This window comes from Mesobacillus jeotgali (genome assembly GCF_031759225.1).
Taxonomy (GTDB): domain Bacteria; phylum Bacillota; class Bacilli; order Bacillales; family Cytobacillaceae; genus Mesobacillus; species Mesobacillus jeotgali_B.
In genome coordinates this window covers 1,627,924-1,685,594 of the sequence record NZ_CP134494.1, presented here as the reverse complement: position 1 = coordinate 1,685,594, position 57,671 = coordinate 1,627,924, and the positions used below count along the sequence as shown (strand labels likewise).

Below are 57,671 nucleotides of genomic sequence, written 5' to 3'. Positions count from 1 at the left end.
ATAGGTGCTTAATAATTCCCTCAATCTTTCTGCTGCTTTCACATGTTCATCCGAAACGATATTGTTCATGATTCTGCTAATGCTTTTTAAAACGTTCACTGCTGGGTATTGGCCCTTATTCGCTAAATCCCTGTCCAATACAAAGTGTCCATCCAGGATTCCCCGCACCGTGTCGGCAATTGGTTCATTCATGTCATCACCATCCACCAGCACGGTGTAAAACCCTGTTATCGAACCAAATTCATTTGTCCCTGTCCTCTCGAGAAGCCTTGAAAGAATGGCGAATACGGAAGGAGTGTAGCCTTTTGTGGTAGGAGGCTCACCAACTGCCAGCCCTACTTCACGCTGCGCCATGGCTACCCGTGTAACAGAATCCATCATCAACATGACGTTCAACCCTTTGTCGCGAAAATACTCTGCGATGGCTGTTGCTGTGTAGGCACCTTTTATTCGCATCAGTGCAGGCTGGTCAGAAGTTGCGACAACCACAATTGAGCGCTTCAACCCTTCCGGCCCTAGGTCACGTTCAATGAATTCCCTGACTTCCCTGCCGCGTTCACCAATCAGCCCAATAACATTCAGGTCTGCTTTTGTATTTCGGGCAATCATTCCCAATAACGTACTTTTCCCTACACCACTTCCAGCAAAGATCCCAACACGCTGGCCGCTGCCAACTGTGAGCAGGCTGTCAATCATCCTTACTCCAACTTCGATTGGTTCCGAGATTGGCGGTCTGCTCAAAGGGTTGGGAGGATCTTGTTCAGTGGGAACGGCTGCCAGTCCTTTCGGCAAACTGGTTTGGTCGAGCGGAACTCCCAGAGAATCAACGACTTTCCCGATCAGACCAGGTCCCGCCTTGATTTCGAGCGGTTTCATTGTCGTTTCTACGAGACTGCCTGGTGATATATCATGGATAGATGTATACGGCATCAAGATGACACTTTCATCTTTAAACCCGACAACCTCCGCCTGGATTTTGCGTTTTTTCTTGGTTCCTACATGAATGAAGCAAACATCACCTATTGAACTTTCAGGACCCTGGGATTCAATCATCAAGCCAACAACTCTTTTAACACGTCCGTAACGTTTAAAACTATCCAAAAAATCGACATGCTCCATTAGATCCTTGGCCTTCACTATTGTTCACTCTCCAGCAATTCAAACAGCTTAATTTTGATTTCTTCCAATTGGCTGTCTACACTTGCGTCAATCCTGCCATTTTCCGATTCGATGATACAAGCTGTCTCCACCAGATCATCATCCGGGTAGATATAAAAATCAATATCCTTTGGGAAGATGGCAATCAGTTCTTCTTTATGAGCAATCAATTCCTGGTAATGTTTTGGATGTACATGCAGCTGGATATCCTTATCATCTCTCGAGTTTTTCAAGGCTCGTTTCACAAGCGGAAGAAAACCTTCATCTGCAGCCAGTTTCTCACCAAGTATTTTTCCAGCAATTTTCACTCCAAGATCAAGAACGACCTTTTCGGATGAGTCTATATGATTTTGGTAATCCCGTTTTGCTGCATCCACCGTTTCCTGAGCAAACATGATTGATTGACGGTATTCTGCGTAACCTTGGTTTTGGCCTTCTTGATAGCCTTGCTCAAATCCAATTTGCCTTGATTCCTCGGCTAATAGAGATCTTTGCTGCTCCCATTCCAGCTTTTCCTGATGAATCTGCTGCCGGATCTGCTCTGCTTCTTCCTTAGCCCTGGAGACAATGCGATTTGCTTCTGCTGAAGCGTTATCAAGGATTCTCCTTCTCTCATCTTCTGTATGAGTGAAGACCTGTGGAACATCTTGTTGGTTCGTTGCTTCCAGTATTCGTATGGAAATAACCTTTTTTTCTGCAGACACTGTACTCGTGTATTGAGATTTGATAAGCCTAGACAATGATATCATCTCCTCCGCCACGGGCGATGACGATTTCACCAGCTTCTTCCAGACGTCTGATGATCGCGACAATCCTGGACTGTGCTTCTTCAACATCCCGCAGCCTTACAGGACCCATGAATTCCATTTCATCCTGGAAGGTTTCTACCATGCGCTTAGACATATTCTTGAAGACAATCTCTTTCACTTCATCACTTGATACTTTAAGAGCAAGCATGAGATCTTCGTTTTCACAATCTCTGATCACGCGCTGAATTGCTCGATTATCCAGTGTAACGATATCTTCGAACACGAACATCCGCTTTTTGATTTCCTCGGCGAGTTCTGGGTCCTGGATTTCCAGTGCATCGAGAATTGTGCGCTCTGTTGCCCGGTCTACCCCGTTCAAAACATCAACAACAGCCTCAATGCCTCCGGTTTGTGTATAGTCTTGTGTAACAGTGGCCGAAAGCTTCCTTTCAAGAATCTGTTCCACCTCATTGATTATTTCGGGTGACGTACTGTCCATCACCGCAATACGACGGGCAATATCCGCCTGGACTTCCTGCGGCAGTTCAGATAAAATCTGGCCGGCTTGAGCCGAGTCTAAATAAGAAAGTATAAGGGCAATCGTTTGCGGATGCTCGTTTTGAATGAAATTGAGTATTTGTCCTGCATCCGCTTTTCGTGCAAAATCAAACGGCCTTACTTGCAGCGATGAGGTCAATCTATTAATGATTACGGCTGCCTGGTCGGTTCCCAGAGCTTTTTCCAAAACGGTTTTCGCGTAACCGATTCCACCTTGCGTGATATAATCCTGCGCTAAAGCAATACTGTGGAACTCTTCGAGAATTTCTTCCTTAGCCATCGAGTCAACCTTCTTCACACCAGAGATTTCAAGTGTAAGTTTCTCGATTTCTTCTTCACTTAAATGCTTATAAACCGAAGCAGAAACATCTGGTCCAAGTGAGATCAGGAGGATTGCAGCTTTCTGTTTGCCTGTTAATTCTTTTTGGTCTTTCCTCACCATTGAGCCTCCTCCCTAATCTTCAGATATCCATGTTCGCAATAATTTCGCGAAATCCTCTGGCTTTTCTTTCGCCATTTTTTCCAGCTGTTTTTTCTTCATCGTGCCTTCTGTCTCGAATTCCTTATTCACATCAGGAACACGAACTTGCTCATATTTTTCTTCCATTACATATTCTTCTTCCACAACATTCTTCCTGGATCTCATGAACAGAAGCAGCAGGACGATAATAGCAGCGAGCAATAATCCGCCAACAAGGTACACCCACCATGGCAACTTTTCCTCAACCTGGTTTTCAAATGTGACCTTTCCATTGAATGGCTGTACTGATACAACGACCTTATCCTCTATTAACTCATCGGTCAGCTCAGTCCCAAGAGCATCCTTATCAATTGTTGTCCTGACGATCGTACTCAGGATTCTTGTAATGTCTTCTACCCTTTCTTGAGGGAGCGAATTTTCGTCATCCGGTGTCGGAGGTTCTACCATCACCTGGATTCCGAGGTCGCGCACCTTGTACGGGCTTTCGGTAATTTCCTTGCGGATTCTGCTTACCTCATTGTTAATCGTTTCTTCGACTCTTTCATAATCGCCATTCCCATTTGCACCTTCCAGGTATTGCGATCCGGTCGTCTCTCCCGGATTTCCTCCTTCAGGAATCCCTCCGGCCTGATCGGCGTTTCCTGTGAATGTTTCAGTAATTCGCTGCGCGCTGATTGCGATTCCTTCCATATTTTCCTGATCAACAGGCTCAACGATGTTTTCTTCCCTGTTTTCCTGGGTAAAGTCAACATCGGCGGTTACTGAAACAACTACCTTATCATGGCCCATAAGGGTGCCAAGCATATTTTGTACTTGCCTTTGAACATCTCTTTCAATCTCTTGTTTAATCTGATGCTGCGAAGCGAAAGAGGCACCGCTGGAATTTTTTTCATTTTTTAAATCAAAGTACTCAAAAAATTGATTCATGATGACGATATTATCTGTAGGAAGGTTCGGGACGCTTTTTGATACCAGGTGGTAAAGCGCGGTAATCTGTTCTTCTTTAAATTGATATCCCGGACTTGTATTAAGTACGATGGAAGCCGATGCTGGCTGCTGATTGTCACTAACAAAAATGCCCTTTTCAGGCAGGTTGATCATGACATTGGCATCATTAACCCCGTCGATGCCTTTCATTAGATTTGCTAATTCCGACTGCATCGCTTCTAGTTTCAGAACAAGGAACTCATTATCTGTCATGCCCATGCCCGCATTTTGACTAAAAAAAGAATAATCAATACTCCCTGACTTTGGGATCCCCTCGGCTGCCAGTTCTACTTTCAAGCTATCAACCAGTTCTTCTGGAACAAGGATTGTTTTGCCCCCATCGGAGATCTCAGATTTTATGCCCCTGGCATCCAGACTCTCTTTGATACTCCCTGTTTCGGCAGGTGATAGATTGCTGTAAAGCGGCACAAGGGATGTCCTCGATGTTAAAAAGGCTGTAAGGATGGCAACTGTCAAAACAAAGAAAATAGACGCACCAAAACTGATTTTCTGTTTTCTGGTACGCCCTTGCCAGAAATCCTTCATTGTATGTATATACTTTTGAACGGTTTCTTTCATTTCAATCCCCCGGTTATTAAGTCTCTTCTTTTTATACAGCTAATAACCGATCTAATCTTAGTTTTTAGCCAATTTATTAAACTTGCATTCTCATCATTTCCTGGTAAGCTTCTACCACTTTATTTCTGACTTCCATTGTAGCTTGCAGTGTGATGCTCGCCTTCTGGCTTGCAATCATGACCTGATGAAGGTCAACGTTTTCCCCACGAGCCAGTTTTTCTGTCATTGCATCTGATTGAAGCTGTGTTTTATTTAAATTTTCAATAGATTGCTTAAGTACGGACGAAAAACTTTTTTGTGCTTCGTATGGTGTAGATGTGGGAGTAGACACTTTTGTTTCAAATGGTCTGACCATTTGGCTGACAGAATTAATCCCAGCTGAGTTCATTTAGTTATCTCCTTATTTTCCGATCTCAAGAGCTTTCATCATCATGCCCTTGGAAGCGTTAAAAACTGTGACATTAGCTTCATAAGAACGAGTCGCGCTTATCAGATCCACCATTTCCCTTAAAGGATCCACATTCGGGTAAGCAACATATCCTTCTTGGTTCGCATCAGGATGTTCAGGGTCATATACCATCTTAAGGGGATTTTCTCTATCCTCTATTATCCTTGATACTTTAACACCATTTCCTGCACCCGCTGCTTCCGTTTTCCCCATTGCTTTATTCAGGAATGATGCAAAATTCCCTTCCTTAGGTTCAAGGACGACCATTTTCCTGCGGTATGGCTCCCCATTCACTCCCCTTGTCGAATCTACATTCGCCATATTGGAGGAGATGACATCCATCCTTAGGCGCTGAGCAGTCAAGGCTGAGGCTGTTGTGTTCATGCTATGAAACATGGTCATTCTTACTTACCTCCCCTAATGACTGTTTGGAGAGAGTTGAATTTTCCATTAATCCTCTCAGTCAGTGCGTTATAGTAAATTTGGTTTGTGGCCAGATCGGCCATCTCTTTATCCAAATCAACACTGTTCCCATTTTCGTTATAATTCACGTTCGGTTTGCCAGCCACTCCAGGCAAGGAGCTCGCCCTGCTGGTGAATTCATAATGCCGGGCATCTGATCTCTTCGCTTGAAAGGATTGTCCCGTCACTTCCTGTAACACTGCCTTAAAGGAAACATCCTTTGCTTTATAGTTCGGTGTATCAACATTCGCGATATTCTGCGAAATGACTTTTTGCTTCGCAGATGAATAGTTCAACGCATGTTCGAGGGTTGATACTGTGTTTGAAAACAACTTCAATTTTTGCACCTCGCAATTGCCACTTTCATTTATTTTGCTGAATTTTGTAATTCCTTGCTGAATTTCGTCATTATATCCCTAATTGTAAAGAATCTGAAATAATCTGTCTATGTACTTTCGGTTAATTTTTATCATGCATAGTGCTCATTTTTTAAAATAGTATAAAAGACCTATAAGTTTACTTTTATTTATATTTTTTATAAATCACCCCATATTTTTGTAAAGTATTTAAAAATAAATAGGAATAACGATAGATAAAATATTCTGCCATTAAATACTCATAAGGTTAAATTACCTATGCCCGAGCATTCTATTTCCATTATTTACTTTCTAAAAAATCACTTTTAAAAGAAGTTTTAAAAGAGAGGTGTAAAAATCCCGCAATGTATTTGTAACATTACAGGATTAAAAAGTTATTATTCGGCAATTATATTACATCGTTCTCTAATAATCCTAAAAAAAAAAATCATAAAAAAAATCCGCTGGATACCAGCGGATTTTTTATTCATTAATTACTTTTAAGCTTTTCAAGTTCAAATAGGAACTTGTCGTTTAATACTTTGATATACGTTCCTTTCATTCCAAGAGAACGGGACTCGATTACGCCAGCGCTCTCGAGCTTGCGCAGTGCGTTAACGATTACGGAACGAGTGATGCCGACTCTGTCAGCAATTTTGGATGCAACTAGCAGGCCTTCTTTACCGTTAAGTTCTTCGAAGATGTGCTCAATCGCTTCAAGTTCACTATAAGAAAGGGAACTGATCGCCATTTGCACTACTGCTTTGCTGCGTGCTTCATCTTCAATCTCTTCTGCCTTCTCACGAAGAATTTCCATACCTACAACCGTTGCACCATATTCTGCAAGTATTAGGTCATCGTCGTGGAACTGCTCTTGTAGACGGGCAAGGATCAATGTTCCCAAGCGCTCACCGCCACCGATGATTGGCACAATTGTTGTCAATCCGTTTTTGAAAAGTTCTCTGTTCTCAACCGGGAAGGCTGTATACTCACTGTCAACATCCAAATTCGAAGATGTTTCCTGGATATTGAAAAGATTTTTTGTATACTCTTCCGGGAACTGGCGGTCTTCAAGCATTTTGACCATGCGCTCATTCTCGATTTGCTGATTGATCGCGAAGCCTAATAGTTTTCCTCTGCGGCTGACAACAAAGATGTTTGCTTCGATTACTTCACTTAGTGTCTCTGACATTTCTTTGAAGTTTACCGGTTTGCCGGCAGCTTTTTGGAGCAGGGCATTAATTTTTCTAGTTTTTGATAGTAAGTCCATTGTTTCTTCCTCCTATTTGCTTCAAACACAATTACATTTATTTTAATTTCTGGCTAGTTTCAATACTTCAGCACAATAGGCAGCCTTTATTTGTCTACCCTATTGAGTTTGCATTAAAACGATAAACCATTATAATATGAACTGGCTTAAATCTTTGTTTCTTGAGATAGCGCCAAGTTTTTCTTCTACATACTGCGGAGTGATCGCTACTTTCTCCAGGTTGATGTCTGGAGCTTCAAAGCTAAGGTCTTCCAAAAGCTTCTCAAGGATTGTCTGCAGCCTTCTGGCTCCGATATTATCTGTATTCTGATTCACATCATAAGCGACTTCAGCTATCTTACGAATAGCATCGTCAGAAAATTCAATTTGTATACCTTCTGTTTCCAATAATGCTTCATATTGCTTTGTAAGCGCGTTATCAGGTTCAACCAAAATCCTGTAAAAGTCTTCAACGGTCAGCTTAGTAAGCTCCACCCTGATGGGGAATCGCCCTTGCAGTTCAGGTATCAAGTCTGAAGGCTTCGCCATATGGAATGCTCCGGCAGCTACGAATAAAATATGGTCTGTTTTTACAGGGCCATATTTCGTGTTTACTGTCGATCCTTCTACAACCGGGAGTATGTCTCTCTGAACACCTTCACGCGAAACATCCGCACTTGATCCTCCGGAATTCTTGCTGGCAATCTTGTCGATTTCATCAATGAAAATGATGCCTGCCTGCTCAGCACGATATGTAGCTTCCTGGGTTACCTCATCCATATCAATCAGCTTTTGGGCCTCTTCATTGATTAATACCTTCCTTGCCTCACGAACAGGAAGCTTTCTTTTCTTCCGCTTCTTAGGCACCAAGCCACTCAAAGCATCCTGCATGTTCATTCCCATCTGTTCCATTCCAGAGCCCTGGAGCATATCAAACATGGAAGGAGCCTGCTCCTCGACTTCTACAGTTACCAGCTCATCCTCAAGCTCTCCTTGATCGAGCTTTTGCTTGATGACTTTACGCTTTTCGAATAATCCTAAGTCTTCTGATTGATTATTTTCTTGTTCAGGCTGCTGTTGGCTTCCGCCGAACAACATTTCCAGCGGATTTTTGTAATTGACGGATTTTTTAGCAGAAGGAACCAGAAGTTCGACAAGTCGGCGGTTTGCATTTTCCTCTGCCGGTTCTTTAACACGCTCCATTTTTTCCTCTTTTACAAGCCTGATTGAGGTTTCAACAAGATCACGCACCATTGACTCGACATCACGGCCAACATAACCCACTTCGGTGAACTTGGTCGCTTCGACCTTGACGAAAGGAGCCCCTACTAATTTAGCCATTCTTCTGGCAATCTCAGTTTTACCTACGCCAGTAGGACCAATCATCAGGATATTCTTCGGGATGATTTCATCTCGGATATTTTCAGCCAGCAAGCCACGGCGGTATCTATTCCTAAGAGCAACTGCCACAGCCTTCTTAGCATCCTTTTGGCCGATTATATACTGGTCCAGCTTTTCAACGATCTGCCTTGGAGTTAAATTTGTCGTTTGTTTCACACTCAACACTCCTTTTCTGTTACAGTTCTTCCACGATAATATTGTGGTTTGTGTAAACACAAATGTCAGCAGCTATTTCCAATGAAGACTTCGCAATTTCCCTTGCTGTCAAGTGTTCTCCAGCATATTGCTTCAATGCGCGGCCAGCAGACAAAGCATAATTCCCTCCAGAACCAATTGCAAGTATGCCATCATCTGGCTCAATCACTTCACCCGTTCCGGAAACAAGAAGCATATCAGTCTCATTCAGCACGATCAGCATCGCTTCAAGCTTTCTAAGAACCTTATCACTTCTCCATTGCTTTGCAAGTTCAACTGCCGCTCTTTGAAGATTTCCATTGTATTCTTCCAGCTTGCCTTCAAACATTTCAAACAGCGTGAAAGCATCTGCGACAGAACCGGCGAATCCTGCGATTACTTTACCATTAAACAACTTTCGTACCTTCTTAGCTGTGTGTTTCATCACTACAGCATTCCCGAAAGTTACCTGGCCATCGCCTGACATAGCGCACTTCCCTTTATGTTGCACAGCAAATATCGTTGTGGCATGGAATTCTGACATTCCTTCGTCCTCCTTTTGGCTTAAGCCCTCGGATGATGTGACATATAAATATTGCGCAAGTGCTCTTTGGTAACGTGAGTATATACTTGAGTTGAAGACAGGAAAGCATGCCCCATGAGCTCCTGGACAGTCCTCATATCCGCACCATTGCTCATCATATGTGTTGCAAAGGTATGGCGGAGTTTATGGGGATGGATCTTTCCAGTCAAGGCAGAGTTTTCGATCAATTTATTCAGGATTTCCCTGATCCCTCTGTCAGTAAGTGGGCCGCCACGGAAATTTAAGAATAAATGGCCATGATCTTCTTTCGTCTTTAGAAGCTCTGGTCTTCCATTTTTTATGTAGTCTTCAATTGCATCCTGTGCAAAACTTCCGAAGGGCACATATCTATCCTTTTTCCTTTTTCCATGAATTAAAACTGTCGATAGAGATAAATCTATATCCTTCAGAGTTATTTTACAGCACTCACCAACACGGATTCCTGTAGCGTAAAGTAACTCCAAAAGGGCTTTGTTCCTCTTACCGATTGCAGTTTCGGTTTCACATGCTTTGAATAGCTGGGAAAGCTCCTCTTCATAAAAAAAATCTGGCAGCCGCTTTTCCAGTTTCGGGATGGATACGAGGGAAAAAGGATTATCACCTGTCATTTTTTCACGGAGCAGGAACTTATAAAAGCTGCGCATACATGAAATCCTGCGGGCGACTGACTTTCTGGACAGCTGTTGGCCGAATAATTTCGTGAGGTATATTCTTGTGTCAGCATACTCAACTTCATCCAGACTTTTCAGGCCTTGTTCAGACATGAACAAAAAAAATTCCCTAATATCATGTTGATAATGTTCAATTGTATATTGTGAGTAATTTTTCTCAATTTGTAAATATTCTATAAATAAGTTTAAAGAATTGTTCACATTTGCTTCCATCCTGTCACCTCACAAGGGCTACTAAATAGTATCATATTTATATAGCCCTAGCAATAGAAATTACAAATTTTTCACAAATTTCTGAATTGTTTCCAATGCTCTGGTAGCATGCTTCTCATTGCGTTCTTGCTTACCCTTGATTTTCTCTGGAAGATCAGGGAAAAGCCCGAAGTTTGCATTCATCGGCTGGAAGTTCTTCGCATTAGTTGTGGTAATATATCTGGCCATGCTGCCCATTGCTGTTTCATGTGGGAACTCGACCGGATCTTCACCTTTGACAAGACGTGCAGCATTAATGCCTGCAATAAGACCGCTTGCTGCTGACTCTACATATCCTTCTACCCCAGTCATCTGTCCAGCAAAGAATAAGTCTTCTCTGTTCTTGAATTGATATGTTGCCTTTAACACCTTAGGCGAGTTGATGAAAGTGTTACGGTGCATAACACCATAACGGACGATTTCAGCGTTTTCAAGACCAGGGATCAGTTGAATTACTTCCTTCTGCGGCCCCCATTTAAGGTGTGTCTGAAAGCCTACAATATTATAAAGTGTCCCAGCAGCATCATCCTGGCGCAGCTGTACGACAGCATAAGGGCGCTTTCCTGTTCTCGGATCCTCGAGTCCAACCGGCTTCATCGGTCCAAAAAGCATCGTCTTCCTTCCTCTTTGGCCCATGACTTCAATTGGCATGCAGCCTTCAAAAAAGATTTCTTTTTCAAATTCCTTAAGAGGGACAGTTTCTGCAGAAATCAACGCTTCATAAAAGCGGTCGAATTCTTCCTCAGTCATTGGGCAATTCAGGTATGCTGCTTCCCCTTTGTCGTATCGTGATTTCAAGTAAACCTTTTCCATGTCGATGCTATCCTTCTCGATGATCGGTGCAGCAGCATCATAAAAATAAAGGTACTCTTCACCAGTCAGCTCTTTTAATTGCTGAGAAAGAGCCTGGCTTGTCAATGGACCAGTAGCAATGATGGTTGGCCCCTGTGGAATTTCAGTCATTTCCTCGTTAAATACAGTCACATTTGGATGTTCCTTCACCCGGCTTGTAACTTGTGCCGCAAACTCGTGACGGTCTACTGCCAAAGCCCCGCCCGCCGGTACAGCACATGCGTCTGCTGCCCCAATGATGACAGAATTCAAGTTTCTCATTTCTTCCTTTAAGACTCCAACTGCATTTGTTAATGTATTAGCTCTCAGAGAATTGCTGCAAACCAGCTCAGCAAATTTATCAGTATGATGTGCAGGGGTCTGTTTAACCGGCCTCATCTCGTACAAGTTCACTTTGATGCCTCTTTCAGCAAGCTGCCAAGCAGCCTCGCTTCCGGCCAAACCGGCACCAATGACATTTACAGTAGCTTCAGACATATCTATTTCCTCCAGTAGCTATTAAAAATTAAGTGTTTGCTTCTTCTAGTCCTAGTTTCCACCAGTTATAAGAATTAACAGGCAAAATGAATGCACCTGCCATTTCAAAAGTATAATTATAACATCTGCCTTGACATAAAGCTTCTATTATATACTCAATCTTACTTACTTTACCCTGATTACTGTACCATTTTGCACTTTCCTTTACGAAAAAGAAAGAAAAAAGTTTCAAAAAAGAAAAGCGGAAGCGCCTTGATCAGCCCCGACAAGCGCTGGAGGGCCTTACAGTGATGTCCTTCTTTGACTCCATTGTCACGACCGAAGCGAATTGGCCAGCTCCGTCAACACCTTTAAAAACATAAAGAGTGAGCCAAGGGCTCACTCTAGCTTTGTGGTTCCTCTTTATAGTCACATTCCGTACATTGAACCTGAACACCCTTTTTGAGCTTCTTTTCTACTAGCATATTTTCGCATTTAGGGCATTTTCGTGCAAGTGGTTTATCCCATGATAGGAAGTCACACTCAGGGAAACGGTCGCAGCCATAGAATATCCGGCGTTTCTTGCTCTTGCGCTCAATGATATTTCCTTCTTCACATTTAGGGCATTTGACTCCAATTTCCTTAACGATCGCCTTCGTGTTCCGGCATTCAGGAAAATTGCTGCAGGCCATGAACTTGCCGTACCGGCCCATTTTAAATACCATAGGAGAACCGCATTGATCACAATCTTCTCCGGCAGGTTCGTCCTTGATTTCGATTTCTTGCATTTCCTTTTCAGCCACTTCAAGATTCTTCTCAAAGTCTCGGTAAAATTCGTCAATGACTTTAACCCAATTGATTTTTCCGTCCTCAATATTATCGAGGTTCTGCTCCATCTTGGCAGTGAACTCGAGGTCAAGGATTTCCGGGAAGAATTCGAGCATCAGCTCATGGATTACTTCTCCAAGCTCTGTCGGCACAAAACGCTTATTATCAAGAGATACATAGCCTCTCTTCTGGATTGTATCCAGGGTCGGCGCATATGTTGAAGGGCGGCCAATCCCCATCTCCTCCAGTGTCCTGACAAGCCTTGCCTCTGTATATCTTGGAGGCGGCTGTGTAAAGTGCTGCTTCGGTTCGAGATCTTTCTTCGTGACCTCGTCACCTTCCTTCAAGTCAGGAAGGAACTTATCCTTTTCTTCCACCTGGTCATCCGAGCCTTCTACGTAAACCTTCATGAAACCCGGGAATTTGACTTTTGAACCTGTCGCACGAAAAGTAACTTCTCCGTTCTTCAAATCCACACTCATCGTATCCATGATTGCTGGAGCCATCTGGCTTGCGACGAAACGTTCCCAAATAAGTTTATAAAGCCTGTATTGATCCCTTGAGAGAAATTCCTTTATCGTTTCAGGAACCTTCATTGTACTGGTTGGACGGATTGCTTCATGAGCATCTTGAGCATTGGACTGTTTCTTTTCTTTCCTGGCCTCTGTCTGGATGAATTTCTCTCCATACTCATTAGTGATGTATTCCCTTGCTTCCCCTTGTGCTACTTCAGAGATCCTTGTAGAGTCGGTTCTCATATACGTAATTAAACCGACTGTTCCTTCTTTCCCAAGATCGATCCCTTCATAAAGCTGCTGTGCAAGCATCATCGTCTTCTTAGCCCTGAAGTTGAGCTTTCTCGCTGCTTCCTGTTGCAAGGAAGAAGTGATGAAAGGTGGTGCTGGGTTGCGCTTGCGTTCTTTCTTCGTCACTGACGCAACTGTGAATTTATTTCCCTTCACTTGCTTAAGGATGTTGTTAACATCTTCTTCAGACTTCAACTCAGCTTTTTCTTTGCCAATGCCATAGAAAGAAGCTTCAAATGCACTTTTTCCTTTCAGGAATTCTGCACCGATTGTCCAATATTCTTCTGGAACAAATGCAGCGATTTCCTTTTCACGATCAATGATCATCCGTAAAGCAACTGATTGTACTCGCCCTGCGCTCAGCCCCTTCTTGACCTTCTTCCACAATAGCGGACTGATATTGTATCCAACTAGTCTGTCCAGAGCACGGCGTGCCTGCTGGGCATCTACCAGGTCCATATTGATCGCGCGGGGATGTTTGAATGATTCCTTGATAGCATCCTTTGTGATCTCATTGAATACAACCCGGCAATCTGAATGGACATCCACATCAAGACTTTTCGCAAGATGCCAGGCAATCGCTTCCCCTTCTCTGTCGGGGTCAGCCGCGAGATAGACTTTCTTTGCCTTTTTAGCAGCAGTTTTCAATTCCTTAAGCACGGGCCCTTTACCCCTGATTGTGATGTACTTAGGGTTAAAATTATTTTTTGTATCAATTCCCATTTGGCTCTTAGGCAAATCTATCAAATGCCCCATAGAGGCTTTCACTTTATATTTTTTTCCAAGGTAACGCTCAATCGTCTTGGCCTTTGCAGGCGATTCAACGATGACTAAAAAATCCGACATCCAATTGTCCTCCTTAGAGGTATAAAATTACATTCATTATTATCAACATACCTTAATGTTGTCAAATTAACCTTTAAAGTAAACGGTTTCAACTAACTTATAATTTTTAAAATACCTGATGCAAAATGTATAACAGATTGAAAATTATTTCAACCTTTTTGATGTAAATTTTCACTCAAATATAAAAATAACTTAATAAAAAAGTATATTTACGAAACTTTTTTAACTTTTTCTAAGCATTTTATACGATAATTTCACATTACATACCAAGTTCCTCTAAAATATCGTCGGAACTTTTGACCAGTTTGGCACCTTGCTGGATTAAATAATGGACTCCATCTGAATCAGGAGTCAATATGCTGCCGGGGACGGCAAATACATCCCTGCCTTCATTCAATGCAAAATCTGCTGTGATCAAAGAGCCGCTCTTTTTTTTCGCTTCAATGACGAGTGTTCCTCGGGAAAGGCCGCTGATAATCCTGTTTCTCATTGGAAATTGCCACTTTGCCGGCATTGTCGCTGGGGGATACTCTGATAATACTAGATGTTTTTCCATCATATACTCTGCCAATTTAATATTTTCCTTAGGATAGAGATTATTAAACCCGCCAGCAATCACACCAATTGTTTTCCCACCCAACTTAATGGCTGTTTTGTGGGCATGGGCATCAATGCCTTTTGCCAGCCCGCTTACAATCTGTATGTTCTGACCTATTAATGAAGGAAATAGATACTCAATCGCTTCTAAGCCATATGATGAGGCATTTCTGGAACCAACCACTGCAAGACTCTTTGTGTTCCTTAACAAAGAAATATCTCCCCTGGCAAAGAGGATCCAGGGAGGCTGATAGATTGTCTTAAGCTCGATTGGGTAATTGTCGTCAAAAAAAGTGATCATGTGAATATTCTTTGAGGCATAGTCATTGAGAAGTTTGTCGATGGGAACTGATTGATGGTCTCTGATGTGTTGCTGCGCTCGAGGAGTGCTAGAGGAATACTTTGCAGTTTCTGAATCAGTTAATGCTGAGCTTGCTTTAAGTGCAGAATATATAGCTTTCCAACTCGCATTTCTGCTATGGACAAGCTGGATTAGTTTCTTTTTCACTCCATCCATATGCTTCCCCCTGGGATTAATAAACAGCCCCTCTTATCAAGAGGGACTGTCTGATTGAATGTTTTAGTGTGTTTTGCACTGATCGTACAGATCTTGTTCCTTCAGAACCTTGATTAGTGTTTCGCCCATTACGGATGGAGTTTCAGCAACCTGGATGCCGCACTCATTCATTACGCGGATCTTTTCGTCTGCTGTACCCTTGCCGCCTGAAATGATCGCACCAGCGTGGCCCATGCGCTTTCCAGGAGGTGCAGTTCTTCCGCCGATGAAGCCGACCACAGGTTTCGTCATGTTTGCCTTAACCCACTCAGCTGCTTCTTCCTCAGCAGTTCCGCCGATTTCACCGATCATGATGACCGCATATGTGTCCGGATCTTCATTGAATGCCTTCAGGACATCGATGAAGTTTGTTCCGTTAACTGGGTCTCCACCGATACCTACAGCTGTAGACTGGCCGATTCCAGCTTGAGTTAATTGATGTACTGCTTCGTAAGTCAACGTTCCTGAACGTGATACAACGCCGACATGGCCTTTTGTATGGATATATCCAGGCATGATTCCAATCTTGCACTCTTCAGGAGTGATGACACCCGGACAGTTAGGTCCTACAAGGCGAGTCTTCCTGCCTTCCATGTAACGCTTCACCTTTACCATATCCAGCACAGGGATATGCTCAGTGATACAGATTGCCAAATCTAGCTCTGCATCAACAGCTTCAACAATCGCATCCGCTGCGAATGGAGCCGGCACATAGATAACAGACGCATTGGCACCTGTTGCCTCAACTGCTTCTTGTACAGTATTGAATACAGGCACGCCTTCTACTTCTGTACCGCCCTTGCCTGGAGATGTTCCTCCAACAATTTTTGTACCATATTCAAGCATTTGTTTTGTATGGAAAAGGGCAGTAGAACCCGTAATTCCTTGAACAATGACCTTTGTATCTTTATTAATGAATACGCTCACGTCAAATTCTCTCCTTTCGATCCTACTTAACTAATGAAACGATTTTTTCAGCGCCGTCTGCCATTGATTCAGCAGCAATGATATTCAAGCCAGACTCATTTAGAATCTGTTTTCCAAGATCAACGTTCGTACCTTCTAGGCGAACGACAAGCGGAACTTCAAGTCCAACCTGCTTGGCAGCTTCCACTACACCAGTAGCGATTACATCACACTTCATGATGCCGCCGAAGATATTAACAAAGATTCCTTTTACGTTAGGATCTGAAAGGATGATTTTGAATGCTTCCGTTACTTTCTCAGCAGTAGCACCGCCCCCAACATCAAGGAAGTTTGCCGGGTCGCCGCCATAATGCTTCACGATGTCCATTGTTGCCATCGCAAGTCCGGCACCGTTAACCATGCAGCCGATATTTCCATCTAATGAAATATAGCTCAGGTCATACTTCGATGCTTCGATTTCCTTTGGATCTTCTTCTTCAAGATCTCGGTACTCAAGGACATCTTTCTGGCGGTACAGCGCGTTTGAATCAAAGTTCAACTTAGCGTCCAGTGCCATTACCTGTCCGTCACCTGTTACAACCAATGGGTTGATCTCTGCGATAGAGCAATCTTTTTCAACATAAGCGTTATATAAGCCCATCATGAACTTTACAGCCTGGTTGACTAGTTCCTTTGGAATATTGATATTAAATGCAATACGGCGAGCCTGGTATGGCATTAGGCCTAATACAGGATCGATTTCTTCTTTGAAGATTTTTTCAGGAGTCGCTTCTGCAACTTCTTCGATTTCCGTTCCGCCTTCTTCAGAAGCCATAAGGACAACGCGTGAAGTAGCACGGTCTAGCACAAGGCCTATATAGTACTCCTTCTTGATGTCACAGCCTTCTTCAATCAACAGGCGTTTTACTTCCTTGCCTTCTGGACCAGTCTGGTGAGTGACCAGTGTCTTGCCTAGGATCTCAGAAGCATATGTACGTACTTCATCAAGGTTCTTAGCAACCTTGACACCGCCGGCTTTACCCCTTCCGCCAGCATGGATCTGAGCTTTTACAACAACTACCGATGAACCAAGCTCTTTAGCTGCTTCAACAGCTTCATCAACTGTAAAAGCAACCTTCCCATTAGGTACTTTTACCCCATATTTTCTGAGGATTTCTTTTCCTTGATACTCATGGACATTCATTTCCCATCCTCCTATCTATTAGGAACACCCATATCTCCAGAACCCTGAAAATACACTTTCCTAAGTAGAAAATATAATTCATTTAAATTTTTAAAAAATAGACTGCGCTTTCATTTTATATAATGAAATATTGATTGTCTACCATTATGATTTAAATATTTCCCCATTTTAAATATTGCAAAAAAATATCATAGGAAATACCCACCCACACAAAAAGCCGGGATGACTGCATTCCCCGGCTTTTATTATTAAAAAATAACCCTGAAAAAACTATATCGAATCTTGTGGCTTGTGAAAATATTATTTTTCTCTCCCTGCTTGTTTATCCAAATGATAGACAAAGGAAAATACTTCCGCCACAGCTTGATATAATTCCTCTGGTATCCGTTCATTTAATTCAAGCTGACTCAACACCTCAACAAGTGATGGGTCTTCCTGGATGGGAATATCATGGTCCTTGGCTTTTTCAATGATTTGTTCAGCCAGTAGTCCCTTTCCCTTTGCCATCACTTTAGGTGCGTCCATACTTCCTGCATTATACCCGAGGGCAACAGCTGATTTCCTTGTATGCTTTGGTGGTTTCATATTTTGATATCCACTCCGCTATATTCTTTTTGGCTATATAAATCTGACAGAACGCGCTGGTTTCTCCCTGATTGGGATTGTCCCGGGACCTGGAAGTGAACGGAAGAAAGCTGATACTTAATATTCGCCAATTTCGATTTCAATACTGGAGTCAGTTGTTCAGCCATTTTTTTCAGAGCTGGATTTTCGTTAAATACCTGGACACTCATGACGCGATTCTGGACCTGCATATCAACAATCAGATCATTTAGATGTTCAAGTTTAAGGTAAAAGAGAACTCGGCAAAAATCAGCATCAATCTTTCCATCTTCTGTTTTCTTCCCGCTCCATTGCATCGTGAGTTCATTCGTTTTTCCACCCAGTACAAATGGAATCTGCACAACGAGCTGCTGGATCGGACCTGCTTCCTGTGAGAGCAACTGGAATCCGGTGAGTTTGTTCAAAAGAAGCTCTGAAGCTTCTTTGACAGCTGGAGGGGGATTCTCGTTCAACAAGCGCAGCACCAGGGATTTCACTGTCTCCGAAACTGGTGCCTTGCCAATCTCATCATCCTTTAAAAGTTCGCCTAAGTGGTGTTCATAAGACAGTCCAAGAGAGGATAGGAATTTTTTAATCTTTGAATCATTGAAAAATGCAGCACCGGTTTCTTGCAGAGGAGCCGGCTGTTCTGCCTTTCCAACTGCTTCTGATAAAAGCTGCGCATGCAGGCCTGTTAAATGAGGCTGCCCGACAGCTTTTAGAAGGTCCATGCCAGCCTGTCGCCACGTTTCCTTTACGGAGATAAGCGCGGAAATCGACTCACCATCAACCGTCGTTGACATTAGCTGTTTGAATGCCTGCAACCCCTGCTGTATATCCGCTTCTTTTGCTGGTGGCCGGTAGAATAGAAAGCTTAGTGACTCTATCAATTCATTCGCAGACTGTGTTTTTGCAGGAATCAAGCTTGTGATCATCTGCCTTGCTGCAGCAAGATCACCATTGTCTACAAGTGTCACGATATTTTTGACGGAATTCAGTCCTTCAGGCAAAACTTCTCCTGCTGCTCTGGAGTGCTGTATCCTGTCAAACATATGTTGCAGTAGCAAACTTTCGCTGCTTTTAGGCGGGATTGCTCCAAACTGTTTAAGCAGCTCCAGTGCTGCATGGCTTTCCTTTCCGTCCCGCTTGAGCCACACCGATGCAAGATGATTCAGTGCCCCTTCAGAAGCAGTTGTTTTATTGGCTGGTAGCATCTCATTCAATAGTTTTTTGAGGCTTGTACCTGCAGCGGAGTCTGATAGTGGAACTAATGCCTTTTCAAGCTTTTCCATCAACAAGACCAAAGATGGTTCTTTTGTGGCTGTATAGAGTGCCTCAAACGCCGCCTGTGTAACCGGAATGCCCCTAGTCAAGATTGTTTTTAAAGCATCCTGACCAGCACTGCGGGAATCTACCATACTTAACCACTCTGATGCCAGCTTCAGCAGTTCCCGGTTGACTGGAAGCTGCTCTTTGATAAAAAAACGAACCAGTTCAATGTTTTCCTTTGTGGGCTGCATTGAAAATTCCCCAAGCATTTTTGCCAGGCTCCCCGGCTGTCCTTTATCCTCCGCACCTGAACTAATTACCTTTAAACGAACCTTTCCTTCTCCAGGCTGCACCTGGAACCAATAGCGCTCATTTGCAGACAACGGCGCCTCTAATTGAGCAATCATTTTCTGATTCCCGATTTGCACTTCAGCTACTTGCTCAGGGTATAGCTTTATAATCTTGCCATTGATGATTTGTCCTGGCCTAAATTCCGCTGTTTTTATTTGCTGTGTGGTTTTTTGGTTAAATAAGCCTTGCAGCGCTCCTGTTTCCATGGTTCACCTGCTTTACCAATTCTAATGAATACTCTCTCTCACGGGAGCAAATGACTTCCTGTGGTGCTCTGTCACACCGTGCTCTCTTAGGGCATTCAAGTGTTCTGGAGTTCCATACCCCATATTTGCCCCGAATCCATACTGGGGATGTACCAAACTAAGTTCTTTCATAAGCTTATCCCTCGTTACCTTGGCAATAATGGAGGCTGCCGCGATGGAGATGCTTCTGGAATCCCCTTTGATCAGCGCTTCAAACGGATAAGGGGTGTCCAGTTTGACGGCATCTATTAAAAGATAATCGGGAGTGACCGCTAATTCGTTTACAGCAGTAAGCATCGCTTTTTTGCTTGCCTGCAGGATATTGATTTCATCTATTTCCGCTGCACTGATTATTCCAACTCCGACAGAAAGTGCTTCAGCCATGATGACTTCAAAATATTCCTCCCTTTTTGATTCTGTCAGCTTTTTAGAATCATTGAGACCTGGAAGGTAAAAATTCTCGGGCAGGATGACTGCCGCTGCAACAACCGGACCAGCAAGCGGACCTCGGCCAGCCTCATCAATCCCTGCAATATTATGGAAACCTTCGGACTTGCATTTCCTTTCAAAGGAAGTCATGTTCACAAATTGCTCATGGACTTGTTTTTTTAATTCTTCTTGCCTCTCCCATTTCAAGAGGAGTTTTTGCACGCCTTTGCGGCTGTCATTTTTTAAGACTTTCAGTATTTCTTTATTCGCTTCCTCTTTCCCGAAAAGCAGCTGTTCAATTTCACTAATTGTATATTTTCCCATAGATTTTCTCCTAAAATACTTCTATATTATGTATCGGCATCTGAAAGCAAAAATAAAGGCCCTGAGTTCAGGACCTTTATTTTTGTGAGTCGCCTTCTATTTCATACACAGAGGAGGATAAATCCTCAGGACGTTCAAAGGATAATGGACCTAGCTTTTCAGTCCGGATCTCCCTGATTACAAGCTCTGCCACTTTATCGTAATCCACGTATCCGCCAGGCATTCTGCAGCCGCGAAAATCACCGATTTGATCAAATAGCTCTACAATCTCCTCTGGGAGTTCAGACAGCTTGTATCTTTCCTGCAGGCGTTCTGGATAATGCTTTTCCAAGAACCTCAAAGCATATACAGCCAGGTCCTGAAGGTTAAGGATCGTATCTTTAATTGCCCCTGTAACTGCAAGCTTTGTTCCTACTTGCTGGTCCTCAAACTTCGGCCAAAGGATTCCTGGCGTATCGAGGAGCTCCAACTCCTTGCCGATCTTGATCCATTGCTGCGACTTAGTCACCCCAGGCCTGTTGCCGGTCTGGGCAATATTCTTGCCCGCAAGCCTGTTGATCAATGTCGACTTCCCAGCGTTCGGGATTCCGACAATCATTGCCCGGATTGCCCTCGGCTTGACTCCTTTAGATTTCAGGCGGTCAAATTTATCTTTCAGAAGAATCTTTGACTCCTGGACTATCTGCTTTAAGCCGGTACCGGCCTGAGAATTGATCGCCAGAGCGGTGATTCCTTTTTCACGGTAGTAGCGAAGCCATTGTTCGGTTACGGCTTTATCTGCCATATCCGCTTTATTCAGTAAGACAATTCTCGGTTTGTGCTGGATGATTTCGTCAATCATTGGATTCCTGGACGAATAGGGTATCCGTGCGTCCACCAATTCAAATATGACATCCACAAGCTTTAATTTTTCCGTGACCTCTCTGCGAGCCTTCGCCATATGGCCTGGAAACCATTGGATCGTCAAAGCAGCCACCTCCTATCTGTTATGCAATCTCCTGTATGAATGTTGGAGTGCTTTCCTAGTCTATAGTGCGAATATCCTCAATTGGCCAATAGATGATGCTCGTCTTTCCCAGCACTTCATCAAATGGTACAGTTCCAATGTGGCGGCTATCCTTGCTGAAACGGCGATTATCGCCCATAACGAAAAGATGGCCTTCAGGAACAGTCTCCCTGCCGATCTTCTCTTCAAGCGTGAACGGATCTGTAAGCGGCCCATCAATCACCTGTTTTTTATATTCTTCCAAGTACGGTTCTTCATATGCTTTTCCATTCACATAGAGCGTATCATTTTTATATTCTACTGTATCGCCCGGAAGGCCGATTACTCTTTTTATGTAATCTTTGTTCTCGGGGGCATGAAAGACGATGATATCGAATCTTTCCGGTTCCCCAATTTTATAGCTTAGCTTGTTCACGATCATCCGGTCCTGGTCGTGGAGTGTTGGCATCATTGATAAACCGTCCACCACTATTGGCGCAAATAAAAAGTATCGAATAACCGCTGCCAGTACGACAGCAATCAGAAGTGCCTTCGTCCATTCCCATAGTTCGTTCTTCTTTTTCTCGGCCATTCTTTTCCCACCATTCCAAAAATATATGTTGTTTGAGTACATAACTTTATTTTACATAAGTCAGACAAGATAAACACGATGGGCAATGATTTTTAAAAAAAATTTAATAATGCTCTTTTCGAAAACTTTGTTCTCGGCCCTGCCAAAAGTTTATGAGTATGTATTATACGTTCCCTCGAAAAGAGCCCATATGCGGTTTTTAGCATTTCGCCTGGAAAAGAATTTGAATGAAAAAGGAGCTTGGCTAGGCAAGCTCCTTTTTGACATTCATTCTTATCGAATTTCTTTGATACGAGCTTTCTTACCACGTAGGTTACGTAGGTAGTAAAGTTTCGCACGGCGGACTTTACCGCGGCGGATAACTTCAAGCTTCGCAATTTTTGGTGTGTGAACAGGGAAAGTACGCTCAACGCCTACTCCGTAAGAAACTTTACGTACTGTAAAAGTTTCGCTGATTCCACCGCCACGACGCTTAATCACTACACCTTCAAACAACTGGATACGTTCGCGAGTTCCTTCAACAACCTTAACGTGTACACGTACTGTGTCACCAGGACGGAAAGATGGAAGATCAGTGCGAAGTTGTGCTTTTGTGATTTCTTCGATTAATTGTTGCATCGTATTCAACTCCTCCCACGAATGCTCTTGCACACTTTCATTGCAGCGGAACATTGTTATAAGTGACATATAGCACGATTGCTTTAAGCCACAAGAAGTATCTTAACATAAACAGGGCCTGACTGCAATATCATTCATTCATTTTTATCAGTTCATCAAGCCATTTTTTTTGCTGTTGTGTCAGCTCTGCCTCATCAAGAAGATCTGGCCTCCTCTGGAGGGTCCTTCTTAAGCTTTCTTTCATCCGCCATTCATCAATCAGCTTATGGTTGCCGGAAACCAGGACATCCGGGACCTTCAATCCGCGGAAGTCTGCCGGCCTTGTATAATGAGGGTGCTCAAGCAGACCAGTGCTGAAGGAATCCTGGATATGGGACTCTTCACTCCCAAGGACACCTGGAAGAAGCCGCACGACACTGTCGATGACAACCATCGCTCCGAGTTCTCCTCCGGTCAGGACATAATCACCGATGGAAATCTCATCAGTGATGACATGCTCCCGGATCCGCTCATCATATCCCTCATAATGGCCGCAAATAAAAATCAAATGCTCTTCCTTTGCCAGCTCTTCTGCTTTCTTTTGCGTATACCGTTCACCCTGAGGACACATGAGGATCACCCTTGGAGAAGTGCTTTTTGCGCGCTCTTTCAAATCAGTCACTGCATCGAAAATCGGCTGGGGCTTTAACACCATCCCAGCACCGCCGCCATATGGGTAATCGTCAACTGTCTGATGCTTATTATCAGCAAAGTCCCTGAAATTGACGACATTGTACTGTGCCGCTCCTTTTTCAGAAGCCTTTTTCAGGATGGAATGGCCAAACACGCCCTCGAACATTTCTGGAAAAATAGACAGGACATCGATATTCATCATGAAAGAAGCCCTTCCATCGGCTCAATTTCAATAACCTTTTCCTTGACATCCACTTTTTTCACGATGTCCTCAATGTAAGGAATCAGGAGTTCCTTGCCTTTGCTTCCCTTAACAACCCAGACATCATTAGCACCCGGAGTCAAGATTTCGATGACCTTTCCGAGTTCTTCACCTTCCGTGGTAAACATGGTGCAGCCGATGATATCCTGGAAATAAAACTCACCTTCCTCAAGGGTGCCGCGCTGAGTTTCTGGAACCTTAAGGATGCCGTCCCTCATTCTTTCTACCTGATTGACATTATCGAACCCTTCAAATGTCAGCAGGTTGAAATTCTTATGGGTTCTATGGCTTTTCACGATCAATTCCTCTGGCTCCTTGGAACCCGGCATGAATAAAAATAATGTATTCCCAATCTTGTAGCGTTCCTCTGGAAAGTCGGTCCTTGAAATTACTCTAACTTCGCCGCGAATGCCATGCGTATTTACTATCTTTCCGACATTAAAATACTTTTCCATTTCACAATCACCTCTCGCGTATTTCGGCCACGATGCCATCTTTCACTATAATAGTCTTTCCTGAAAGAAACTCATCCCATTGATCGCCAACACTAACGTCGACAATTCCTTGAAGCTCTGTTTCTTTAATTTCACTCCCAAGCGGAAGAATATGTAGTTGTTCTATTTGAAAATCCAGGAGCTTGATTTTTTCTTTATGGACTTTTATTTCTTGTTCAAAATGCTTTTTCAATGTTTCAGGCGGAAATTTCTTTGATTTTTCTAGCTTCTTTAGTTCAAATCTCAATTGATCGCATTCTTTCTGCAGCTGAAGCTTTCTGGAGTGGTATTTTTGGTGGATTTTCCCCTTGCTCTCTTCTGTCAGTACCTGTTTGACAACGATTGTTTGCAGTACCTTCAAAGCATTTCCCCCTTAATGCCAACCTGGCCACAACATTTTATTGAAGAGCTGGACACGGATTACAAGTCATCCTGGTGATCATTATTTATATCAAGTATCTATTATACCTTAATTTCCACAAATAGAAAAAAGGAGGGTTACCCCTCCCTTTCAGAACAATCATTTATAGAGTTATCTACCTTCTGCTTGTGCAGATGATTGTTATTCGACGATTTCCAAGAAAATCTTCTTTTGCTGTGATGAACCTGCTGCATAGACTACTGTTCGAATCGCCTTTGCAACGCGTCCCTGCTTACCAATAACTTTGCCCATATCACTTTTGTTGACGGAAAGCTTATAGGTAACGCGCTGATCCTCTTCATGTTCATTTACATGGACATCTTCAGGAAAATCAACAAGTGGCTTCACGATCGTCTCGATTAATTCTTTCATGGGCGTGTCCACAATTACTTGCTTTGCTTAGCGTTGTGGAATTTTTCCATGATACCTTGCTTAGAGAACAAGTTACGCACTGTATCAGATGGTTTTGCACCGTCATTCAACCACTTAAGAACTAGCTCTTCGTTAAGTTCAACCTTTGCTGGCTGAGCAACTGGGTTGTAAGTTCCTACAGACTCGATGAAACGGCCGTCACGTGGTGAACGGGAATCAGCTACTACAATACGATAGAAAGGAGATTTTTTAGCTCCCATACGCTTTAAACGAATTTTTACTGCCATTTTAAATAAGCACCTCCGAATAGTTTCACACAAGATAGAATAATACCAAATAGAAAACAGCTTGTAAAGTGTTTTTTCTTTACAGACTGAAAATACCTTAATTTACAAGTTAAAACGGGTTGAACGGCAGTTTGAAACCGCCCTTTTTCTTGCCTTTTTGCTGCATGTTCGTCATCTGCTTCATCATCTTTTTCATGTCTTCGAACTGCTTGAGCAGGCGATTGACTTCCTGGATGGATGTACCGCTCCCCTTCGCGATCCGTTTCCGCCTGTTGGCGTTGATGATTTCAGGATGAGTTTTTTCATTGGCTGTCATCGACTGGATGATCGCCTCGACATGCGAAATTTGCTTTTCATCGATTTGAAGATTGTTCATGCCCTTGATTTTATTAGCACCAGGCATCATTTTGAGGATTTCATCCAACGGCCCCATCTTTTTCACCTGGCCAAGCTGGTCCAGGAAATCATCCAGGGTAAATGATGCTGTACGCATTTTTTTCTCAAGCTCTTTCGCCTTTTCTTCATCGACATTTGCCTGTGCCTTCTCAATCAGGGTAAGAACGTCACCCATACCAAGGATCCTGGACGCCATCCTTTCAGGGTGGAAGGCTTCCAGTGCATCAAGCTTTTCCCCGAGACCGACGAATTTGATCGGAGTATTGGTAACAGCGCGGATGGACAGCGCAGCACCGCCTCGTGTATCGCCGTCAAGCTTTGTCAGGACGACACCTGTCAAGCCAAGCTGTTCATTGAAGCTTTGCGCGACATTCACGGCATCCTGCCCTGTCATCGCGTCGACAACAAGGAAAATCTCGTCTGGTTTGGAAAGCTCCTTGATCTGCTTCAGCTCGTCCATCAGGTTTTCATCCACATGAAGACGACCAGCAGTATCGATCAGGACATAGTCATTATGGTCTTCCTTCGCTTTGGCAATCGCCTGTTTAGCAATTTCAACAGGGCTGACCTGGTCTCCAAGCGAGAATACCGGCATGCTCAATTGCTTGCCGAGCGTCTCGAGCTGCTTGATGGCAGCTGGACGATAGATATCCGCCGCAACAAGCAAAGGTTTTCGATTGTATTTTTTGCGAAGGAGATTTGCAAGCTTACCGGTGGTCGTCGTTTTACCAGCACCTTGAAGACCGACCATCATGATGACAGTCGGAGGACGATTTGCGGCAGCGATCTTGCTTTGCTCTCCGCCCATCAGCTCGGTAAGTTCTTCTTTAACAACCTTGATGACCTGCTGGCCCGGTGTCAGGCTTTTGACAACCTCCTGGCCAACTGCCCTTTCAGTAACTTTCTTGACGAAGTCTTTAACAACTTTAAAGTTAACGTCAGCCTCTAGAAGCGCCAGACGGACCTCTCGCATCATTTCTTTTACATCCGCTTCCGAGACCTTGCCTTTTCCGCGGATCTTTTGCATCGTATTTTGCAGTCGGTCGGCCAATCCTTCAAATGCCATATCATGCGCCTCCCTAGTCTAATTTCTCAAGCTCGGCTATCATTTCATGCAAATCGCGGTCGTTCTCTCCATCCCCAATACGCTCTTTCAATTTTGAAATGAGTTCGCTTCTTTTCTGGAATTTTTCGAACAACAACAACTTTTCTTCATACTCCTCGAGCATCGCTTCTGTGCGTTTGATGTTGTCGTATACAGCCTGCCGGCTAACATCATACTCTTCAGCAATCTCTCCGAGCGAATAGTCATCAAGATAGTACAGAGCCATATAACTGCTTTGTTTTGGAGTCAGCAATGCCTGATAAAAGTCATACAAATAGTTCATGCGGTTCGTTTTCTCAAGCATTTCGATTCCCCCATGTTAAGTGAAATACCTTTACATTAAGAGTTTACACACGATCATCATCTCTGTCAAGAAAAGTTCTTTACAGCGATTTGTTGGTAAATCAAGATTCCTCTGCTGTTTCCTCTTTATCGACCATATCTGCGAAAAGGCCATAAACATACCTTTCAGCATCAAATTCCTGCAGGTCATCCATTTTTTCACCAAGCCCCACGAATTTAACCGGAATGTTCAGCTCATTGCGGATGGCAAGTACAATACCACCCTTCGCTGTTCCATCAAGCTTAGTAAGGACAATCCCACTTACGTCAGTCGCTTCTTTAAATGTTTTAGCCTGAATCAAAGCGTTCTGGCCAGTAGTTGCATCAAGCACAAGCAATACTTCATGAGGAGCTCCGGGCACTTCACGTTCAATGACACGCTTTACCTTTTCAAGCTCTTTCATGAGGTTTACCTTATTTTGCAATCTGCCGGCAGTATCACAAATCAGGATATCCGCTTTTCGTGACTTCGCCGACTGGACGGCATCATACATGACCGCTGCCGGATCAGATCCTTCTGCCTGCTTGATGACATCGACACCAACGCGGTCTCCCCAAACTTCAAGCTGCTCGATTGCACCTGCACGGAAGGTATCTCCTGCGGCAAGCAGGACATTTTTTCCTTCAGACTTGAACTTATGGGCCAATTTGCCGATGGTTGTTGTTTTGCCGACACCATTGACTCCAACAAACAAAATGACCGTCAGTTCGTCTTCCTGGATGTTCAGCTGGAAAGAGTCGTCATCAGATCCGGCCTCATAGATATCAACGAGCTTCTCGGAAATGACAGACTGAACTTCTTTTGTGTCCTGGATGTTGCGGCGTTTGACCTCTTTTTTCAGTTCTTCAATCAATTCCATTACTGTTTCGAAGCCAACATCTGCCTGGATCAAGATTTCTTCCAGCTCTTCGAAAAACTCTTCATCTACTTTACGATAGCGCGATACAAGGTCATTCACTTTATTGGAGAAGTTATCCCTTGTTTTCGTCAAACCATCTTTGAATTTCTCTGTGACACTTTCAGTCTGTGTCGTAAACTTTTCTTTTAATTTCTTAAAAAAACTCATGGTTCCATCGCCTTCCTACATTAATTCAATAAGACCCCATTCCGCCCAAGGAGATGAAAAGGCAGGGTCTCATCCTTTAGGCGGAACAAGGTAAATATCTTCCTTTTATGCTTTCACCAGTTCATTCGAATCTTCTAGTCTGACGGATACCAGCTTGGAGACTCCGGATTCCTGCATGGTTACACCATAAAGGACATCCGCTTCTTCCATTGTACCTTTGCGGTGAGTGATTACAATAAACTGTGTTTCCTCCCGGTATTTCTTCAGGTATTGAGCGAAACGGTATACATTGGCCTCATCCAATGCAGCTTCCACCTCATCGAGGATACAGAATGGTACTGGACGGACTTTCAGGATGGAGAACAATAGCGCAATCGCGGTCAACGCGCGCTCACCGCCGGATAATAGGCCAAGGTTTTGCAGCTTCTTTCCGGGTGGCTGAGCGACGATTTCTACCCCGGTATTCAGCAGGTCATCAGGCTGAGTCAGCCTCAGGTCCGCTCTGCCTCCCCCAAACAATGCCTGGAACACTGACTCGAAGTGTGAACGGATTGCGGTGAACGTCTGTTCAAAGCGCTTTTTCATCTCAAGGTCCATTTCATCGATGACAAGGAATAAGGTGTCCTTTGCTTCCTGGAGATCATTCTTCTGCTCCAAAAGAAATTCATAGCGCTCTGAGACACGCTCGTATTCTTCAATAGAACCAAGGTTCACCGTTCCCAGTTCCTCAATCGACATTTTAATCAGCTTTACTTTTCTTCTCGCCTCATCTGCCGGAATGGTCAAAGGATATTGTTCCTTTGCCGCTTCATATGATAGCAGGTATTCCTCGCGAAGATGGGCAAGCTTATTATCCAGTTCAACGTCAAGCCTGTTCAGCTTCACTTCTTCATCCTTGAGCACTTCATTGATGCCCTTTAGAAGCCGCCTTAGCTCCTTCGATTCCAGCTCCTGGTCCTCAAGCTTATTTTGAAGCTCCAGACGCTCATTCCTGCGTGAAGAAATCAGCTTAAGCGTTTCATTCTTGTCCTGCAGCTTTCTTTTTGCCGCTTCTTCCAATTGCGTTTCACCGGAAGAACTATCCGTCATTTCAGAGGAAAGAAGAGAGAGATCCTCTTTTAAAATATCCAATTTCCGTGATTGCTCCTCTGCCTGGTTAACGGCTGAATCAAGCTTTTCCTTCACATGGGAATGCTGTTCTTTCTTGGAAGCCAGGCTGATCTTCAAATCACTGATTTCAGATACAAGTGTATCCTTGGAAGTAGAATTCGAGTTCTTCAGCTCGGTCAAGCGTTCTATTTCTTTATCGAATTTTAAAAGATTTTCTCTATACTTAGCCAATAAGCCGTCGAGTTCAACCAGTCTGGATTCTAGCTTTTCTTTATCTGTATCGAGCTGCGTCTTCTCAGAATCGTATACAGATAGTCGTTCATTTATATTTTTCTGCTCCAATTCCACTTCCCGAAGGTCGCCCTTCAAGCCCTGCTGTTTAAATCGAAGCTCTTCTCCTGCTCTCCGCAATTCTTCAAGCCGTGTTTCGCTGGCTTGCGTATCAGCTTTTAATGATTTGACCTTGGATTCAAGCAAACTTGTCTTTTCTTCCATATCGGCAAGCTTATTCGTCAAATCCTCTAATTCACCCTTACGGCTAAGGAGTGAACTTGATTTTTGCTTCACAGCTCCTCCAGTCATCGACCCGCCAGGATTGACTACATCGCCATCAAGCGTAACGATCCTGCTGCGGTATTGAAGCATTTTGGCAATTTCATTCGCACCCTTTAGATCCCTGGCGATCACTACATTGCCAAGCAAGCTCTTTACGACTTCAGCATATTTTTGATCGAATTGAATCAATTCAGCAGCAGTGCCGATATAAGCACTGTTGCCTGAAAGAAGGGCAAGCTGTGAGGATTGCAGATATTTCCCTTTGATGATGCTCATAGGCAGGAAGGTAGCTCTGCCGAATGATTTTTGCTTCAGGAAATGGATTGCGGCTCTCGCATTCTCTTCATTTCGGACAACAATATGCTGCATCGCACCGCCAAGAGCTGTTTCGATTGCCGTTTCATATTGCTTAGGAACTTGGATTAATTCAGCAATTGCACCCTCTATTCCTTGCAGACGGGTGTCCCTCGCCTTCAGAACTTCTTTTACACCCTGGAAAAAGCCTGAATAATCCTCTTCCATTTCTTCCAGCATTTCTTTTTTGGATTTAGCTTGCTGCAGGTACTGATAGGCTTGATATAGCGTTTTCTCTTGCTTCTCGTAATTATTCCTTAAAGATTCAAGCTTCTTCTGTTCATCAAAAAAGATTCTAGCCTGCTCCTCCAATTCCTTCTGGGTAGAGGTGACCTTTTTCTCTATTTCCGCTTTCCTCTCATTGATTTCATCACGAACTGAGACAAAACGATCGTTGTCAGTATCCAGCCTTGATCCTTTGGCTGCTTGTTGCTGCAGCTGTTGCTCAATATAAATTTTTTCATTTTTGGCGCCAGCCTGTTCGTTCAGCACCTCGATGTAATCGCTTTTGATAGAATCTATTTTATGCTCGACATCTTCACTGTATAGATTTAACTGTTCCTGCTTCTGCTGAAGTTCTTTCTGTAGGGCAGCAGCTTCGCCAGCTAATACAGAAACAGATTGTTCGTACTCAGCCTTCTGGTTTTCCAGCAGCTCAATCGAAGATGTCAGTTCCTCAATATTCTTTTCGAGCTGACCTTTGTTTTGTGATGCATTCTTCTTTCGTTCCTTGAGAACTTCTCTTCTGCCTTCAAGCTTTTCAAGCTCCTCGCTGGCATGCAAGAGCACGTTCTGCAAATCGCTGACCGATTCATCCAGTGCCGCAAGCTGGTCCCTCATTTGTTCTATTTGTGCTTCTTTCTTCTGAAGGCCAGCAGACTGTTTGAGTTCATCTTCTTTATGTTGTTCAAGCTGTCTCGACAGCTGTTCCCATCGCCTATGCAAATCTTCAATTTCATAAGCAGTCAGTGCCACTTCAATCTGTTCCAGTTCTTCCTTTTGCTGCAGGTAATCCTTTGCAATCGCAGCCTGGATTTTTAATGGCTCTACCTGACCCTCTAATTCATGGATGATGTCCGTTACCCGATTTAAATTCTCTTGGGTTTCAAAAAGCTTGCTTTCTGCTTTTTTCTTCCTGTACTTATATTTCAGGACACCAGCAGCCTCTTCAAAAATTGTCCTGCGGTCCTCAGGTTTGCTGTTGAGGATTTCCTCAACCCTTCCCTGGCTGATAATGGAGAAAGCTTCACGGCCCAGTCCTGAATCCATGAACAAATCAACAATATCCTTTAGTCGGCAATTCTGCTTGTTGATCAAATATTCACTGTCTCCTGAACGGAAGACACGCCGTGTTACACTCACTTCATTGTAATCCAGCGGCAGTGATTGATCTTCGTTATCAAGGGTCAACGTTACTTCTGCGAAATTCAGCGGCTTCCGCGAATCACTTCCGGCAAAGATGATATCTTCCATTTTTGCACCTCGGAGCGACTTGGCTGATTGTTCCCCCAGAACCCAGCGGATGGAGTCAGTAATATTGCTTTTCCCGCTACCATTTGGACCCACGACAGCAGTCACACCTGGAACGAATTCTACTGAGATCCTTTCCGCAAACGATTTAAAGCCGACCACATCTAATCGTTTTAAAAACAATATGGCTCTCCCTTTCCAGTTAAACTATTTCTCTAAGTTGACATTCGAAAAGCGCAAGCGCCTTGTCCAGCCCCGACAAGCGCTGGATGGCCGACCAGTGAAGTCGTTCTTTGACTTCATTGGGCGGACCGAAGCGACTCGAGGGGCTAGGCGCTGGAGCTAGACAATTTTGAGTTTTAGATGCATCTTCTTTTGTAAAAACCGTTCTATTTATCGCCCATTTCCATATTCGCTTCCATATGGGACTTCAATTTTTCAAGGGCCATCTGGGCAGCATGCTGCTCTGCTTCCTTTTTTGATCGACCTGTGCCTGTCCCTAATTCTTGCCCATTAAGGTAGACTCGGGATTCGAATTCCCGGCTGTGCGCTGGACCAATTTCTTTCATGATCCGATATTCAAGCGATCCTGCACCATCCCTCTGTACAAGTTCCTGAAGCTGACTCTTAAAATCCATCACATGAGAAAAAGCACCGGCATTGATTTTCGGAAACACAATTTCTTCTAGGAATGTAGTGACTGTTTCAATTCCTTTGTCCAAGTATAAGGCACCGATGAACGCTTCGAATACATCTGCCAAAAGAGCCGGCCTGGTTCTTCCGCCAGTCATTTCTTCTCCCTTGCCAAGCAAAACTAGTTCACCAAAGGAAAGTTCATTGGCAAAGGCTACAAGTGATGGTTCACAAACTACAGCCGCGCGCAGCTTAGTAAGCTCTCCCTCACTCATCATCGGGTATTTCTTATATAAGAATTGGGATACAGTCAGTTCCAAAACAGCGTCACCAAGAAACTCCAGCCTCTCATTATCTTCATGAGGCTTTCTACGATGCTCATTCACATAGGATGAATGTGTAAATGCCTGTTTTAAAAGCTTCTCACTATCAAAATGAATACCAATTTTGTCCTGGAATTCTTTGAATTTCTGCTCCTTTGCGCGAATATTCTTTTTTTCTCTTTCTCTTCCATTGTTGCGCATGATTTATTCCACCTTGCCCATAATTTAAAGCTGTTCTTGAATGATTTGCAGATTTGTTTGATCGTGCATTTGCAAAACAAAACAGACTACTAACAGTTTACAAAAAATAACGCCAATAAAGCAAAAAAACTTGGTGTATTCCAGCAGATTACTATTAAAGATTGCTGAATTACAGTTCAAATTACATCCACACCCTAGATTTTAGGACTTTTTTACAGAAGAAAGCCCCGTTTATAAAAACGGAGCTTCTTTGTAAATCGAACAATTACTTTTGGCTATTTATGTAGTTAACAGCGTCACCAACTGTACCGATTTTTTCAGCATCATCATCAGAAATTTCCATGTCGAACTCGTCTTCTAATTCCATAACCAATTCAACAACATCAAGGGAATCAGCACCAAGATCATCTTTAAAAGATGCTTCTAGAGTTACTTGAGATTCATCTACTCCCAAACGGTCAACAATAATTTTTGTTACGCGTTCTAAAACGTCTGCCATGCTTGTTCACCTCCCCTCAAGCCATTATAGTTGATTTTATTTAAATAATAAATGGCTGTAATAACTTTTTAATATTAAACCCTGTACAACTAGGATGGTGATTATATCATAGCCTGAAATTGGACAGTAACTTGTCATCTATCGTGCAGGATAACAGGAAAAATAAATCCTGTCCTACATCACCATGCCGCCATCTACGTGGAGGGTTTGGCCTGTCATATAGGCACTGTCTTCTGATGCCAGGAAGACGACTGTTCTTGCGATGTCTTTTGGCTCACCGAAACGTGCCAGCGGAATCTGCTTGAGCATTTCCGTTTTAACATCCTCGTTTAGCTTATCCGTCATATCTGTCGTGATGAAGCCTGGAGCCACTGCGTTCACGGTGATGCCCCTGGAGGAAAGTTCCTTCGCAGATGTTTTTGTTAGCCCGATCACACCTGATTTTGCAGCAACATAGTTAGCTTGCCCAGGATTTCCGCTGACACCGACGATAGAGGAGATATTGATGATTCTTCCGCTTCTCTGTTTCATCATTTGTCTTGTGACTGCTTTCGTACACAGAAAGACACCTTTTAAGTTAATGTTGATGACATCATCCCATTCAGACTCTTTCATCCTCATCAACAGATTGTCTTTAGTTATACCCGCATTGTTAACAAGAATATCAATCTTGCCGAAACGCTCGATTGTTTCTTTTGCCATACCATTTACTGATTCAGAATTGGAAACATCTGCCTGGATCGCAAATGCATCTCGTCCCATCGCCTTAATTTCATCAACCACTTCAAGCGCCTTTGCTTCACTTCCTGCATAATTGACAGCAACAGATGCGCCTTCCCTGGCAAGTTCAAAAGCAATTTCGCGTCCAATTCCACGTGAGGCACCAGTTACCAGCGCCACTTTACCTTCCAGTCTCATTCCATCTCCTCCTTCAGGGCAGCAACAGCTGCTGCACAAGTTTCTGCATCATAGATTGCAAACGTCTTTGCTGAGCGGTCTACCTTCTTAACAAGCCCTGACAGGACCTTACCAGGTCCGATTTCTATAAAAGTATCGACACCAAGTTCCAGCATTTTAGCCACTGAGTCTTCCCATAGTACCGGAGAGTAAAGCTGCTCTACCAGTCTTTTCTTGAATTCAGAGGCATCTGTCATAGGTTCGGCCGTCACATTGCCAATCACCGGAATAACCGCATTTTTTATTGCGATTTTTTCCAGTATAGTTTCATATCTTTCAGCTGCCGGCTTCATAAGTGATGAGTGGAACGGACCACTGACATCCAGAGGTATAACCCGTTTAGCTCCAGCTTCCTTCGCCTTCACTGAAGCTTCTTCCACTCCAAGCTTTGAACCAGAAATCACGATTTGTCCAGGACAATTCAAATTGGCTAACTGAACAGGATTCCCGCCAGAGGTTACCGTCTCGGTCACATCCATGAGCTTATGGCGATCCATGCCGAGAACAGCCGCCATTGTTCCTTCTCCATTTGGCACAGCTTCTTCCATGAACTCACCACGTTTACGGACTGCATACACAGCATCTTCAAACGAAATAGCTTCTGATGCGACCAAAGCAGAATATTCACCTAGACTATGGCCGGCTGTATAGTCCGGCTTGATCCCAAACTGGCTGAAATAATTCAAGATCGCAATACTAGTTGTCAAAAGAGCAGGCTGAGCATTTGTCGTAAGCGTAAGCTTTTCTTGCGGCCCTTCAAAAATCAGGTTGCTTAAGCTTTCACCCAGGACCTCATCCGCTTTTTTAAAAGTTTCTGAGACTGATTGTTCTGCATCCGCAAGGGCCTTTCCCATCCCTACTGTCTGCGATCCCTGTCCAGGAAACAAAAACGCGATTTTCCCCATGAAAGATTCCCCTTTAACTCGTTATTTTAAATTGCCAATACATTACCTTTTTTCGATGGCTGATTTGATTGTTCCCGATACATCCTTCTCAACCATTTCCCTCGCCTGGCGAATCGAATTAAAAACTGCATTCGCGTCAGACGATCCATGTGCTTTGATTACCGGCGCCTTTAGGCCAAAAAGTCCAGCACCGCCATATTCCGTGTAATCCATCTTATTCTTCAGCACTGTCAAATCCGGCTTCAGGACAGCAGCTGCCATCTTGCTTTTAAAGCTTGAAGTCAAAGCAGATTTAAGCATTTTAAACACCGACATTGCGGTACCTTCAATGGTTTTAAGGACCATATTCCCGGTAAAACCGTCTGCGACGACAACATCCGCAGCTCCCTCGAGCAAGTCCCTGGATTCAACATTGCCGATGAAATTAATATCTGCATCCTTCAATAACTCAAATGTATTCCTGACAAGCTCGTTGCCCTTCTTCTCCTCTGTGCCAATATTCAGCAAGCCAACACGCGGATTTGCAATCCCTCTTGCCTTCTCGCTGTATATCGACCCCATGATTGCATATTGGACAAGGTGTTCAGGCTTTGCATCAGCATTGGCTCCGACGTCCAGAAGCAGGAAGCCTTCTCCTCCAATTGTAGGCAGAGTAGGCGCAAGAGCCGGCCGTTCAATCCCTTCAATTCTACCAACTACAAACAACCCAGCAGCCATCAAAGCTCCTGTATTTCCGGCAGAAATACAGGCATCCGCATTGCCGTCAGCAACTTGCTGAGCTGCCAGGACCATGGAAGCTGTTTTCTTACGGCGCACTGCCCTCACTGGCTCATCGGTACCAAGGATCACTTCTTCAGTATGAAGAATTTCTATTCTCTCATCAGTTGTAAGGTGCTCCCTGATTTTCTTTTCGTCGCCTACAAGCACGATATGTATGTCATTATATTTTTCGATTGCTTTCATTGCTCCGAGGACGATTTCTCTTGGTGCATTGTCTCCGCCCATCGCATCTACTGCTAGCCTCATCGCTATTCATCCCTTATTTATCATTTTTTGAACGATACATTTCAAAATCGCCTTTAAAAACACTTTCACTATTCACAAAACTTACCACTTCTACATGTGTCCGTCCGTTTTCACTATCGATCTTTTTCACTCTTGCTTTGGCAATTACCCTTTCACCTTCTTTTACCGACCTTGTGAATTGGATATTCGCTTTTGCTGTTAATGCAAGCTCATCATTTATAACTGCAACTGCCAGTGAATTAGCCTGGGCAAATAAATGATGCCCCCTGGCGATTTTATTCCGTTTGAACACATGTTCTTTTTTTATATCCAAAATTGATATTGCACTCTGGTCAAGTTCGATATCAATAATTTCTCCAATTACTTCTTCCAGCGGCAGTGAACGGACTTCATCTTCAAAACGTTTTTCCGCCACGTTTTTAATTCTTTCCCTTAATTCAGGAATTGATAATTCCAATCTGTCCAGCCTTATTGTCTGGATACTGACAGAAAACTTTTCCGCCAATTCCTCATCTGTTATGAAGGGATTTTCTTTTATCGTCTCAGTCAACATGGACTGACGTTCTCTTTTGTTGCGTTTCATTACTAAACACCGCCCGAGCTATTAAGACTAGGTACTAATAGTAGTATATATATAATAAAAAAAGATTGCAAGAAGAAAATAGAAAAGCGAAGGCCCACTGGTCCTGCCGTATATTGCGTCGATATGTGCCCGAAGGTTCCGCGTTCTGCGCATAACAAAAGCAGACTCATAACTGAATCTGCTTTCGTCCATTCTATGAATCTTTCAATAGTCAATAGATTCATTAAGGGTCAATCCAGTTTCTCATTGGCAAGAGCACCTGTTTCCTCTAAATACTCCCGCAATAATCTATATTTTCCGCCATGCCAGAAAGCTTCTGATTGAACAAGGAGAGCAGCATCATTCCTTGCTGTTTCTAACGCACGGTAATCATGGACCATATCCGCTACCTTGAATTCAGGCAGGCCGCTTTGTTTTTTCCCAAAGAAGTCGCCTGGCCCCCGAAGTTCTAAATCCTTCTCACTAAGAACAAATCCATCATTCGTTTCAGACATTATTTTCATACGCTCTTTCCCGACTTCACTTTTAGGATCTGCAAGGAGAATACAGTAGGATTGGTCACTGCCACGGCCAACCCTGCCTCTTAATTGGTGAAGCTGTGCCAGACCAAATCGCTCAGCATCATATATCAGCATGACCGTCGCATTCGGGACATTGACTCCAACCTCGACAACTGTAGTCGAAACGAGGACCTGGACCTCATTTTCACTGAATGATTTCATCACTTGGTCTTTCTCATCCGAATGAAGGCGTCCATGCATCAGACCGACTTTGTAACGGTCCTTAAAAAAGAAGCTCAATGTGCTGTGCACATCAATTGCGTTCTGGACATCCAGCTTATCAGACTCCTCGATAAGAGGACAAATCACATAGGCCTGCCTTCCTTTCGCCAGTTCTTTTTCCATGAAGGCAAGCACTCGCTCAAGCATTTCATGTTTGGCCCAATACGTTTCGATCGTTTTACGTCCTGCTGGCATTTCATCAATGACAGAGACATCCATTTCACCAAATACGGTAATGGCAAGAGTCCGTGGAATTGGAGTCGCAGTCATGAACAGGACATCAGGGTTTTCCCCTTTTTCCCTAAGCACTCGTCTTTGTTCAACGCCAAAACGATGCTGTTCATCCGTGATCACCAGTCCCAGGTTATGAAAATCCACTTCATCCTGGATCAATGCATGTGTCCCAATCAGAACGTCAATTTCACCGAGTTTTAGCTCTTCAAGCATCTCTCTTCTACGCTTGCCTTTAACTGAACTTGTCAGAAGAGCAACTGAAATCCCGAAAGGCTCAAGCATTTGCGCCAATGATTGCGAGTGCTGTTCGGCCAGAATTTCGGTCGGAACCATTAATGCCCCTTGGTAACCGGCACTCTTAGCGGCATAAAGGGCAATCGCCGCAACTACTGTTTTACCTGAGCCTACGTCTCCTTGAAGAAGGCGATTCATGCGGTAAGGTGACTTCATGTCCCCAAGAATTTCATTTACCACCCGTTTCTGCGCCCCTGTTAGTGGAAAAGGCAGTCCTGAAATGAATGCTTTTAGCTTGTCCAATTCATATGAAATCGCAATTCCTGGACTCTGTTCCCGCTCAAGCTTTCTCAAGGACTGCATCTTAAGCTGGAATAAAAGAAACTCCTCATAAACAAATCTTCTTCTTGCCTGCTTCATCTCTTCGGAATCTGACGGGAAATGCATGATTCTAAGAGCATCCCTTCGGTTCAGCAGCTTATATTTCTGAAGAAGCTCAGCCGGCAAGATTTCTTCAATTTCGTGTCCAAATTGGGAAAACGCCTGCTTGATCAGCCTCCTGATCGTTTTCACGGTCATTTTCCCTTTTACAGCGTAAACAGGTTCAAAATCCTGGCTCTTTCCATGCCCGCCTACTGACATTTGAGTTGCAGTGATCGTCTGCCTGTGCTGATCCCACTTCCCGGTAACAGAAATCGTTTCACCGACATTTATTTTTTGTTTTAGATAAGGCTGGTTAAAGAATGTAGCAATGATTAGATACCGGCCAACTAACAGCCTCACTGTCAGACGGTTCTTTTTACGGCCATAATATACAACGGAGGGTTCGCTGTGAACCACTCCCTCTACCGTGACTCTCTCGTCATGTTTGACTTCTGCAAGATCCTTAAGTCGATAATCTTCATAACGGTATGGGAAGTATTCAAGCAAGTCACCGACAGTCCTGATGTGCATGTCTGCCAGGGTATCCGCCATTTCATTGCCGATTCCTTTAACTGCTGTTACTGGTTGTTTTAATTGTTCATTCACGATTATCAAGCGGTATACCGAAAATATCTGGCCTCCAGCTCCCGGCCAATCGGTGTTGCCGCTCCCCCTCCTCACGCTGTTTCTGGATTTCCGTTATGACTCTTTTTGCCTGTGTAACTCATTTTGGGGCAATGTATAACTTCTGCTTTTACCGTTTTTCCCTGAGCAGCCGTTTTCGGGCAATGCAGAACCTCTGCTTTTACCATTTTTGCCTGTTCAGATCTTTATCGGGCAATGCAGCCATGATTACGTTTATCATCAACATAACATAGCGGACTCAAATAGTAATACCCTTTATAAACAAAACGAAATAGAAGGGGAGTCCCCTTCTATTTCTTAGTACCATATTCCAATTTTACTTGTCCAGCCGGAGAATTCCCTGCTCTGGATTCATTATTCGATCGCGAAGATGAAGGCGTATAATGGCTGTTCTCCATTATGGACTTCAACTTCTACATCGCCATAATTGTTTTCAACAAACTCGACAATGGAATCGACATCTTCATCAGAGGCATCTTCACCTTTGAGGATTGTCAGGATTTCTGAATCCTCGTCAAGCATCTGATCCAATAGATCCTTTGCTGCCTTGACTTTATCCTGGTCCTTCAAGACGATCTTTCCATCTGAAATACCCATGAAATCTCCTGTTGAGATTTCAAGTCCGTCAATACTTGTGTCGCGGACTGCATATGTCAGCTGGCCTGTTTTCACATGCTGCATAGCTTCTGTCATTGCTTCTTTATTATCACCAGGTTCAGCCGATGGGTTAAATGAAAGCAATGCTGTCATTCCCTGAGGCACCGTTTTAGAAGGAATGACTACCACTTCTTCCTCCGCTACCTCTGCAGCCTGCTCAGCGGCCATGATGATGTTTTTATTGTTTGGAAGGATGATGACCTTGCGCGCATTCACTTCCTTGATTGCCTTAATGATATCCTCAGTGCTTGGATTCATCGTCTGTCCGCCTTCGATCACGGCGTTCGCACCGATGCTGCGGAACAACTCAGCAATACCGGAACCCATTGAGACAGCGACGATTCCATACTCACGCTTTTCCTTTTTCGGCTCATTGGCCTGTGTACGAAGCGGAGTAGATGGTTCACCGACAATATCAGTGTGCTGCTGGCGCATGTTCTCAATTTTCATATTAATGAGGTTTCCATATTTTTGTCCATAAGTCAGAACCTCGCCAGGCTGTTCTGAGTGGATATGTACTTTTACAACTTCTTCATCGGAAATTACCAGAAGTGAATCTCCGTATTTACTCAAGTCTTGGCGGAAATTTTCCTCCGAGAATGCTTCTTTCCCTTCAAGCCTGACCATGAATTCAGTACAATAGCCGAATTCGATATCCTCTGTATTCATGTGGCTCTGGACGCTCTTATGATGCTCAGCGCTGACAAGCTCATTCATGTTCGGCATTGCAGATGGGGAATCAGGAAGCTTTTCGCCCTTCAATTCTGCAAGGAAGCCTTCATAAACGAATACAAGACCCTGACCGCCACTGTCCACTACTCCTACTTCCTTCAGGACAGGCAGCAGGTCTGGTGTGCGGTTTAATGATGCCTTCGCTTCTTTCAGCACTTCCTCCATCAAGCCAATAAGGCTTTCATGGTTCTTTGCAACAGCGACAGCATGCCTTGCAGCATCCTTTGCAACTGTTAAAATCGTGCCTTCCACAGGTTTCATGACAGCTTTATAAGCTGTTTCGACACCTGCGTTCAACGCAGCGGCAAACTCTACAGAGTTCACAGTCGGCTTGTTTTCGATCGCTTTTGCAAAACCACGGAATAATTGGGAAAGGATAACCCCAGAGTTACCTCTCGCTCCCATAAGCAAGCCCTTGGCAAGCGCAGAACCAACCTTTCCGATATGTTCCTGTACATTGTTCTTTACTTCCTTAGCACCGGAAGTCATGGATAAATTCATATTCGTTCCCGTATCACCATCAGGAACAGGGAAGACGTTAAGCGCGTCGACATACTTGGCATTCGCCGCCAAATGGTTGGCACCCTGAATCACCATCTCCGCAAAACGTTTTCCGTCTAGAACATTAATAGACACAAATCTTTCCTCCTCTTACGGGTTCGTTACACGAACTCCCTGAACGTAAATATTGACCGAGTCAACTGCCAGCCCTACAGTTTTATCAAGAGTGTACTTAACCTTTGACTGGACATTGTGGGCAACCTCGGAAATTTTCGTCCCATAGCTCACAATAATATACATATCGATATGTACTTCCTCGTTTTCCTGGCGAACGATTACTCCGCGAGTGAAATTCTCCCTGCGCAAAATATCTGTCAATCCGTCCTTGATCTGATTCTTTGAAGCCATCCCGACAATACCATAGCAATCGACTGCTGCGCCGCCCGCGATCGTTGCAATGACATCATTTGATATATCAATTTGTCCGTACTTCGTTTTTAGCTCGATGGACATGATTCGTTCCCCCTTTGGAAAAATAGCATTATGCTACAGTTATTTTACTATAAGCCAATCAATTTTTAAAGTTATTCTGCCCTTCCCTTTATTATTCAGCAAGAATCTCAACTATATGTCAAGGTTTTTTTCTTTATAGCTTTCGCCAGAACTATTGCAAATGCGAAATTTCTATGATAAATTATTAAAGTATGTCAGAGAAAAGGTTATCCTATTTATTCGCAATTCTGACGATATGCAAATAATTGCAGCAAAACAATAGTATCAGCTTTTGTCAGTTAGGAGGGAAATCATATGCCACGTAAATGTGTAGTAACTGGTAAATCAACTCGTTCTGGTAACGCACGCTCTCATGCAATGAACGCTAACAAGCGTACATGGGGTGCTAACCTTCAAAAAGTACGTATTCTTGTAGACGGTAAGCCTAAGCGTGTTTGGGTATCTGCAAGAGCTCTAAGATCAGGTAAAGTTGAGCGCGTTTAATTAAAAAAGGTCGCAGATATTCTGCCTGGCTCCAGCAGCCGGCAGGAAGCTGCACGGCATCCTTGAGGGTGCCTTTTTTATTTTTGCGCAACTTATTAATCCGTCTCCATTCTCATTCTTCCCAATTGGCGGCAAAAATAATAGCACCCCGTTTCCAGGGTGCCAAGGGAATTTTCATATTCTCTCTTAAATTACTCTTTTATGGCTTCTATTCCTTTTTAAATGCACCTAACATCGCCCGTACGAGGCCCCCTAAAAATTTAGGCAGTTTGATTGTATAGAATCTCATACCGTCCCTCCTCACCATCTCTCGAAAACCAGTCTTCTTTCTGCATCCGTACAGTATATTCGCCGGTATGCAAAAATTGCTCCTTTCATGTGAGTCCGTGAATTCAATTCATGAATAGAGCTTTTAGAAGACCTTTCAATCCTTGCTCCTTACAACTAATAATATGCCTTCAGAAAATGAAAAATTACCATGACCTCTAATAAGTTCATTACTAATACATAGTGTCGACCCCATAGGAATATGACAGTCATTTAATGGGTATTTAAAATTTTCTAGCGTAAGTCCAGAGACTGCTGGTGTTATAGGGAGGAAGGAAATATATTTAAATTCATCAATCTTGCTCACGGAGTAGGTACCTGGTTCTTTTACGTACAAAATATTTTTTGTATCAATGATTTCGATATGCACGGTAGAACGGTCCTGAAGTGGCTTGACCAGAAGCTGGATGTTTGCCATCAAATGGTCCAGCCTTCCTCCGGTTGCTCCAAATACCTTGATGGATTCTGGTTCCTGCTCAAGAGCCCAGTTTAAAGCTAGTTCCATATCTGTCTCATCTTTTTCAGGCTTGAATTTATTCAGATCTGAAACAGCTTCTTCGATTTCTGCCAATTCTGCTTCTGACACAGAGTCAAAATCACCAAAGGCAGCAGATGGCTTGATTCCCGCGTTCAATAAATAGGACACACCTCTATCGATCCCAATCCAGATGACATTTCTTCCGTCATATAAATGAAACTCTGGTATCAGGTTTTTCGGCCCTCCTGCTACTAAGTTTATAATCATGAAAAAACTCCTCTTTCCAGTTAAAAATTTTGAAAATACTAAGCTAAATAAAGCCAGCCGCATGTGACGGCTGGCTTTATTTATTATCTTAAGCTTGCGATAGCAGCTTTTCTGTCTTCCTTATTAAAGACTGCTGAACCGGCTACAAGTACATTAGCTCCTGCTCCTACACAAAGCTTGGCTGTCTCTTCGTTCACGCCGCCATCGACTTCAATTTCCAAATCAGGATTCAGTGCGTCTGCAAGTTCTTTCACCTGTTTAATTTTCGGCAGAACGGAGGAAATGAATTTCTGGCCGCCAAATCCAGGATTCACGGACATAAGCAACACCATGTCGACATCCTCAATTATATGCTTAAGGCTGTCCACAGGCGTAGCTGGATTCAGGACAACCCCCGCTTTCACACCGGTAGATTTAATCAGCTGGATTGTCCTGTGGAGATGCCTGCTGGCTTCCACATGGACTGTAATGTAATCCGCTCCTGCCTTTGCGAAAGCTTCGATATATTGGTCCGGATTCTCGATCATCAGGTGGACATCAAGCGGCAGCTTTGTTACCGGCCTGATTGCTTCGACAATCAGTGGACCTATCGTTATATTCGGCACGAAATGCCCATCCATTACATCGACATGAATATAATCAGCGCCACCTCGCTCGACATCCTTGATTTCTTCCCCCAGGCGGGCAAAGTCGGCTGATAAAATTGAAGGTGCGATTTTCACCATGGTTCAGTACCTCGGCTTTCTATCTTTTATTTCTAATAAGAAGTCCTTATAATGCAAATATCTGTATTCTGGCAATGAGCCTGACTCGACTGCTGCTTTGACGGCACATTTAGGCTCCGCCATATGAAGGCAGCCGCGGAATTTGCAATCCTCACTGATTTCAGCAATGTCCGGGAAGCATGAATTCAGTTCCTCCGCTTCAATCTCTGTGAATTCCAGAGAACTGAAACCAGGGGTATCAGCAACAAGCCCATTATTGATGGTAATCAGCTCCACATGCCTTGTCGTATGCTTGCCCCTGCCAAGATGGGAGGATATATCATCGGTTTTCAACTCCAGATCAGGTCGGATTGCGTTTAGCAGAGATGATTTACCCACTCCTGATTGACCGGCAAAAACAGATATTTTGCCCTCAATATGGGGTTTTAGTTTTTCCAGTCCCTCTGAAGTTTCAGAAGAAGTTAAAATAACTTCATATCCTGCATTCCGATAGTCCTCTGCATATTCCTCAAGCCGGGACTTTTGGTCATCATTGGTCAGATCCATTTTTGTGATGCAGATGAGTGGCTTGATTTGGTTATATTCAACTAGTACCAAAAACCTGTCGAGCAGGGCTGTACTGAAGTCGGGTTCTACAGCTGAAAAAACAAGGATGGCCTGGTCTACATTCGCAATCGGAGGGCGGACCAACTCATTCTTCCGGTCTTTTACTTCAAGAATATAGCCTTCCGTGTCGTTCTCAGCCTGATAAACGACTTCATCACCTACAAGCGGTGTGACCTTGTTCTTGCGGAAAACACCTCGTCCTCGGCATTGGACAACCCCATCTTCATTCGCAACATAATAAAAGCCGCTCAGTGCCTTGATAATTTTGCCCTCAGGCATAGCAACACTCCCTGTCTGTTAGTCTTCTGGGTAAGGAACAGTATTTTCTTCGATAACCTTGCCATCACGGACAACTCTATAATAAGCCTCATCGTTTGGCGGAATATTAAATTCATATTCCCTTTCCGTATTTTCTGTTATTTCAAAAGTGTCCTCTGGTACCATATCCTCAGGATGTTCAAGGTCACTATAGAATATCTGGATCTGTTGCGGTACACCTTCTTCTGAAGGTTCATACGGAATCCTTATGACATGCTTCACTCGTTTAGGAACCATTTCTTTCCCTTTCGAAATGACCACACTTACCTTACTACCCGGTGGTAGCTTAGTTCCTGCTTCCGGTTTTTGGGAAATGACGTATCCGGCTTCTATCGTATCATGAAACGCCTCAGTACTGTCATCAATAACCAGCCCAGTGGTTTCCTCATATACATTGAGGTTGTCTTGATTGTATCCTTTCAACTCACGCAATGTTACCAATTCTGGTCCCTTGCTGACTGTAAATTCCAAAGTTGTCTCCTCAGGAATGACGGATTCACCGCCAGATGGATTTTGATCAATGATGGTACCAGCTTCGCTATCGTCATGCACTTCGGTTTTAATGATATCCTTGAAGCCTTTACCTTCCAGCAGTTTGTAAACATCGTCGTAATTCCTATCGGTATAATCCGACAATTCCACTTCTTCTTTTCCTGTACTGATGTACAAGTCGATTTTATTGCCTTCTTTGATCATCTTTCCTGCTTTCGGGTTGGTGCGGATCACATTTCCTTCTTCGACTTCTTCATCGCTGATTTCCTTCCGGTCTCCAATGATAAAACCTGCGGACATCAGCTCAGCGACAGCATCTTCTACTTCCATCCCACTTACATCTGGCACATCTTTTTCCTTAGGGCCAAATATATCAGGTCCTATTGTTACCATCAATATTCCCGCAGTCAAGATCAATAAAAACAAACCTGTCAATATAATCGGCCATTTCTTTTTCTTCTTTTTCTCCGGCTTTGCCTGTGGAGCATCCATCGGACCCGGAGCATCCTTACGTACGATCGTTTCATCAAGATTATGATAAGGACGGTCATTTGTTATAATTGGTATTGCTTTTGTTGCTTCATCATCTTCTGGTATGGCGAACTTCCCTTCATTCAAACGTTTGGCATCGAGTGCCGTACGCAAGTCTTCTTCCATTTCATCCACTGTATCATATCGATGAAAAGGGTCCTTCGCAGTTGCCTTGAGAACCACATTCTCAACGCTTTGAGGAATTTGCGGATTCCATCTCTTTAAAGACGGAGTCTCGGACTGTAAGTGTTTCAATGCGATTGATACAGCTGATTCACCTGAAAACGGAAGTCTTCCTGTAAGCAATTCAAACATGACAATTCCAATCGAATAGATATCTGATTTTTTATTTGCCATGCCACCCCGTGCTTGTTCAGGAGAAAGGTAATGAACAGAGCCAAGTACCGAATTCGTTTGCGTGATACTGGTCGCGCTTAAAGCCATCGCTATGCCGAAATCAGTGATCTTTACGGTACCGCTGCTGTCGATCAGGATATTATGCGGCTTGATATCCCGGTGAACAATATGGTTTTGATGGGCATGTGAGATTGCGGAAGTAAGCTGCTTCATGATGTCCAGGGCTTCTTCAACCGGCACTGGCGCATGCTGCTGTATGTACTGCTTCAAAGTCTGACCATCGACATATTCCATCACAATATAGTATAGCCCGTCCTCTTCCCCGACATCATATATACTGACGATATTGGGGTGAGCAAGACTGGTTGCGGATTGCGCTTCTCTATGGAACCTGCGGATGAATTCATCATCATTGGCAAAATCAAGACGAAGCATCTTGACCGCTACATCCCTATCGAGAATCATGTCATGGGCAAGGTAGACATTCGCCATGCCTCCGCCGCCGATCATGTCCTTGATTTTATAGCGCCCGCTGATTCTTTTTCCGATAATCATATTCTTCACCTGCCCTCGTTGAATTCCTGGTATTCGACGATAGCAAGAGTTATATTATCTTCGCCGCCGTACTCGTTTGCCCTTTTAATAAATTCTGCCGCTTTATCTTCAAGGGACATCTCTTTGTTTGTAACGATGCTTTCCATTTCATCCTGGCTCACTTTATTGGAAAGGCCATCGGAACAAAGCAGCAAGGCATCTTCCTCTTCAAAGATGATTGTTTTCACATCCATCTCGACCGACTCTTCAGTACCGAGCGCCCTTAAAAGAACATTTTTCCTTGGATGATGCTCTGCATCTTCCCTTGAAATCTGTCCAGATCGAACCAGTTCGTTTACAAGAGAGTGATCCTCCGTCAACTGCTTGAATCCTGTTTCATTCAACAAGTAACAACGGCTGTCACCTATATTTACTATGGTCGCGAACAGGTTTGTACAAATGGCCGCCACGATGGTTGTTCCCATACCTTCACACTCTGTGTTTTTCATGGAATGCTCGAAAATATCTTTATTGACTTGCAAGACCGCTTCTTCCATCCATTTTTCTGCTTCTTCTGCTGTATGTATCTGCGTTGAACTATCCCATAGATTCTTCAAATGCTTGATCGTCATTTCACTGGCAACATCACCCGCACGGTGGCCGCCCATGCCATCTGCTACGATGGCAAGGCGCTGACCGTGAGAGTTTACAAAAATGCCGCCATTGTCTTCATTATGCAGGCGGACTTTTCCCCTGTCTGTCATGAAAACAGCCTTCATTTTGTCACCTCGTCTCTTCTTTTCTTTCTTTCGCCCGAAGTTGTCCGCAAGCTGCTTCAATGTCATGCCCTTGTTCTCTTCTGATTGTCACATTCACTCCGCGGTCGCGAAGTGTCCGTTCAAACTTGAAAATTTGGCTCTTTGGTGTCCTTACGTAATCACGCTCAGGTACATAGTTGACTGGAATAAGATTAATATGGCACTTAATGCCCTTAACCAGTTGCGCAAGCTCCTCCGCATGCTCAACCTGGTCATTCACTCCGCCAAAAAGACCATACTCAAAGCTGATTCGCCGTCCTGTCTTGTTCACATAATAGCGGACTGAATCCATCAGGTCAGGAAGCTTATATGCACGGTTGATCGGCATCAGCCTGCTGCGCAGTTCGCTATTCGGAGCGTGCAGCGAAATCGCAAAGTTGATTTGCATATTCTCATCAGCAAACTGATAAATTTTCGGGATGATTCCGCTTGTTGATACCGTAATATGACGCGCGCCGATATTCAAGCCTTTTTCATGGTTGACGATCTTCAGGAAAGAAAGCATATTGTCGTAGTTATCGAACGGTTCACCGATTCCCATAATTACAATTGAGCTGACTCTTTCATCCGTTTCATCAAGTGCCTGTTGTACTTTTACGACCTGGGCCACAATTTCTCCTGCTTCCAGGTTCCTTTTTAGGCCTCCAAGTGTTGAAGCACAAAAAGTGCAGCCAATCCTGCAGCCTACCTGTGTGGTTACACAAACAGAGTTTCCATACTCATGTCTCATAAGTACGGTTTCAATGGACTTGCCATCATGCATTTCGAATAAGAACTTGATCGTTCCATCTGATGATGTCTGCTGAATAATAGTATCGAGTGTTGTCAATACGAAATGCTCTTCCAGCTTGTCCCTTAAAGTTTTTGAGAGGTTGGACATATCCTCGAAGGAAACTGCTCTTTTTTTGTAAAGCCAGTCAAATACTTGTTCTGCCCGGAAAGGTTTTTCTCCTTGTTCCTTCAGCCAGTCCTTCAGTTCATCAAGCTGAAGTGAATAAATGGACTTTTTTGCTGTATCTTCTGTTGCTGCATTTCTTGTTGTTTTTTCTTGTTCCATGTTATTCCACCTTCTTTCTTAAACAAGCAATATAAAACCCATCAGAGCCAAAGTCTTGCGGAAGAATCTGCACATCATAACCACTGATCAATGGTTTGATTGTCTCAGGCATTCTTTCTGCAAATGTTGTATCTCCTTCGAATTCAGGATGCTCGCGTAAAAATTCTTCCATTACTTCCTGGTTTTCTGCACGGTCAACCGTGCATGTACTATATACAAGTGTCCCTCCTGCTTTTAAAAGCGGGGCAACTGATTGCAGCAGGCTTAGCTGGATGGTTTGCAGCTGTGATAAATCCTGTTCTTTCTTAGTATACTTCATATCCGGCTTTCGTCTCATAACCCCTAAGCCAGAGCATGGGGCATCCAGCAATACCCGGTCAATCGATTCTTTTTCAAATTGAGCCGCAGCCTCGCGACTGTCCATTTTTTGAGCTTCGATATTTTCTAGACCAAGACGCTCAGCATTTTCCGAGATTAACTTGACCTTGTGCTCATGAAGATCGAGTGAGATCACTTTGCCGCTATTTGCCAGCTTCTCAGCGATATGAGTAGTTTTCCCTCCAGGGGCTGCACATGCATCAAGAATGACTTCTTCTTCCTTAATGCCCAGCGCGTGGGCAACCAGCATGGAACTCTCATCCTGGATGGTTAACAAACCATACTTGAATGCTTTGGATGAAGCGAGATTGCCTCTCAGACACTTGATTGCTTCCGGGAGAATCGGACTTGGTTCTACTTCAAACCCTTCTTCCTCAAGAAGATCAAGGCACTCATCCCGTGATATCCTCGTCAAATTGACCCTGCCAGTCTGGAGAGGTGCAGTTAAGTTCACTTCACACATTTCCCTGGTCTTCTCCACACCAAATTGATTTACCCATCTTCTTACAAGCCACAAAGGATGGCTTGTCTCAATCGATATTCTTTCGGCAGGATCCGTGATTGCATCCAGGGAAGGCAATCCGTTTCTTTGTATGCTTCTCAGCACACCATTCACAAGACTTGCAATGCCTTTATGTCCCCTGCGCTTCGCAATTTCAACTGCTTCAAAAATAGCGGCTCTTTCAGGTATCTTATCCAAGTACACCATCTGGTATAGGGTCATGCGAAGCAGATTGATGACCCAGCTTTGAAGCTTTTTGTTTTTCTCGATAAATGGTTTAAGGTAAAAATCGATGGTCATTTTGCGCTGGAGCGTACCATAGACCAATTCTGTCAGCAAGCCGACGTCTATCGGGTTGATTTCATTTTTTTCAATCGCATTATTCAAGAGCAAGTTGCTGTATGCCTGGTTCTTTTCTATTGTTTCAAGGAGCTGCAATGCAGAATCCCTGACATTTTTCTTTTTACTCATGGATGTCTCCTAACTTTGCGCCTGGCTGTAAGTTAGCCCCTGCACCCAGCAAGAATTGCTTCGCATCCATCTTTTTCTTGCCTGCTGGCTGAAGCTCTGTAATTTTTATTGCCGTATCATCTGCAGTTGCGACAACAAAACCATCTTCCTCAATCTTGACAATGGTACCAGGCTGGTCACTTCCCGAGTAGCTTGCCTTAGCGGCACTCCATACCTTCATTACTGTTCCATCCATTGTCGTATAGGCAACTGGCCATGGATTCATGCCGCGAATATGGTTATAAATTTCGGCTCCGCTTCTGTTCCAGTCGATTTTTTCCTGTTCGCGCTTGATATTCCATGCGAATGTTGCATCTTCATCGTTTTGTGGAACAGGAGTGATTTCCCCTTTTAAGAGCTTTGGAATTGTTTCTGATAAGAGATCCGCACCAGCTGAACTCATTTTATCATGCAATGTCCCAACCGTATCTGTTTCGGTAATTGGCACTTCGACTTGTGTCAGGATATCGCCAGCGTCCAATTTTTCAACCATAAACATGATCGTGATACCCGTCTTCTCTTTTCCTTCAATGATAGCATAATGGATTGGTGCTCCACCTCGCAGCTCTGGAAGAAGGGAAGCATGGACATTGATACAGCCATACTTCGGGGCCTCGAGCAGCTGATTTGGTAAAATTTGACCAAAAGCAGCGGTAACGATTAAATCTGGTTCGAGCGCCAGGATTTTATCCAGTTCTTCCTGCTGGCGAATTTTTTCCGGCTGATAAACCGGGATATTATGCTTGATCGCTTCGGCTTTTACAGGCGGCGGAGTCAGTACCCGTTTTCTGCCAACCGGGCGATCTGGCTGGGTGACTACTCCAATGACATCATAGCCTTCATCGACCAATCTTCTTAAAACCGGTACAGAAAAGTCCGGAGTTCCCATAAATACGATTCTTGTCATTCCTGGTTCAACTCCTCTAACTCGGCTTCATCGATATATTTTGAAACCTTGGTGGTAAATAACACTCCGTGCAGATGATCTATCTCATGCAGGATCGCTCTTGCAAGGAACTCCTCTGCCTCAATTTCAAAGCTCTTCCCTTTGCGGTTTTGAGCCTTGACCTTCACGTAATTCGGGCGTGTGACCTCTCCATATAAACCCGGGAAGCTTAAACATCCTTCCGGACCAGTCTGTTCACCTTTAGTTTCGAGAATTTCCGGATTGATCAATTCGATCGTTCCATGTTCATCGTCGATATCAACGATGGCTATTTGCATCCTTAAGTCTATTTGAGGAGCGGCCAGGCCGACGCCGTCAAATTCAATCATTGTATCATACATGTCATCCAGCAGCTTTGCCAGTTTTTTATCAAAAACCGTGACCTTTTCGCATTCCTGCTCCAATATGTCCGCTGGATAAGTTACTATTTTTCTTACTGCCAAAATAAATCCTCCAATAATTCCATTTAAATAGTAGTATTAGCTTGTTCAATCATCTTTTTTCGTAAACTTTCCTGAAGGCTAGTTTAGCAAACTTTGTTACTTTCACAAGGCTTCATCAGGCAACGACTCCCAAGGATGATCATTACATCAGGATATAAGGGTTAAGGTCAACGGAAATCTGCAATTTCCCTGTTCCCGTTTCCTGCTGATAATGATCAAGTATTGTTTTGAGAGCATTTTTAAGTTCTGGTTCCTTTTTGTATTTTATCAGACATTGGTATCGATATCTATCGTTGATCCGCGGGATGGGAGACGCTACAGGCCCCAATACGACTGCTTCCTTTGTAAGCCTTGATGAAATGAATTTTGCAATCTTCTCAGTAACGGATACAACCTTCATCAATTCTTCATGGCTGACTGTTACCAGGGAAAGATAGTAAAATGGCGGGTACTGATGGACCTTGCGAATCAGCATCTCCTGCTGATAAAAGCGGTCATAGTCCTGCGTTCCGGCAAGCTCGACACTGTAATGCTCCGGAGTATAAGTCTGGATCACGACCTCTCCGGGAAGTTTATGCCTTCCTGCCCTACCGCTGACCTGGGTCAAAAGCTGGAAAGTTTTTTCCGATGACCGGAAATCCGGCAGGTTCAGCATTGTGTCAGCTGACAGGACACCTACTAAAGTGATGTTTGGAAAATCCAAGCCTTTCGCAATCATTTGAGTTCCGAGCAAGATGTCTGCCTTGCCTTCCTGAAATGCAGTAAGAAGCTTTTCATGCGCACCTTTCCTGCCCGTTGTGTCAACATCCATCCTGATAATCCTCGCTTCAGGAATCAGTTTGACCAATTCTTCCTCAACCTTCTGCGTCCCTGTCCCGAAATAGCGGATGTGTTCACTATTGCATTCAGGACAAATGGTCGGCACCCGGTCTTCATGTCCACAATAATGGCATTTCATCTGCTCATTGTATCTATGGTATGTGAGGGTGATATCGCAATGAGGGCAATTCATGACATAACCGCAATCACGGCACATCACAAACGACGAATGTCCTCGTTTATTTAAAAACAGGACGGTCTGCTCTTTTTTCTCGAGCCTGTCTTTTATCTTTTCAAAAAGTTTAACCGAAAACATCGAACGGTTTCCTGTTCGCAATTCCTCTCGCATATCGACAATTTCAACTGTTGGAAGGTCCTGATTGTTCATCCGCTTTGGCAGAGAGAGCAAAGTATAACGCCCTTTTTGCGCCCTGGCAAATGATTCAAGCGATGGTGTGGCACTTCCGAGGACAACCGGACAAGCATTTGTTTTTGCCCGCTGGATGGCCACGTCCCTTGCATGGTATCTTGGGTTCTCCTCCTGCTTGTAGCTCGTTTCATGTTCTTCATCAATGATGATGATGCCGATATTCTCAAATGGAGCAAAAATCGCTGACCTGGCTCCTACCACCACTTTTACTTCCTTGCGCTGGATTTTCCGCCATTCATCATATTTCTCTCCTGCAGAAAGGCCGCTATGCATGACAGCCACCAAATCACCGAACCGCTCCTTGAAGCGAGTGACCATTTGCGGTGTCAATGAGATTTCCGGTACGAGCACAATCGCTTCTTTCCCTTTGCTCAGTACCTCCTGGATAGACTGCAAGTAGATTTCAGTCTTACCGCTGCCAGTGACCCCATATAACAAAAACACTTCATGCAGATCCTTTTCAATGGATGAGAGGATTGGAGCAATAGCTTGTTCCTGCTCATTTGTCAGTTCGAGAGCAATTTTCCGTTTAAATTCCCGCTCTGAATATGGATCTCTGTAAACCTCCAGCTCTTCAACCTTCAGTATGTCTTTCTTAACAAGTGAATTTATTGATGCCTGGGAGATTCCTAGAGTGGAAAGAATCAGCCTTTGTTCAACAGGCTCCGGGTGTTCAAGAAAGAAATCAAGTACAGCTTGTTGTCCCGAGGCTTGAGGTGAAAGTTTATCCCTTGCCTCAGCCAGCTGCTCAGGACCAACATTCGGGGCAACATGCTTGAGCTTCTTTTTTCGTACTCTGTCCTTCACCTGATAAACAACATCAACCCTGCCGGATGCCGCTTCCTTCTGCAGTTGCTGGACAAGCCCTCTGGATACAGCATCCTCCCATTTAACTTCACTGTTCCCCGCGAATAACACTCTTAAATCTTCAGGGAGGTCGCTAACTTCAGCACCTTTCGCAAGGACAATCTTCTTTTCATACTTAGCCTTCAATGCTGCCGGCAGCATTGCCTGGTAAGAAGATATTTTATAGCTTAATGTATGTTCAGTCAGCCAGTCCCCCAGCTCGAGAAGCTCTTCATTCAGCACTGGTGTCAAATCAAGTGGTTCGATTATTGCCCGCAGCTTTGAAAAGCTGGATTCGTCCTTCAGTTCCCTGACAAACCCCTGGATTTTCCTTGGACCAAACGGAACGATGACCCTTGTCCCTGGCTTGATCACATCCTGGAATTTATCTGGAATTTTATAGTCAAAGGTTTTGTCAGTTTGCTTCGCAGGCACATCGACAATAACACTTGCTATATTCATAAGCTTTCATCCTTTTTAAAACACTGGACAACTTCAGCAAGGATATTGCGGGCTACCTCCGACTTGGACATCAAAGGCAGGTTAATGGCTGTACCATCTTTTTTATAAATGGTAACGATATTCGTATCTGCACCAAAACCGGCACCTTCCTGCTTGACGTTATTCGCCACAATCATGTCTGCATTTTTCCTGGAAAGCTTGCCCTTCGCATGAATTTCAATATCATTGGTTTCTGCTGCAAAACCCACCATAACCTGGCCGTTTTTCTTTTGGCCAAGCTCAAACAAGATATCCCGCGTTCTTTCTAGCTCAAGAGCCTGGTCGCCTTCTTTTTTCTTCATTTTCTCTTCATATATATATTTCGGACGGTAATCAGCCACGGCTGCGGTACCAATCATGATATCTGCTTCATCAAAATGTTCAAGGGCGGCCTGGTACATATCCTCTGCACTTTCTACTTTGAACAATTCTGCTCCCTTTGGTGGTTCCAGATTGACCGGACCCGAAACAAGGATCACTCTTGCCCCCATTTTCACAGCTTCCCCAGCGATTGCGTATCCCATCTTTCCAGTTGAATGGTTCGTGAGGAAACGGACAGGATCGATTTTTTCCCTTGTAGGGCCTGCAGTAATCAAGACCGTTCTACCAGCTAGTTCGCCGCCATTTTTGGTGAAAAATTGGCTGGCAAGCTCAACGATTGTCTCTGGTTCTTCAAGACGGCCCTTACCTGTGTATCCACATGCCAAATACCCTTCTCCGGGTTCAATGAATTCATAACCAAAGCTTTTTAAAGTCTCCATGTTTTTCTGGACCGCCGGATGCTGGTACATATGTACATTCATCGCCGGAGCTACCCACACTGGGGCGGTAGCGGCAAGAAGTGTAGTGGAGATCATATTGTCAGCAATCCCATTTGCAAGTTTTCCGATGATATTGGCAGTTGCCGGTGCAACAATAATCAAGTCAGCCCAATCAGCTAAATGGATATGAGCAATATTTTCCGGATTTTTCTCGTCGAATGTATCTGTATAAACTTCACTTCTGGACAATGCCTGAAAAGTGAGCGGAGTAACGAATTTAGCTGCAGAATCACTTAGGATCACCTTCACTTCAGCGCCTGCCTGCGTCAACTTGCTCGTCAGCGCAGCACCCTTATACACAGCGATCCCACCAGTCACGCACAATAGAATTTTTTTACCGTTCAGCATGTCAGAGAACCCCCATTTTACAACAAACTATCATTATGATTGAACTATAACATTTTTTCACAGATTAAGCATGAAATAGACAAGATAGCTAGCTCTTTAAGACCTAAACAAAAAAATAACAACCCAATAAATAGGTTGTTATCGTGGTATTATTCGTTGATATTTAACTCTTCATGGCTTCCAGCAGTCTTAAAATGAAGCTTTTCAGCGTTGATTTCTTCAAGCGCCTTGCCAACGAACTTGTGGGAAACATACTTATCTAATTTAGCATCCATATGGACCTGCATGCTGCGTGCGCGCTTAGCGGCAACCGAAACAAGTGAATATTTTGAATCAATTTTTGTCATTAAAGAGTCAATAGAAGGATTAAGCATTTATTCTACCTCCAGCATTTTTTTATATCGATGTTGAACTCGTTCCCTGCGGCAGTGCTCCGCAACGACGATTGACTTAACTCGGTCCGCTGCGTTTTCAACATGGTCGTTTTCAACAACATAATCATATAATTCCATCATTTCTAGTTCTTCTCTGGCAGCTTTCATTCTGCCTTTGATGATTTCTTCCGTTTCTGTGCCTCGTGTCACGATCCGGTTTTCAAGCTCGGAAAGGCTTGGCGGCGCAAGGAAGATGAAAAGCCCCTCCGGAAATTTCTTTCTTACCTGGCTTGCTCCCTGAACTTCAATTTCAAGGAAAACATCCCTTCCAGCATCAAGCGTTTCGCGGACATACTCGACTGGGGTTCCATAGTAATTGCCAACAAACTCAGCATACTCCAGCAACTGGTCTTGTCTGATCATCTCTTCAAACTCTTCCCTCGTTTTGAAGAAATAATCCACTCCATTTTGTTCCCCTTCACGAGGCAGCCTTGTTGTCGCGGATACGGAATATTCAAAAGCTGTATCATGCTGGGAGAATAATTCTTTCCGGACGGTTCCTTTGCCAACTCCTGATGGTCCTGAAAGAACGATTAACAATCCTTTTTCCTGCATTAAAAAGTCCTACCCTTCATCGATAATATCATCACGGTCATTCAGGCGGTGCGCTACCGTTTCTGGCTGTACCGCAGAGAGAATGACATGGTCGCTGTCCATGACGATGACAGCCCTCGTCCTTCTTCCATATGTCGCATCTATTAATGACCCACGGTCGCGAGCGTCCTGGATGATCCGTTTAATAGGAGCTGATTCAGGACTTACGATCGAAATGATCCTGTTAGCTGAAACAATGTTGCCGAAGCCTATATTTATAAGCTTAATTGCCATGATGGTCCCCCAATCATCAGTTATTTATTTTGGCCTTTCCAGACCCTTTCTAAACGCTACTCTATATTTTGTACTTGTTCCTTAACCTTTTCAAGGAGACTTTTCATCTCGACAACTTCCCTGGCTATTCTAGAATCGTTTGCCTTAGAACCGATCGTGTTGACTTCGCGATTCATTTCCTGCAGCAGGAAGTCGAGTTTCCGGCCAAGAGGATGATCGCCCTTCAATATGTCCTTGAATTGACTGACGTGACTTTCAAGCCTGGCAATTTCTTCACTGATATCTGCTTTATCAGCAAAAAAGGCAACCTCGGTGAAAATCCTGTCCTCATCTGCCTGGTTTTCCATCAATTCAGCCATTTTCTTATGAAGTCTGTCCCTGTACTGTATGATAACATCTGGCGCAAGCTTGCTTACACTCGAAATGTTTTCTTTTAGCTGCAGGATATGCTGCAATATATCCTTTTCAAGAGCTGACCCTTCAAGCTTGCGCATTTGGAGCAGTTGTTTGCCTGCATCCTCGACGGCAGAAAGGACGAGAAGTTCCAGTTCTTCATTTTCAGCTTCTGTTTCCTCAACTTGGATGATTTCTTCCCTGCTGACAATGTCCCGGAGCTCAATATCCCCAGTTATGCTGTACCTGAGCTTGATTTCAGTTATGTGGTGGACTAATTCATCCAGGGCTTCCCAGTCAATATGTACTCTGCGGCTTACTATGCCTTCGCCCTCCAAAGTTACAAATACTTCAACTCTCCCTCTTTTTATGTGTTCGCCGAGTTTCTTTTTTATTTTTTCTTCTGTTTTCAGGAGCTGCCTCGGCATGCGAATATGAAATTCGCAGAAACGATGATTAACCGTTTTAACCTCGACTGTGACACTGAACCGCTCTGATTCCGCCCTGCTCCTTCCAAACCCAGTCATACTGACGACCATTCCAGACACATCCATTCTTTCAAAAAAGTCGAGCTTTCCTGTAGACCCGTGGAACAGGCTTGTTGTTGTTTATGTAATCTCTAAATTCATGATGATCGAATCAGTCCCTATACCCGAATGAAATGGGATTACAGGACATATCAAAATTCATATAAATAATACCTCAATGGATAAAAAACCATGAAGAGTCTAAGTAAAAAAAAGAAAGGCAATAGAGCCTTCTCTATTACCTAACGGATTATATCATATTTCTCTTTGTTTTTCTTACAAAAAATGTTCCTGCAAGCAAAAATGTTGGAACTGCCGATAAGCCGATGATTAATAACCAATCAGTCGCCAGTATTGGAACTGTGTGGAATATCGGCTGTAATACTGGTGAATAGATTACAACAAGGACCATGACCAATGATGAAATGACAGCCCAAACTAAATATTTGTTTTCAAATGGATTGCGGGCGAAGATCGATTTTTCGCTTCGACAGTCGAATACGTGGATCAGCTGCGCCATAACGAGTGTAGTAAACGCTATCGTCTGTGCATAAACCAGGTTATCAGGATTTCTATTATACACAATCATGAACGCAAATAATGTCACCAGCCCAATCAGGAA

General features: G+C 43.7%; 58 protein-coding genes (2 of these 58 only partly in view). 1 reads left to right on the top strand and 57 read right to left on the bottom strand.

Going from position 1 to position 57,671, the window contains the following annotated elements:
- From fliI to RH061_RS08125, 40 genes are all read right to left on the bottom strand, one after another.
- On the bottom strand, positions 1-1,119 hold the 5' portion of the coding sequence (gene fliI, locus RH061_RS08320; protein WP_396654889.1) for a flagellar protein export ATPase FliI. It extends 177 nt beyond the left edge of the window; only the first 1,119 of its 1,296 coding nucleotides appear in the window; its start codon is at positions 1,117-1,119; its stop codon lies off the left edge, out of view.
- Positions 1,120-1,136: 17 nt separating this feature from the next.
- A complete protein-coding gene (gene fliH / locus RH061_RS08315; RefSeq protein ID WP_311075300.1) occupies positions 1,137-1,907 on the bottom strand; it encodes a flagellar assembly protein FliH in 771 nt (256 codons plus the stop codon).
- Complete coding sequence (fliG, locus tag RH061_RS08310) at positions 1,891-2,907, bottom strand: flagellar motor switch protein FliG (protein WP_167831751.1); 1,017 nt, start codon at positions 2,905-2,907, stop codon at positions 1,891-1,893. The genes fliH and fliG overlap by 17 nt, the downstream gene beginning before the upstream one ends.
- A 12-nt stretch (positions 2,908-2,919) precedes the next feature.
- The gene (gene fliF, locus RH061_RS08305; protein ID WP_311075299.1) at positions 2,920-4,512 is read right to left on the bottom strand and encodes a flagellar basal-body MS-ring/collar protein FliF; all 1,593 of its coding nucleotides are present in this window, start codon (positions 4,510-4,512) and stop codon (positions 2,920-2,922) included.
- Between the two features lie 76 nt (positions 4,513-4,588).
- Entirely contained in the window at positions 4,589-4,867 is a 279-nt protein-coding gene (gene fliE / locus RH061_RS08300) for a flagellar hook-basal body complex protein FliE (RefSeq protein ID WP_311076322.1), read from the bottom strand.
- 45 nt (positions 4,868-4,912) lie between these two features.
- A complete protein-coding gene (flgC, locus tag RH061_RS08295) occupies positions 4,913-5,362 on the bottom strand; it encodes a flagellar basal body rod protein FlgC (protein ID WP_311075297.1) in 450 nt (149 codons plus the stop codon).
- Between the two features lie 2 nt (positions 5,363-5,364).
- A complete protein-coding gene (flgB, locus tag RH061_RS08290; protein ID WP_311075295.1) occupies positions 5,365-5,760 on the bottom strand; it encodes a flagellar basal body rod protein FlgB in 396 nt (131 codons plus the stop codon).
- 508 nt (positions 5,761-6,268) lie between these two features.
- A complete protein-coding gene (gene codY, locus RH061_RS08285) occupies positions 6,269-7,048 on the bottom strand; it encodes a GTP-sensing pleiotropic transcriptional regulator CodY (protein WP_311075294.1) in 780 nt (259 codons plus the stop codon).
- Positions 7,049-7,177: 129 nt separating this feature from the next.
- Positions 7,178-8,584 carry an ATP-dependent protease ATPase subunit HslU gene (hslU, locus tag RH061_RS08280; protein WP_311075292.1) on the bottom strand — a complete coding sequence of 469 codons (1,407 nt, stop codon included), beginning with the start codon at positions 8,582-8,584 and terminating at the stop codon, positions 7,178-7,180.
- Positions 8,585-8,603: 19 nt separating this feature from the next.
- Complete coding sequence (hslV, locus tag RH061_RS08275) at positions 8,604-9,146, bottom strand: ATP-dependent protease subunit HslV (protein WP_311075291.1); 543 nt, start codon at positions 9,144-9,146, stop codon at positions 8,604-8,606.
- A 20-nt stretch (positions 9,147-9,166) separates the two neighbouring features.
- The gene (gene xerC / locus RH061_RS08270; RefSeq protein ID WP_311075290.1) at positions 9,167-10,069 is read right to left on the bottom strand and encodes a tyrosine recombinase XerC; all 903 of its coding nucleotides are present in this window, start codon (positions 10,067-10,069) and stop codon (positions 9,167-9,169) included.
- 60 nt (positions 10,070-10,129) lie between these two features.
- Positions 10,130-11,437 (bottom strand): FADH(2)-oxidizing methylenetetrahydrofolate--tRNA-(uracil(54)-C(5))-methyltransferase TrmFO, encoded by a 1,308-nt coding sequence (gene trmFO / locus RH061_RS08265; RefSeq protein WP_311075288.1) that lies wholly within the window; start codon positions 11,435-11,437, stop codon positions 10,130-10,132.
- A 383-nt stretch (positions 11,438-11,820) separates the two neighbouring features.
- The gene (topA, locus tag RH061_RS08260; protein ID WP_311075287.1) at positions 11,821-13,896 is read right to left on the bottom strand and encodes a type I DNA topoisomerase; all 2,076 of its coding nucleotides are present in this window, start codon (positions 13,894-13,896) and stop codon (positions 11,821-11,823) included.
- A 259-nt stretch (positions 13,897-14,155) separates the two neighbouring features.
- Positions 14,156-15,010, bottom strand: coding sequence for a DNA-processing protein DprA (gene dprA / locus RH061_RS08255; protein WP_311075285.1), 855 nt, complete (start codon positions 15,008-15,010; stop codon positions 14,156-14,158).
- Positions 15,011-15,073: 63 nt separating this feature from the next.
- The gene (gene sucD, locus RH061_RS08250; RefSeq protein WP_311075283.1) at positions 15,074-15,976 is read right to left on the bottom strand and encodes a succinate--CoA ligase subunit alpha; all 903 of its coding nucleotides are present in this window, start codon (positions 15,974-15,976) and stop codon (positions 15,074-15,076) included.
- A gap of 22 nt (positions 15,977-15,998) precedes the next feature.
- Positions 15,999-17,159 carry an ADP-forming succinate--CoA ligase subunit beta gene (gene sucC / locus RH061_RS08245; RefSeq protein ID WP_311075281.1) on the bottom strand — a complete coding sequence of 387 codons (1,161 nt, stop codon included), beginning with the start codon at positions 17,157-17,159 and terminating at the stop codon, positions 15,999-16,001.
- Positions 17,160-17,459: 300 nt separating this feature from the next.
- Positions 17,460-17,744 carry an EscU/YscU/HrcU family type III secretion system export apparatus switch protein gene (locus tag RH061_RS08240; protein ID WP_311075280.1) on the bottom strand — a complete coding sequence of 95 codons (285 nt, stop codon included), beginning with the start codon at positions 17,742-17,744 and terminating at the stop codon, positions 17,460-17,462.
- Positions 17,741-19,588 carry a hypothetical protein gene (locus tag RH061_RS08235; protein WP_311075279.1) on the bottom strand — a complete coding sequence of 616 codons (1,848 nt, stop codon included), beginning with the start codon at positions 19,586-19,588 and terminating at the stop codon, positions 17,741-17,743. The genes RH061_RS08240 and RH061_RS08235 overlap by 4 nt, the downstream gene beginning before the upstream one ends.
- Positions 19,589-19,609: 21 nt before the next feature.
- Positions 19,610-20,380, bottom strand: a complete 771-nt coding sequence (locus RH061_RS08230) for a ribonuclease HII (RefSeq protein ID WP_311075278.1) — start codon at positions 20,378-20,380, stop codon at positions 19,610-19,612.
- A gap of 76 nt (positions 20,381-20,456) precedes the next feature.
- A complete protein-coding gene (ylqF, locus tag RH061_RS08225) occupies positions 20,457-21,347 on the bottom strand; it encodes a ribosome biogenesis GTPase YlqF (protein ID WP_311075277.1) in 891 nt (296 codons plus the stop codon).
- A gap of 55 nt (positions 21,348-21,402) precedes the next feature.
- On the bottom strand, positions 21,403-21,957 hold the full coding sequence (gene lepB / locus RH061_RS08220) for a signal peptidase I (RefSeq protein ID WP_311075275.1): 555 nt from the start codon (positions 21,955-21,957) through the stop codon (positions 21,403-21,405).
- A gap of 273 nt (positions 21,958-22,230) precedes the next feature.
- Positions 22,231-22,575 (bottom strand): 50S ribosomal protein L19, encoded by a 345-nt coding sequence (rplS, locus tag RH061_RS08215; protein WP_079508409.1) that lies wholly within the window; start codon positions 22,573-22,575, stop codon positions 22,231-22,233.
- 130 nt (positions 22,576-22,705) lie between these two features.
- Entirely contained in the window at positions 22,706-23,446 is a 741-nt protein-coding gene (gene trmD / locus RH061_RS08210) for a tRNA (guanosine(37)-N1)-methyltransferase TrmD (RefSeq protein WP_311076321.1), read from the bottom strand.
- A complete protein-coding gene (gene rimM / locus RH061_RS08205; protein ID WP_311075273.1) occupies positions 23,446-23,964 on the bottom strand; it encodes a ribosome maturation factor RimM in 519 nt (172 codons plus the stop codon). Before rimM ends, trmD begins: the two co-directional genes overlap by 1 nt.
- A gap of 7 nt (positions 23,965-23,971) precedes the next feature.
- Positions 23,972-24,364, bottom strand: a complete 393-nt coding sequence (locus RH061_RS08200) for a YlqD family protein (protein ID WP_311075272.1) — start codon at positions 24,362-24,364, stop codon at positions 23,972-23,974.
- A gap of 201 nt (positions 24,365-24,565) precedes the next feature.
- The gene (locus tag RH061_RS08195) at positions 24,566-24,796 is read right to left on the bottom strand and encodes a KH domain-containing protein (RefSeq protein WP_023614919.1); all 231 of its coding nucleotides are present in this window, start codon (positions 24,794-24,796) and stop codon (positions 24,566-24,568) included.
- Between the two features lie 14 nt (positions 24,797-24,810).
- Positions 24,811-25,083 (bottom strand): 30S ribosomal protein S16, encoded by a 273-nt coding sequence (rpsP, locus tag RH061_RS08190; protein ID WP_311075270.1) that lies wholly within the window; start codon positions 25,081-25,083, stop codon positions 24,811-24,813.
- A gap of 109 nt (positions 25,084-25,192) precedes the next feature.
- Positions 25,193-26,545 carry a signal recognition particle protein gene (gene ffh / locus RH061_RS08185; protein WP_311075269.1) on the bottom strand — a complete coding sequence of 451 codons (1,353 nt, stop codon included), beginning with the start codon at positions 26,543-26,545 and terminating at the stop codon, positions 25,193-25,195.
- Between the two features lie 13 nt (positions 26,546-26,558).
- On the bottom strand, positions 26,559-26,888 hold the full coding sequence (locus RH061_RS08180; protein WP_311075268.1) for a putative DNA-binding protein: 330 nt from the start codon (positions 26,886-26,888) through the stop codon (positions 26,559-26,561).
- 100 nt (positions 26,889-26,988) lie between these two features.
- Positions 26,989-27,993: a signal recognition particle-docking protein FtsY gene (gene ftsY / locus RH061_RS08175; protein ID WP_311075265.1), complete on the bottom strand. Its 1,005-nt coding sequence runs from the start codon at positions 27,991-27,993 to the stop codon at positions 26,989-26,991.
- Between the two features lie 105 nt (positions 27,994-28,098).
- Entirely contained in the window at positions 28,099-31,665 is a 3,567-nt protein-coding gene (smc, locus tag RH061_RS08170; RefSeq protein WP_311075264.1) for a chromosome segregation protein SMC, read from the bottom strand.
- Between the two features lie 206 nt (positions 31,666-31,871).
- Positions 31,872-32,639, bottom strand: a complete 768-nt coding sequence (gene rnc, locus RH061_RS08165) for a ribonuclease III (RefSeq protein WP_311075263.1) — start codon at positions 32,637-32,639, stop codon at positions 31,872-31,874.
- A gap of 265 nt (positions 32,640-32,904) precedes the next feature.
- Positions 32,905-33,138: an acyl carrier protein gene (locus RH061_RS08160; protein WP_167831778.1), complete on the bottom strand. Its 234-nt coding sequence runs from the start codon at positions 33,136-33,138 to the stop codon at positions 32,905-32,907.
- 174 nt (positions 33,139-33,312) lie between these two features.
- Positions 33,313-34,056, bottom strand: a complete 744-nt coding sequence (gene fabG / locus RH061_RS08155) for a 3-oxoacyl-[acyl-carrier-protein] reductase (protein WP_311075262.1) — start codon at positions 34,054-34,056, stop codon at positions 33,313-33,315.
- On the bottom strand, positions 34,053-35,000 hold the full coding sequence (gene fabD, locus RH061_RS08150) for an ACP S-malonyltransferase (protein WP_311075260.1): 948 nt from the start codon (positions 34,998-35,000) through the stop codon (positions 34,053-34,055). The genes fabG and fabD overlap by 4 nt, the downstream gene beginning before the upstream one ends.
- A gap of 42 nt (positions 35,001-35,042) precedes the next feature.
- Positions 35,043-36,026: a phosphate acyltransferase PlsX gene (gene plsX, locus RH061_RS08145; protein ID WP_311075259.1), complete on the bottom strand. Its 984-nt coding sequence runs from the start codon at positions 36,024-36,026 to the stop codon at positions 35,043-35,045.
- A 13-nt stretch (positions 36,027-36,039) separates the two neighbouring features.
- A complete protein-coding gene (gene fapR, locus RH061_RS08140; protein ID WP_311075257.1) occupies positions 36,040-36,609 on the bottom strand; it encodes a transcription factor FapR in 570 nt (189 codons plus the stop codon).
- Positions 36,610-36,839: 230 nt separating this feature from the next.
- Positions 36,840-38,888: an ATP-dependent DNA helicase RecG gene (gene recG / locus RH061_RS08135; RefSeq protein ID WP_311075255.1), complete on the bottom strand. Its 2,049-nt coding sequence runs from the start codon at positions 38,886-38,888 to the stop codon at positions 36,840-36,842.
- Positions 38,889-39,281: 393 nt separating this feature from the next.
- Positions 39,282-40,952 carry a DAK2 domain-containing protein gene (locus tag RH061_RS08130; protein WP_311075254.1) on the bottom strand — a complete coding sequence of 557 codons (1,671 nt, stop codon included), beginning with the start codon at positions 40,950-40,952 and terminating at the stop codon, positions 39,282-39,284.
- A 15-nt stretch (positions 40,953-40,967) separates the two neighbouring features.
- Entirely contained in the window at positions 40,968-41,330 is a 363-nt protein-coding gene (locus tag RH061_RS08125; RefSeq protein WP_041965977.1) for an Asp23/Gls24 family envelope stress response protein, read from the bottom strand.
- A 294-nt stretch (positions 41,331-41,624) separates the two neighbouring features.
- On the opposite strand from RH061_RS08125, the gene rpmB reads away from it, so the two are divergent.
- Positions 41,625-41,813 carry a 50S ribosomal protein L28 gene (gene rpmB / locus RH061_RS08120; RefSeq protein WP_023614934.1) on the top strand — a complete coding sequence of 63 codons (189 nt, stop codon included), beginning with the start codon at positions 41,625-41,627 and terminating at the stop codon, positions 41,811-41,813.
- Positions 41,814-42,021: 208 nt separating this feature from the next.
- On the opposite strand, the gene spoVM is transcribed toward rpmB, so the two are convergent.
- The 17 genes from spoVM to RH061_RS08035 all read right to left on the bottom strand — a co-directional run.
- Complete coding sequence (spoVM, locus tag RH061_RS08115; protein ID WP_167831967.1) at positions 42,022-42,102, bottom strand: stage V sporulation protein SpoVM; 81 nt, start codon at positions 42,100-42,102, stop codon at positions 42,022-42,024.
- Between the two features lie 135 nt (positions 42,103-42,237).
- Positions 42,238-42,885: a thiamine diphosphokinase gene (locus tag RH061_RS08110; protein ID WP_311075252.1), complete on the bottom strand. Its 648-nt coding sequence runs from the start codon at positions 42,883-42,885 to the stop codon at positions 42,238-42,240.
- An 83-nt stretch (positions 42,886-42,968) separates the two neighbouring features.
- Complete coding sequence (rpe, locus tag RH061_RS08105) at positions 42,969-43,610, bottom strand: ribulose-phosphate 3-epimerase (protein WP_311075250.1); 642 nt, start codon at positions 43,608-43,610, stop codon at positions 42,969-42,971.
- A 3-nt stretch (positions 43,611-43,613) separates the two neighbouring features.
- Positions 43,614-44,495: a ribosome small subunit-dependent GTPase A gene (gene rsgA, locus RH061_RS08100; RefSeq protein WP_311075248.1), complete on the bottom strand. Its 882-nt coding sequence runs from the start codon at positions 44,493-44,495 to the stop codon at positions 43,614-43,616.
- A gap of 18 nt (positions 44,496-44,513) precedes the next feature.
- Positions 44,514-46,469, bottom strand: a complete 1,956-nt coding sequence (gene pknB / locus RH061_RS08095) for a Stk1 family PASTA domain-containing Ser/Thr kinase (RefSeq protein WP_311075245.1) — start codon at positions 46,467-46,469, stop codon at positions 44,514-44,516.
- Between the two features lie 5 nt (positions 46,470-46,474).
- A complete protein-coding gene (locus RH061_RS08090; RefSeq protein WP_311076320.1) occupies positions 46,475-47,227 on the bottom strand; it encodes a Stp1/IreP family PP2C-type Ser/Thr phosphatase in 753 nt (250 codons plus the stop codon).
- 4 nt (positions 47,228-47,231) lie between these two features.
- Positions 47,232-48,323, bottom strand: coding sequence for a dual-specificity RNA methyltransferase RlmN (rlmN, locus tag RH061_RS08085; RefSeq protein ID WP_311075243.1), 1,092 nt, complete (start codon positions 48,321-48,323; stop codon positions 47,232-47,234).
- A 1-nt stretch (position 48,324) separates the two neighbouring features.
- Entirely contained in the window at positions 48,325-49,674 is a 1,350-nt protein-coding gene (gene rsmB, locus RH061_RS08080; RefSeq protein WP_311075241.1) for a 16S rRNA (cytosine(967)-C(5))-methyltransferase RsmB, read from the bottom strand.
- Positions 49,667-50,620 carry a methionyl-tRNA formyltransferase gene (fmt, locus tag RH061_RS08075; RefSeq protein WP_311075239.1) on the bottom strand — a complete coding sequence of 318 codons (954 nt, stop codon included), beginning with the start codon at positions 50,618-50,620 and terminating at the stop codon, positions 49,667-49,669. Before fmt ends, rsmB begins: the two co-directional genes overlap by 8 nt.
- Positions 50,617-51,102: a peptide deformylase gene (gene def, locus RH061_RS08070; protein WP_311075237.1), complete on the bottom strand. Its 486-nt coding sequence runs from the start codon at positions 51,100-51,102 to the stop codon at positions 50,617-50,619. Before def ends, fmt begins: the two co-directional genes overlap by 4 nt.
- Positions 51,103-51,244: 142 nt before the next feature.
- Positions 51,245-53,659: a primosomal protein N' gene (gene priA, locus RH061_RS08065; protein ID WP_311075236.1), complete on the bottom strand. Its 2,415-nt coding sequence runs from the start codon at positions 53,657-53,659 to the stop codon at positions 51,245-51,247.
- Positions 53,656-54,867: a bifunctional phosphopantothenoylcysteine decarboxylase/phosphopantothenate--cysteine ligase CoaBC gene (gene coaBC / locus RH061_RS08060; protein ID WP_311075235.1), complete on the bottom strand. Its 1,212-nt coding sequence runs from the start codon at positions 54,865-54,867 to the stop codon at positions 53,656-53,658. The genes priA and coaBC overlap by 4 nt, the downstream gene beginning before the upstream one ends.
- A gap of 149 nt (positions 54,868-55,016) precedes the next feature.
- Positions 55,017-55,241 carry a DNA-directed RNA polymerase subunit omega gene (rpoZ, locus tag RH061_RS08055; RefSeq protein ID WP_041965989.1) on the bottom strand — a complete coding sequence of 75 codons (225 nt, stop codon included), beginning with the start codon at positions 55,239-55,241 and terminating at the stop codon, positions 55,017-55,019.
- A complete protein-coding gene (gene gmk, locus RH061_RS08050) occupies positions 55,242-55,856 on the bottom strand; it encodes a guanylate kinase (RefSeq protein WP_311075233.1) in 615 nt (204 codons plus the stop codon).
- Between the two features lie 9 nt (positions 55,857-55,865).
- On the bottom strand, positions 55,866-56,129 hold the full coding sequence (remA, locus tag RH061_RS08045; RefSeq protein WP_023614949.1) for an extracellular matrix/biofilm regulator RemA: 264 nt from the start codon (positions 56,127-56,129) through the stop codon (positions 55,866-55,868).
- Positions 56,130-56,185: 56 nt separating this feature from the next.
- Positions 56,186-57,061 carry a YicC/YloC family endoribonuclease gene (locus RH061_RS08040; RefSeq protein ID WP_311075231.1) on the bottom strand — a complete coding sequence of 292 codons (876 nt, stop codon included), beginning with the start codon at positions 57,059-57,061 and terminating at the stop codon, positions 56,186-56,188.
- A gap of 238 nt (positions 57,062-57,299) precedes the next feature.
- A protein-coding gene (locus RH061_RS08035) for a calcium-translocating P-type ATPase, SERCA-type (RefSeq protein WP_311075230.1) crosses the window boundary here: on the bottom strand, positions 57,300-57,671 show its end. It continues 2,319 nt past the right edge of the window; the window shows 372 of its 2,691 coding nt (coding positions 2,320-2,691); the start codon falls outside the window, past its right edge; it ends in the stop codon at positions 57,300-57,302.

Coding starts and splice junctions, on each gene's coding strand:
- ffh (WP_311075269.1), bottom strand. CDS start 26,545: ATGGCATTTGAAGGATTGGCCGACCGACTGCAAAATACGATGCAAAAG.
- rimM (WP_311075273.1), bottom strand. CDS start 23,964: ATGGAAAAGTATTTTAATGTCGGAAAGATAGTAAATACGCATGGCATT.
- rnc (WP_311075263.1), bottom strand. CDS start 32,639: ATGCGCAACAATGGAAGAGAAAGAGAAAAAAAGAATATTCGCGCAAAG.
- RH061_RS08195 (WP_023614919.1), bottom strand. CDS start 24,796: ATGAAAGAATTAATCGAGACGATCGTGAAGCCACTTGTTGATTTTCCT.
- RH061_RS08240 (WP_311075280.1), bottom strand. CDS start 17,744: ATGAAACCACCAAAGCATACAAGGAAATCAGCTGTTGCCCTCGGGTAT.
- rpe (WP_311075250.1), bottom strand. CDS start 43,610: ATGGTGAAAATCGCACCTTCAATTTTATCAGCCGACTTTGCCCGCCTG.
- RH061_RS08125 (WP_041965977.1), bottom strand. CDS start 41,330: ATGTCCATCGAGCTAAAAACGAAGTACGGACAAATTGATATATCAAAT.
- sucC (WP_311075281.1), bottom strand. CDS start 17,159: ATGAATGTCCATGAGTATCAAGGAAAAGAAATCCTCAGAAAATATGGG.
- RH061_RS08040 (WP_311075231.1), bottom strand. CDS start 57,061: ATGGTCGTCAGTATGACTGGGTTTGGAAGGAGCAGGGCGGAATCAGAG.
- topA (WP_311075287.1), bottom strand. CDS start 13,896: ATGTCGGATTTTTTAGTCATCGTTGAATCGCCTGCAAAGGCCAAGACG.
- RH061_RS08090 (WP_311076320.1), bottom strand. CDS start 47,227: ATGAAGGCTGTTTTCATGACAGACAGGGGAAAAGTCCGCCTGCATAAT.
- dprA (WP_311075285.1), bottom strand. CDS start 15,010: ATGGATGGAGTGAAAAAGAAACTAATCCAGCTTGTCCATAGCAGAAAT.
- ftsY (WP_311075265.1), bottom strand. CDS start 27,993: ATGAGTTTTTTTAAGAAATTAAAAGAAAAGTTTACGACACAGACTGAA.
- priA (WP_311075236.1), bottom strand. CDS start 53,659: ATGAATATAGCAAGTGTTATTGTCGATGTGCCTGCGAAGCAAACTGAC.
- rplS (WP_079508409.1), bottom strand. CDS start 22,575: ATGCAACAATTAATCGAAGAAATCACAAAAGCACAACTTCGCACTGAT.
- spoVM (WP_167831967.1), bottom strand. CDS start 42,102: ATGAGATTCTATACAATCAAACTGCCTAAATTTTTAGGGGGCCTCGTA.
- RH061_RS08180 (WP_311075268.1), bottom strand. CDS start 26,888: ATGCTTGAGAAAACGAACCGCATGAACTATTTGTATGACTTTTATCAG.
- RH061_RS08235 (WP_311075279.1), bottom strand. CDS start 19,588: ATGGAAACAGGAGCGCTGCAAGGCTTATTTAACCAAAAAACCACACAG.
- hslV (WP_311075291.1), bottom strand. CDS start 9,146: ATGTCAGAATTCCATGCCACAACGATATTTGCTGTGCAACATAAAGGG.
- fabG (WP_311075262.1), bottom strand. CDS start 34,056: ATGAGACTGGAAGGTAAAGTGGCGCTGGTAACTGGTGCCTCACGTGGA.
- fmt (WP_311075239.1), bottom strand. CDS start 50,620: ATGACAAGAATCGTATTTATGGGAACTCCGGACTTTTCTGTACCGGTT.
- rpmB (WP_023614934.1), top strand. CDS start 41,625: ATGCCACGTAAATGTGTAGTAACTGGTAAATCAACTCGTTCTGGTAAC.
- rlmN (WP_311075243.1), bottom strand. CDS start 48,323: ATGGAACAAGAAAAAACAACAAGAAATGCAGCAACAGAAGATACAGCA.
- fabD (WP_311075260.1), bottom strand. CDS start 35,000: ATGGGGAAAATCGCGTTTTTGTTTCCTGGACAGGGATCGCAGACAGTA.
- trmFO (WP_311075288.1), bottom strand. CDS start 11,437: ATGTCTGAAGCTACTGTAAATGTCATTGGTGCCGGTTTGGCCGGAAGC.
- RH061_RS08160 (WP_167831778.1), bottom strand. CDS start 33,138: ATGGCAGACGTTTTAGAACGCGTAACAAAAATTATTGTTGACCGTTTG.
- rsmB (WP_311075241.1), bottom strand. CDS start 49,674: ATGAGTAAAAAGAAAAATGTCAGGGATTCTGCATTGCAGCTCCTTGAA.
- rsgA (WP_311075248.1), bottom strand. CDS start 44,495: ATGCCTGAGGGCAAAATTATCAAGGCACTGAGCGGCTTTTATTATGTT.
- coaBC (WP_311075235.1), bottom strand. CDS start 54,867: ATGCTGAACGGTAAAAAAATTCTATTGTGCGTGACTGGTGGGATCGCT.
- trmD (WP_311076321.1), bottom strand. CDS start 23,446: ATGAATATCGATGTCCTGTCTATTTTTCCAGAAATGTTCGAGGGCGTG.
- codY (WP_311075294.1), bottom strand. CDS start 7,048: ATGGACTTACTATCAAAAACTAGAAAAATTAATGCCCTGCTCCAAAAA.
- rpoZ (WP_041965989.1), bottom strand. CDS start 55,241: ATGCTTAATCCTTCTATTGACTCTTTAATGACAAAAATTGATTCAAAA.
- fapR (WP_311075257.1), bottom strand. CDS start 36,609: ATGAAACGCAACAAAAGAGAACGTCAGTCCATGTTGACTGAGACGATA.
- RH061_RS08110 (WP_311075252.1), bottom strand. CDS start 42,885: ATGATTATAAACTTAGTAGCAGGAGGGCCGAAAAACCTGATACCAGAG.
- plsX (WP_311075259.1), bottom strand. CDS start 36,026: ATGAGGCTAGCAGTAGATGCGATGGGCGGAGACAATGCACCAAGAGAA.
- xerC (WP_311075290.1), bottom strand. CDS start 10,069: ATGGAAGCAAATGTGAACAATTCTTTAAACTTATTTATAGAATATTTA.
- rpsP (WP_311075270.1), bottom strand. CDS start 25,083: ATGGCAGTAAAAATTCGTTTAAAGCGTATGGGAGCTAAAAAATCTCCT.
- fliF (WP_311075299.1), bottom strand. CDS start 4,512: ATGAAAGAAACCGTTCAAAAGTATATACATACAATGAAGGATTTCTGG.
- fliH (WP_311075300.1), bottom strand. CDS start 1,907: ATGATATCATTGTCTAGGCTTATCAAATCTCAATACACGAGTACAGTG.
- lepB (WP_311075275.1), bottom strand. CDS start 21,957: ATGGCCGAGAAAAAGAAGAACGAACTATGGGAATGGACGAAGGCACTT.
- fliG (WP_167831751.1), bottom strand. CDS start 2,907: ATGGTGAGGAAAGACCAAAAAGAATTAACAGGCAAACAGAAAGCTGCA.
- gmk (WP_311075233.1), bottom strand. CDS start 55,856: ATGCAGGAAAAAGGATTGTTAATCGTTCTTTCAGGACCATCAGGAGTT.
- RH061_RS08230 (WP_311075278.1), bottom strand. CDS start 20,380: ATGGGAAAATATACAATTAGTGAAATTGAACAGCTGCTTTTCGGGAAA.
- flgC (WP_311075297.1), bottom strand. CDS start 5,362: ATGACCATGTTTCATAGCATGAACACAACAGCCTCAGCCTTGACTGCT.
- remA (WP_023614949.1), bottom strand. CDS start 56,129: ATGGCAATTAAGCTTATAAATATAGGCTTCGGCAACATTGTTTCAGCT.
- pknB (WP_311075245.1), bottom strand. CDS start 46,469: ATGATTATCGGAAAAAGAATCAGCGGGCGCTATAAAATCAAGGACATG.
- fliE (WP_311076322.1), bottom strand. CDS start 4,867: ATGGTCAGACCATTTGAAACAAAAGTGTCTACTCCCACATCTACACCA.